Genomic DNA, 57671 nt, shown 5'->3' with positions numbered 1-57671 from the left:
ACGAGATGCGGCAGGGCGCGTTTCGCTATATGATCCATCGACACGAGTTTAGCGAAGGCGAAGAAGGGACGTGCGTGCGCGACGTGCTGGAATTCGCTTCGCCGCTGGGAACGGTCGGACGCCTGTTCGACAAGCTCGTGCTTCGAAGATATATGCGGGCGTTCATTCTGTACCGCCAGAAAGAACTCAAGCGGATCGTCGAGGAGCTGTACGCGGCAGGCGGACAATATTACGACGGCGATCCGCCTGGGCGCTAAGCGGCAAGTGTTTTTTTGAACGAAAATGCAAAAAAAGACTGTCATCGCATGTCGGTTTCGGGGTATGATTGTACAAATAAATTCGCGTCTACGCGATCCTAACAATTTCGATCACTGGGGGCTTACGATGAACTACATCAGTACAAGAGGTCAAGTCGAACCGAAAGGATTTGTCGATACCGTCCTGATGGGACTGGGCGAAGACGGCGGATTGATGGTGCCGGAGAGCATTCCGACCGTATCCGAAGAAACGCTGAAACAATGGCAGCAGCTCGGTTTCCGCGACTTGTTTATCGAAATTTTCTCTCTCTACGCGAACGGCGAGATTCCGCAGGAAGACCTGAAGCGGTTGGTCGACGCCAGCTACGCGACGTTCCGCGATCCCGAAGTGGCGCCGGTACGCAAACTGAACGACTCCCTGTACATTCTGGAGCTGTTCCACGGCCCGACGTTCGCGTTCAAAGACGTAGCCCTGCAATTCATGGGCGAATTCTACTCGTACGTCTCGAAGACGCGCGGCGAGATCATTCATATTCTGGGCGCAACGTCCGGCGATACGGGCGCGGCGGCGATCCAAGGCGTGCGCGGCAAAGAAGGCATCAAGATCTGCATCCTGCATCCGCACGAGAAAGTCAGCAAAGTGCAGGAGCTTCAGATGACGACGGTCAACGACGAGAACGTCCTCAATCTGTCCGTCAAAGGCACGTTCGACGACTGCCAGCGGATCATCAAAGAGCTGTTCTCGGATCTTGCGTTCAAAAGCCGATATCATCTGCGCGCGATCAACTCGATCAACTTCGTGCGGATTCTGGCGCAGACCGTTTATTATTTCTATGCCTACTTCCGCGCGGTCGAGCAGATCGGCGACGCGTCGAAAAAGATCAACGTCAGCGTGCCTTCGGGCAACTTCGGCAACATCTTCTCGGGGTATCTCGGCAAAAAGATGGGCCTGCCGATCCACAAGCTGATCATCGCTACGAACGAAAATAATATCTTGGAGCGCTTCGTGACCACGGGCGAATACCAACCGGGCGAGTTCCGCAAAACGCACAGCCCGTCGATGGACATTCAAGTCGCGAGCAACTTCGAACGTTATCTGTATTATCTGCTCGGCGAAGATTCCGCGCAGGTACGCGAATATATGGGCAAACTGGCGAGCGAAGGCAAGATCGTCGTGGACGGCGAGCTGCTCAAGCGCGTGCAGGAAGAGTTCCAAGCGCTCGGCGCGACCAACGAGCAGAATCTGGAGCTGATCGGCAAATACCGTTCGGAGACCGGCTATCTGCTCGATCCGCATACCGCCTGCGGCGTAGCGGCTTCCGAAGCGTTCACCGAAGACGGCGAAGTGACCGTTTCGTTCGCGACCGCGCATCCGGCGAAGTTCGACGAAGCGATCCGCCTGCTGGATATCACGCAGGAGTTCCCGGTCGAGATCGCGGAATTGGTCGCCAAAGACCAATACCAGACGGTCATCGACAATGATAAAGCCGAAGTGACGCGTCAGCTCGAAGTCTTTTTCGCGGGCGACGCGGTAAGCAAGCCGTAAACATCGAATATCGAAGCCGATCCAAGACGCTTCCCTGCGGGGAAGCGTTTTTGGCGTTCTTCGAGCCGTGCGGCGCGCAAGAGAGGCGCCGAACATGACTCCTCTCGGGGATTGCGGTATGCTAAGGTACGTAGGTGTGAGGAACAACAAAGAGTCTTATCGACAAAGGAGCGTGGAACGACTATGGCGCAATTGGCTTGGATCGGAACCGGATACATGGGCGTGCCGATGGCGCGCAATCTGCTGAAAGCCGGTCATTCGGTGAACGTCTACAATCGAACCCGGGAAAAAGCGCTGCCGCTGCAAGCGGAAGGCGCGAAGATCGTTTCGTCTCCTCGGGAAGCGCTGCAGGGCGCGGAAGCGGTATTCGTGATGCTGACCAAAGGCTCCGCCGTCGAAGCGGTGTTGGAAAGCGAAGAAGGCCTGCTTGCAGGGTTGAAACCGGGAATGACCGTCGTAAACATGAGCACGATCTCGCCGGAAGAAGCGCGGGAATTCGCGCGCCGGATCGAATCGGCCGGAGGCGTCTACGTCGACGCGCCCGTATCCGGTTCGGTCGGCCCGGCGGAAAACGGACAGCTCGTGATCTTGGCCGGCGGAACGGAAGAAGCGATCGCGAAGGCGCAGCCGTTCTTCGAGATTCTGGGCAAAAAAACGCTGCATTTCGGCGGCGTGGGCGCGGGCAGTTCGGCGAAACTGTCGATCAATCTGCTGCTCGGCGTGATGGCGCAGGGCATCTCGGAAGCACTGCTGATCGGAGAGCAGGCGGGGCTTCGCCGCGAACAATTGATCGAAATGATCGGGGAATCGGCGGTGAATACCCCGATGCTCGCCGCGAAAAAAGAGATGTGGATCAGCGAAGAGTTCCCGGCCGCCTTTATGGTCAGCCTGCTCTCGAAAGATCTGGGTCTGCTGACGGCGGAAGCGAAGCGCGAAGGTCTCGATCTGCCGTTGGCCGAAGCCGTAGACCGTACTTATGCGGACGCCGTGCGAAGCGGCAAAGGCGAACTGGATATGGCCGCCGTATGGTTGGAACTGAAAGAGCGCGGCGCGGAGAACGGAAAATAAGGGGTTGCGTGCATGAAAGCCAAAAAAGTCTTCGTCAAGCTGCTGGCTCTGCTGGTGCTGCTGGGTTACGGAGGACTTCTGCTCTATATGATGTTCTGGGGATTCGGCCGCTCGGCGCACCTCAGTGGGGAATTCCGTTATAATATCGTGCCGTTCGAGACGATTCGGCTGTTCGCGCGTTCGGCGGACTGGGACAATATCCGGGCGCCGTTCATTAATCTGGTCGGCAACGTAGCGGTCTTTATCCCGTTCGGCGTGCTGCTGCCGGTGCTGTTTCGCCGCTGCCGAAATTATTTCGGATTCCTCGGGCGCTTCCTGCTGTTGATTCTGGCGTTGGAGCTGGCTCAAGGCGTATTGGGAGCAGGCGTGGCGGATATCGACGATCTGATCTTGAACGGCGTCGGCGCGACGATCGGGTATATCGCGTACCGGATACTCGGCGGTCCGGCCGTCAAGCGAGGCGGACGAGCCGCTGCGCGCGCCTATTCGGCGCAGCCGGGACGCGTCCGGCAGCCGCAGCGGAAGCAGAAAGGAAGATAACCCGATGATCGCGATCCAGACGATTCTGCTCCGTTGGAGCAAAGAAACGCGGGGCGAACCGTATGCTTCGCCCCGCAGCCGGCATCCGAAAGCTTATGCGCTGCCCGTGCCGCAGGAACTTCGCCCGCGAGGCGGCGAACCTGCGCCGGAGCGAACGGAGTCCGGCGGCATCCTGCTGCATCGGCTGGCGTTCCGGCAGACGACGGAAGGCTTCCTGCCGCTGCAAAACGAAGCGCTTCGGCTCTCGATGCCCGAAACGGGGCGTCCGGTCGACGAGCGCCTGCTTGCGGGCGTGCTGACGGATCTGCGAGGCGATCGGCTGCGCGTCCGGCTGCGTTACGTGCCGGAATTCGGCAAGCCGGTCCGCACGAACGGCCGGAGCGAACTTCTGGAGCAGACCGCGTTCGAATTATCGGCCGGCGAATACGGACGGGTGACGATCAACGGGCGTCATGCTTGGGAAGACGGTCATGTCTATGAACTGCGGACGATCAATATCGCTTTCGGGGACGAGATCCAGATCCCGGCGGATCTGTTCGAGCGTAAGGAGCCGGACAAGCGCCGCGAATGGCTGGAATCTTTGTGGTAAAAAGGATAAATGAAGAAGGAGGCGCAACTTGCGCCTCCTTTTTGGCGTTTAGTAGAAAACAAGCTTTCGGGATAAGGAGGCGGAAGATTTGCGAAAAATCGGGCGCGCGTCCGCAGGCCGCAGGAAAAGGCAGTCCAGCGCAGGCGTTCGGGCCGTTCTGCTGCTGCTCGGCATGCTGCTCGTCGTAACCGGAATCGTCGGAGGATTGACGGCCGCTCCCCAAAAAGCGTACGCGTGCAGCTGCGCATTCGATCCGAACGGGAACGAGCAAATCGAGTTCGCCGATCTGATCTTCTCGGGCACGTTAGTCAAAAAGACCAAATCGCTGCTGAACCTGACAGGTTCGTATTCGGGCGAGGATCGCTACGATCACGAATTCGAAGTCGATCAAGCGTGGAAAGGCGACGTATACGAGAAAGTCACGGTCGAGAGCGGGACCGCTACGGAGTCCTGCGGCGTGAATTTTCAAGAAGGATACCGTTATATCGTATTGGCGAAGCGCGACGGAGCCAAACTGATCACCAGCCTTTGTTCGGGCAATGCATTATACGAGGAAGACTCGCGACCCGACATCTTGCAGAAACTCGGCGAACCGTCCGACCCGTTGGCCGGATCTTCGCCCGGAGACCGGTTTCGCGCCTATCTATGGATGATATTGGCGTTCGTCGCCGCGATCGTCTCGGCCTTAACCTGGCTGGGCCTCCGGCGCCGCCGCAGCCGCCGCAGACCGCGTGCCTGACCGAAAGACCGAAAAATTGGGCGTTACGTCGGCAATTTCGCCGCGTAACGCCCGATTCCGGTTCACGCTTGATAAGAAAATGTTGCTTCGCCGAGACGGAAAAGGTACTGCCGCTCGTCTGACGATCAACGCGTCGGTTTGCCGCCCAGCAATTCGAAGATCACTTTCGCGTTGTCCGTGTTGTCGATCAGACCGGCGAACCGTTCGCTGCTCGGTCCGTACGCGTACACCGGCACGTCTTCGCCGGTATGTCCGCCCGTCGTCCAACCCGTGAAGGAGCGTTTGTTGAAGATCTCTTCGATCGCGTTGTCGATCGTGGTCACGTCTTTGCTGAGCGCGGCTTTTTTGACCGAAGCGCGTTCTTCCTGCGTCAGCTTGAGCTTGATGTTCTGCGAGAGCACTTTCTCGACGGATTCGCCCGCGACGATCTTCGCCGCCATGTAGTCCGGCGTATGAACGGCAGCGACGATCGGCGAAACGAGGAAGTTGTATTCGCCGTCCGCGCCGAGGCTGAAGCCGCCCGTGGAATGGTCCGCGGTCGCGACGACGAGCGTATGGCCGTCTTTTTTGGCAAAGTCGATCGCGGCTTGGAACGCTTTGGCGAAGTCGTCCATCTCGCTCATCGCGGCGACCACGTCGTTATCATGGCCCGCCCAGTCGATCTGGCTGCCTTCGACCATCAGGAAGAAGCCTTTGTCGTTCTGGCTCAGACGATCGATCGCGGCTCCCGTCATTTCTTTCAGCGACGGCGTCGCCGAAGTACGGTCGATCATCTTGTCGAGACCGCCGTTCGCGAACAGACCGAGCAGTTGCTTGTCTTTGTTCGCGAGCAGCGATTTGCGATCCGTGACATAACCGTAACCAGCTTTTTTGAATTCGGCGGTCAGATCGCGGTCTTTGCGCACGAAGTTGCTTTTGCCGCCGCCCAGCAGCACGTCGATCTTATGCTGTCCGCCGATTTTTTCGTCGAAATAATCGTTGGCGATCGCGTCCATGTTTTTGCGGCTGATATCATGCGCGCCGAACGCGGCCGGCGTGGCGTGCGTGATCTCGGACGTGGCGACAAGACCCGTGGACATGCCGTTTTCTTTGGCTTGTTCGAGCACGGTCTTGACTTCCGTTTTGTCGTTGTCTACCGCGATCGCCGCGTTATACGTCTTGACCGCCGCCGACATGGCCGTGGCTGCCGAAGCGGAGTCCGTGATGTTCTGATGTTCGTCTTCCGGATACGTCGTCTGCATGCCGACCAGATACGGATCGAAAGCGGTTTTTTCCATCAGCGGGGTGGAAGCTTTGTCCTGCATATAACGGTAAGCGGCCGTGTAAGAAGGACCCATGCCGTCGCCGATCAGGAAAATGACGTTTTTGACTTCGCCGCTTGCCGGAGCGCTGACCACGGCCGCTTCGGGAGCGGAGGTCGGCGTAGGCGTTTGTGCCGGCGCGTTAGGCGTCGTCGCTCCGAACAAGACGGGCGCGGCCGCGAGGCTCAGGCCGAGCACGGCGGGAATTCCTTTTTTAAACAAGCTGTTCAATGTAACTCCTCCTTGATTATGTAAGTAGAAAAGACCGATCGAAAGCGAACGTTTGAGCACATGTTCAAGTATATTCGCTTGTATCAAATGCAAAGTCGGGTTGTGTAAAAACTATGCAAAAAAGGCTGAAATCATACCGGAGTACGATTTCAACCTTTTTAGAGAGTCATCCCTGCTTAAACATCGTTTTTGCGTTTTCGTCCTGATAAAGCTGCGAACATCACGATATATACGAGAACGAACCCGTAAAAAATGCGCTTCATCACATTTAAAAAATCAGAGTCCGGATCAAGCCAAGTCAAAACGAAAGCCGCAGCAAGCAGCCCTAAATTTTCTTTGGAGCGGTAATTGACTCCGTAACGCAAGCCTCTATAGAAAACCAGCAGAAGCACGACGATCAACATGATACTGATAAAAGTCCCCATGATCCCCTCCCATGCAGGCCATTATAGGCGAAGCTTTAGGGCCCAAGCAACTTCCTTTTTGCCCCGCCCGGCGGTAGAGTAGAAAGAAGCCGGAACTCTGGAGGAAAATATGCGAAAACTGTTCGAATATAATTGGTTGGTGCGGGAAGAATGGTTCGATTGGTGCGAGGAGATTCCCGAAGCCGAACTGCTCAAAGAGCGAATCGGCGGGCAGCGCAGCATTCTGCGGACGCTGGTTCACGTGATCGACGTCGAACACGCGTGGATTCGCGGACTGATGGGCGATCCCGAGCAGCATTACGATTACGAAGTTTACCGGTCGTTAGCCGACGCGCGCCGATTGTCGAGCGAAGCGGCGGCGGAGGTTCGGCCGTTCGTGGAGCAGTGGACGGACGAGCTCGAAAACGAACGGATGCATATTTTCGCTTACGGAGACGTAATGCGGCACGCGATCGCGCACGAGATTCACCATATCGGCCAACTGTCCGTCTGGGCGAGAGAACTGGGCCGCAAACCCGTAACGGCCAACCTGATCATGCGGGGGCCGCGCTGACCGTGCGAAGCAAGCGTCCGAAGCGGAAGGCGTTTCTCGCTCGCCGCCGCTTCGCTTATGCGGCCGCCGCCGTCGCGACCCTGCTGTCGGGTCTGGCGTCGCGCGTTTACGGGAACGAGATTCCGCGTTTTCTGGCGATTCATGCCGGAGACGCGTTATGGGCCGCGATGATCTATTGGCTGATTCGTCTGATCCTGCCGGGCCGAAGCACGGCGATCTGCGCAGGGTATGCGCTTCTGCTGAGCTTCGGCGTCGAATTCAGCCAACTGTACCGGGCGGAGTGGATCGACGGCCTGCGCAAAACGACGTTGGGCGCTTTGGTGCTGGGCCGCGGATTTTTGCTTGCCGACCTGGTACGTTACTCGGCGGGGGTCGTTTGCGTATTCGCGCTGGACACGTTCGCCTCGAACCGGCGGAAAATTTTTCGCAATACCGAAACGTTCGATCGAAACCGATAAAACTTATATAGAAGAAAGGAGGAACCGACGATGAAAAAAACGATCATCGGCTCCGTGTTAACCTTGGCCGGGACATGGATCACGAGCTGCATTCTGGTCGCCGCCGTGTTGTTCGTGCCGAACATGTCGACTTGGGACGGGACGAGAGTCTGGTATGCCATCTTCGGCGGCGGTCCGTACGAAGCGGATCTTAAGCAGAGCATGGCGCTGGGCCTGCCTTTCGCGATCGGCGTCCTCATGTTCGCGGCGGGGATCTTGATTCTGGCGATCGAATATTTCCGACCGGAAACGCGCCGCGAGTCCGTTCCCGTACCGGCGAGACCTTTTAACGGGGAAGACGGAAACGGAGCGCCCAAGCTGTCGGCCGTCTCGGGGGAACCTTACCGGACCTCGGACGGAGACGATATTCCGACCATGAAGGAGATACGCCCTTGAACCGAAGAATGTCCATGCCTGCCCAAGAGACGCCGTCGATCGTGCTCGAACCGCTCGTCGAATCGCGCAACCCCGGCCATCCGCGCGACGAGAGTTTTATTTTTGCCAAAAACAGAAAGGAGGAGGGCCGATGATCGAGATCCGAAAAATCCGAACCGGCGACCTGCCGCAGCTTGCGGAATTGTACGGGGAACTTGTCGAAGAGAAATCCGGCGGACCGAAGATGCGGGAGACGTTCGCGCGGATCGAAGCCGACGATCGTTACGTCTTATTGGGCGCTTTCGAAGGCGAGCGGTTGGCGGGAAGCGCGATGGCCGTCTTCTGTTACGATCCGATCGGCGACTGCCGACCGTTCATGGTCGTGGAGAACGTCATCGTATCGGAGCGTTTTCGCGGCAAAAAAGCGGGAAGGCTGCTGATGGAAGAGTTGGAACGCTTGGCGAAGGAACGAAGCTGCGGGTACGCGATTCTGGTCTCGAGCGGATTCCGCAAAGAAGCGCATGCTTTCTACGAATCGCTGGGATATACGGAAGACGTGCGCGGATTTCGCCGCAGGCTGGACTGAAGTTCGGCGCTTTCCGCATGGAGCCGGCATAATCGGATACAGGCCCCGAGCCGATCCCGTAATCCGTCGAACGGACTGCGGGATTTTTTGGGCGCGTCAAAAGCGCGAAGCGATAATCTTGGCCGTCTCGATCAACTCGGCGTTATCCCGTGCCGTGACTCCGGAGAGCAGAATGCTTCCGTCTTCGAAACCGATGCGTCCGTCCAAACCCTGCAGCATAGCCTCGATATACATCGGCCACATGGTGGCTTCGCAGCCGTGCAGCAGAATCGGCAGGCGGCAATCGGCGCGCTTCAGTATGCTGCGGATCCGGCGGACTTCCGCCGATTCGCGTCCGGCATCCGGTTTTTCGATGCGGATCAGGATTCGGCGGCAGCTGTCGCATCCCGGCATGGCGACGAAACGTTCGGCATCCGCCTCGCTGCACAGTCCGGCTTCGACGCCAATGCCGCGCGACAAAGCGGCCGCGACCATCCATTCGGCATCGGGTTCATGGATGTTCACGGTGATGTAATCGGGCAGAACATGCCAAGAGCGAAGGCGCTGCATGCGGGCCGCGCTGTCCGGAAGAATCGGCCAAGCCGTCGAAATGCCGACCGGAATACGAGGAAGACGATCGCGCACGGCCGACAGCGTGCGGGCGACATCTTCGGGTTCGAGGCTTTCGGTCTCGCGATCGTTGCGTACGTGAATATGTAATTCCGCGGCTCCGGCAAGCACCGCTTTTTCCGCGTCGGCGGCAATCTCGTCCGGCGTGCAAGGAATGGCGGGGTGGTCGTTTCGGGTTCTTGAACCGTTCAGGCAGGCTTGAAGCATGCGTATCCTCCTCAAAACATTAAAGGATCAAATCAAGGATCAAATCGGGTATACTTCGGTTATCGGAACGGAAGCGCTCTTTTTTTAGAGTTTGGATATTTTTGGATAGACGATCCTTTAACCACATTTTTACATTTAAAATAAAAGCAAGATAGTAGAAAGGCCTTATTTTTCGCGTTTTTTGCCCGACTAAAGTCGTCTTTCCTGCCTGCCAGCTAATAAAAAGTCCGTTCCGACCGATACTTTTAATAGAAACTTTGCGAAAAGAAATACTGCACGCATATCCAGGGGGGGTAGTCCATTGCGAGTCCATATAACGGATATTGAACACGGCGATATGCTGAAAGAAGACGCGTTTAGCCAGGTCGGTCTCCATATTCTGCCTAAAGGTACGGTCATTCGGGGAGAAGAGGCCGACTTGCTCAAGCGCCATAAGGTCGAATACGTCGATATCGAATCCCGCGAAGAAAATTCGGAATCCGCGCCGGGCGTGCTCAGCGAAGCGATGCGCAGTCATATGGAACTTGCGATCCGCGGGTATCAGACCATCTTCCTCGAAGCGTTGACCAGCGGCAAGTTCGACGAGGTAACGGTCGATCTGCAGCTCGAACCGCTGCTTCGCACGGTGGACGAACATCGCGACGTCACTTCGCTGCTGCTGGTATTGGAGCGGGAAGACGTCAGCTTGTACAACCACTCCATGCAAGTCGGCATGCTCTCGTATTATATCGCGACCTGGCTCGGTTACTCGCGCGAGCAGTGTTATGCGATCAGCAAAGCCGGTTATCTGCACGACATCGGCAAAAGCAAGATCTCTCCGACGATCCGCAACCGGAGCGACTATTTGACGAATTACGATCTGCTGGAACTTCGCAAGCATGCGAAATTCGGCTACGATATCATTCGAGCCTCGATGGACGACGAGACGACCGCGCTGGTCGCTTGGCAGCATCACGAACGCGAAGACGGTTCCGGCTATCCGCAAGGATTAACCAAGCCGGATATTCATCCGTATTCCCAGATCGTTGCCGTCGCCAATACATATTTGAAACTCTCCGAGAGCCGCCGAGGCGAAGCGAAACGGCCGCTGCTCGACATTCTGCGCGAAGTGCACGAGTTGGGCTTCGGCAAACTGAACGAAAAAGCGGTTCAAGCGCTCGTTCAGCATCTGATGTCGAACCTCATCGGCAAAAACGTTCGGCTGAGCAGCGGGACTACGGGAACGATTATCCTTAACAACCCTTCGGATCTGTTCAAGCCGCTTGTTCGGGTCGGCGATCAATTCCATGATCTGTCGCGCGAACGGCAGCTGGCGATCGAAGAGATTTTCGTGTAAAAGGGAGAACTCTCCCAAAGAAGGGCTTTTCGGGAACGATCCGGAAAAGTCCTTTTGCCATTTGGAGAAAAAAAGAGGAATTGCCTGCCTGCGGGACGAAGTTAAAAAGCCTGTGCCTATACATAGGGAAAAGCAAGGAGGGAGAAGATGCAGCCGAAATGGTTGGAATGGGCCAAGCAGATTCAGGCGATCAGTCAAGCGGGATTGGAATATTCGCGAGACGCGTACGATTTGGAACGCTTCGAGATGCTTCGAACGCTCAGCGTGGAGATCATGAGCGAATACACGGGGGTCGATACGAAGCAGATTCGGGAACTGTTTGCGGGAGAGAGCGGATACGCGACGCCGAAAGTAGACGTGCGGGGCGTCATTTTTCGGGAAGAGCGAATCTTGTTGGTTCGGGAGCGTCTCGACGGAGCTTGGTCGCTGCCGGGAGGTTGGGCGGATATCGGGTTGTCGGCCAAAGAGAACGTCGTGAAGGAGATTCGCGAGGAAACGGGGTACGAAGCTTCGGCGGGCCGGCTGCTGGCGGTGCTCGACAAGAAATTCCACGAACATCCGGTATCGCCGTTCCATGTGTACAAATTCTTTTTCCGCTGCGAAATCACGGGCGGCGAAGCAGCGGAGACGATGGAGACGAGCGAAGTCGGATTTTTCGCCGAAAACGAACTTCCCCCGCTGTCGCAAGAACGCAATACCGATCGGCAGGTCCGCGAGATGTTCGAATATTTGCGCGATCCCGAACGGCCGGCTTGGCTGGATTGAAGCGCGACGGAAACCGGAACGCTCCAAAGGTCTGATCGGCCAAGCAAGCGGATATTCGGCTTTCCTATTATGTTCAATCATTGCCTGAAAAATTCATGATAGAATATGCCGATTGATTAAAACTGGAAAAAGGCCGAAAATAAGTTTAAGCAAGCGGTTCGGGGTCAGGCAAAAAGCCTGTATGCCCGCATGCCGGAAATCATAACGACCGAAAAATTTGCGTACACCTACTTAGCATACTGGGGGATGAAACGAACATGATCGAATTGTTGGTCGTACGGCACGGGGAATCTCAAGCCGATCTGGAAGATCGCCATGAAGGACGGGCGGATTTTGAATTGACTCCGTTGGGCGAACGACAAGCAGGACTTGCGGCGGCATGGATTGCCAAGCGGTACCGTCCGCACGAGATCGTAGCCAGTCCGCTTAAGCGCGCCGCGCGCACGGCGGAAGCGATCGCGCAGGAGTGCCGGCTTACGGTGGCTTACGACGCGGAATTGGCGGAATGGGACAACGGCCTGTTGGCCGGCATGAGACGCGAGGAAGCCCGGCTGCGTTATCCGCTGCCGATCGGAGGACGTCAGCCTCACGACACGTTCGCCGAGACGGAATCCGAGATTCAATTCCGTGCCCGCGCGGAAGCCTTTTTGTCCGCGCTGCTGTTCGCGCATCAGAACAAGCCGGATCTGCACCGCATCTGTCTGGTCACGCACGGCGGCATGATCAATATGTTGTTCCATAGTCTGCTCAATCTGCCGTTCCGAACGGAGACGTCGCTGGCCACGGGCGATACGGGCATTCATCTGTTCCGCATCGAAGGACCTCGCAGACGGATCGTGTTCATGAACGCCCAAGAGCATCTTCGGGGGTAACTCTTTTCGCCGAACGGGCGAAAGAAAACGAACCGCAATCCGCACGCCGTCCGACCGCCGAAAGGCGGTTTTTTGGCATGCGCCGTTTCGCGCCGCAATCTCCTTTTGCAATCGTCGGCGGCTTGCGCTAGGATGAAAAGACTGATGCTTTAAAGGGGGAAAGGATATGCCGAAAGCGATCGAATTGAAAGGCGTCTCCTGGAGACGCGGAGACAGTCTGATTCTTCAGGATATCGACTGGACCGTGGAAGAAGGACAGCATTGGGCCGTATTAGGCTTGAACGGCTCCGGCAAGAGCAGCATTCTGAACATCATCAGCGGGTACATGTGGCCGACGACCGGCGAAGTATCCGTGCTCGGGCATAAGTTCGGCACGATCGATTTGAGGGAACTTCGCAAATCGATCGGTTGGGTCAGTTCGTCGTTGCAAGAGAAGATCCGTCCCAACGAGCAGGCGTTGGAGATCGTGATCAGCGGACGGCACGCGTCGATCGGGCTGTACGCCGAGATCGAGCAGGCGGACCGGGAGAAGGCGCACGCTTTGATGAACGATCTGGGCTGTTCCCATCTGATCGGACGCACCTATCAGACCTGCTCGCAAGGCGAGAAGCAGAAGCTGTTGATCGCCCGCGCGCTGATGGCTTCGCCGAAGCTGCTCATTCTCGACGAAGCGAGCAACGGTCTGGACTTTATCTCGCGCGAAGCCTTGCTTCAGAGCATCGACGCGCTCGCCGTTCGTCCGGACGCGCCTACGCTGCTGCTGGTCACGCATCATACGGAAGAAGTTTCTCCGGTATTTTCCCATTCGCTGCTGATTCGCCGCGGCCGGATCTTCGCTCAAGGCGAATCGAAAAAGATCTTGAACGACGAGAAGCTGAGCGAATTCTTCGAAATGCCCGTCGGCGTGGATTGGCGCGGAGGGCGGGCTTGGCTGTCCGTTCGTTGAAAAGGACGGCAGCTTAAGCTGCGGATTCCGGCCGGCCCTGTTTCCTTCTCCTCCATTCGGGTAATGATACGTTGTCGCAAGATGATCAGAACTTATCGAGGAGGAATGCAGCATGGCAGACGCTAACCAAGATCCGAATCAACAAAGCGCGGGCGAAGATACATTGATGGAGAAGAACCGCAAAGAGCAGGGCGCAAACGTCGAACCGCAAGCCGACGAATGGACGGCCAAGCCGTCTCCCAAAGCTTCCGGCGACGAAGAAGACAAGTAATTAGCAAACCGTAAAAAACTCCGGCCGACGACGTCGCGAACCGACCGACCGGCAGGATGCGAACGAAACCGACCGCCCGCATGGGCGCGTCGGTTTTTTGGCGTCAATTCGGCGCTGCGGCGTCCAATTCGATTCGGACTCTATAACGTCCGTCGATCGCTTCGGCGCTGAAGGTTCCTCCGTGAGCTTGGATGATTTTTTCGCATACCTTGATTCCGATCCCCGTACTCTCCGCGGAGTCGGCTTGGGGGGCGATACGGTTCTCGATCAGCAAATGCAGCTTATTTTCCGACCGCTCGCAGCGGATCGTCGCCGGCTCGGATTTGTCCGCGTATTTCAGCATGTTGGAGAATAGATTGTCGAACACCCGCTGCATGGACATGGCATGGACGTGCAGCGCGAATTCCGTTTCGCAAGGCACCCATTCGACCTCCAATCCTTCGTCGATCAACAGAGGCGCATGCGTGCCGATCAACTGATCGAGCAGCGGGATTCCGTCGTAGCTTTCGAATTCGAGCGGTTCGCCGGAGTGATGGGACATCAGGAAATATTCGAAGAGTTGGTCGGACAGATGTTTGATGCGATACGCGTTGTCTTTGCTGTTGGCGATATATTTGAACAACTGCTCTTCCGTTCGGTATTTGCGATATTGAATGATGTCCAGATAGCCGATCAAGGCTGTAAGAGGCGTTCGCAGATCATGGGACATCGCCGTCACCAATTCGTGGTTGGCGTTCCGGGCTTCTTCTTCGCTGGCCAGACGTTCGATGAACGATTTTCTCATCTCGTTGATGCTTTGCGCCAGCGAAGCGAGTTCGTCTTTGCCTTTGATCGTGATCGGATATTCCAAGTTGCCGCCTTCCAGAATCTTGATCTCGTTCTCGAGCACCTCGATATAAGACGTCTTCACGTTGATGAACAGCAGCATGAGCAGCAGGAAGAATCCGAGCGACACGGCCAAGCAGGCGAAGGTCACGAGCGTATAGTATTGATATTCCGAAAAAGACTCCAAATAAACCTGCGCGTCGGCGTCGGCGAAAGCGATCTTGCGCAGCGATTCGTCGGGCACGAACGGCTGCGAGTCTTTGCCTTCGGCCTGCGCGTAATAGCCGTCGGAAGAATAGACCAATTTTCGGTCCCGATAGACGTATAAAGCGACGTATTTCTTTTTCTCGACCCAGTCCGTCAAGCTTTGCGTATCGTCCGTCTCCAAATGCCGTTCCTGCACGTAATCGGCGAACTGCTTGACGGTCTTGGCGTTCTGGTTCGCGATAAACGAAGAACGGTCGAAGTAGCGGTTGAGCAGATCGTTGCCGAACGTTTGCAGCGCGAAGAACAAGCCGACGGAGAGAACGGCCGTCAGCGCGAGCGCGAGGATCAGTTTGACTTTCAACTTCAGGCGGAACAACGACTTAATCAATCCGATACCCCTTTCCCCATACCGTTTTGATCAGCTTCGGTTCCTGAGGGTTCGCTTCGGTCTTTTTTCTCAGATTGCGGATATGCACCATGACGGTGTTGTTGCAGCTGTAGAAGTAAGGCTCTTCCCAGACGCTTTCGTACAAATTTTGGGCAGAAAAGATTTTGCGAGGGTTTTGCGCCATCAGCAGCAGAATTTTATATTCGATCTCGGTCAATACGATCTCCCGCCCGCCGATGCCGACTTCGCGGGAGACGGTATCGAGCGTCAGATCGCCGATCTGAATCCGCGTGTCGGGCGTCTCCGCTTTTTCTTTGCCCCGGTATACGTAATATCTGCGCAGCAGCGCCTTCACGCGATAGACCAGCTCCGTATAAGAGAAAGGCTTGGACATGTAATCGTCGCTTCCCGCGGAAAAAGCCATATATTTATCCGAATCCTGCGTCTTGGCGGTCAAAAACAAGATCGGGGCGCTGGTCGACTGCCGAATCTCCATACAGGCTTTGAAGCCCGATTTGACCGGCATCATGATATCCAAAATAACGAGATCGATTCGTTCGAGGTATTCGGCGACCTGACGGACCGCTTCTTCGCCGTCGGCCGCTTCCAAAACGCGATAATTTTCGCTTTCCAGCAGAATGCGGACGATCTCCCGGATTTCGTCGTTATCGTCGGCGATTAAAATGGTTTTCGGATCGTTCATGATCGTTCCCCCGTAAGCTGAAAAATAGGCTTCCCGCTGCCCTTGCTTCTTATTCTACATGGTTTCCCGCATCCCGCTGAATCCCGCTTAAGAATTTTTAAGAATTGGCGCAGGCCGTTCTTAAGATTGCCGCGATAGGCTTCGGAGACGGATTCGATAACCGAACTAGAGAGGATAAGGCGACGGAATGAATAGAACGAAAAAAAGGTTTGGACGAAAATGGGTCATCGGCTTGATTGTGCTGGTCGCCGCCGGCGGATGGTGGGGCGGTTCCGCCATGCTGAAAAGCCGAGCAGCCGAAGGGCAGGCGCTGCAAAATTTGCAGACCGTGCCGTTGGCCAAAGGCGAATTGACGAAGTCTTTGCTGTTGTCCGGCACGATTCGCAGCCAGAACAGCCGCAGCGTATACGCGCCTTCTTCGCTCAAGCTGACCGAGGTTCTGGTGAAAGAAGGCGACACGGTCAAAGCCGGTCAGAAGCTGGCGACGCTGGCGAGCGGCGATCTGGAATTGGACGTCAAATCGGCAGAATTGAACTTGGCCAATTCCAAAGAAGCGCTGAAAAGCGCGGGTACGGATAAACAGAACGCGATCAAGACGGCGAAAGCGAGCGTCGATTCGGCCGCGCTCGAAGTCGAAACGGCGCGGCGTCAATACGACGAGGCCAAAGCGCAGGTCGAGAAAAATCCGGGCGCCGCGGTGCTGTCGGCGCAGGCGGATCTCAAAACCGCGGAGCGGCAGTTGGCGATCAGCCGCGGTCAGGCCGAAGGCAAAGCGGGAAGCTCCGTTCTGTCGGCCCGCAAAGAAGTCGAGATCGCGCAGCGTCAATACGATCTGCTGAAGAAGCAGGCCGAACAGCAGTCCGGCAGCTCGCTGGTTTCCGCGAAAAAAGAGTTGGAAGTCGCGCAGCGCCAGTACGATACGCTGAAGAATCAAGCGCAAGGCACGCCGGGCAATGCCGTCTTGTCCGCGAGAAAAGAGCTGGAGATCGCGCAGCGCGCTTACGATCAACTGACGGCTCAAGGGGATTATGCGCCGGCCGTGCAATCCGCGAGAAAAGAGCTTGAAATCGCGCAGCGGGCTTATCAAGATTCGCAGCAGCCGGCCGAGAACACCGCGGCGGTCAAAGCGGCCCGTTCCGACTTGAACGCGGCGATCAACCGCTATACGCAGCTGCAAAAAGGCAAACCGCTGAACGAACAAGCGGCGTTGAACCGTTATAACAGCGCGATCGATTCGCTGAATCAGGCGCAGACCGCCTCGGCGGCGCGCGTCAATCAAGCGACGAACGAATTCCAGAATGCGGATCGGGCTTACCGAACCGCTTTGCAGCAGTACGAAGCGAGCAAAACGACGGAAGATCCGCAAGGCGATCCCGCGCTCAAAACGGCGGCCGACCAAGCGGCATCCGCGCTTCAAGACAAACAAGCCGCTCTGCTGACGGCGACTCAAGCGCAGGCCGAAAGCGTAAAAGCGGCCCAAGATTCCGTAAGCAGTTCCAACTTCGATTACCGGCAGGCCGTGGAAGGTTCGGCCGACGCGTTGGAGCAGGCCCGGCTTGCCGCAGAACGCGCGCAGATGAGTTACGACGCGGCGGTCAAGAATGCGGCGGATACCAAAACGAATGCCAAAGATACGTTGGAGAAAGCGACGCAGGCCTATAACGGTGCGGTCGCGAGTACCAATGAAGCCCGAGTCAACGCCGCGGACGCGCTGGATAAAAGCAAACAGGCGTATGAAGCGGCGCTCGGCGGAGCGGCCGATTCTTTGGTCGTCGCTCAAGATACGCTGGAGAAAGCTCGGCAGGCTTACGACAATGCGGCGGGCAGCGCCAAAGACGCGTTGGTCGCCGCTCAGGATACGTTGGATAAAGCCAAACAAGCCTACGAGACTGCCGGAAGCAGCGCCAAAGAAGCGTATGCCGCTTCGCAGGAATCGCTCGAGAAATTGAAGATCGGCTACGAGAGCGCGCTCAAGAATCAGAGCGAAGCTTTCGCTGCGGCGGCTTCCGCGCTCAAACGGGCGGAGAACGGTTACGAAACCGCGCAGTTGAATAGGCAGATCGCGGAATCGAAAACGGAAGAAGCGGCGCAGCTCGCGATTCAATTGCAGGAAGTCAGTCTGGAGAAACTGCGCAAACAGTTGGCGGATACCGTCATCAAAGCGCCGATCTCCGGCACGGTGACGTTCAAGAACGCCGTTGTCGATCAGTTTGCCAACGGTTTGATGTTCACCGTGGAAGACACCGGCAAATTGACCGTGTCGGCCGTCGTGAGCGAATCGGATATCGGTTCGTTGAAGGTCGGACAAAAGGCGTTCGTCAAAACCGAAAGCACGGGCGAAGAAGAGCTCGGCGCCGAACTCGTGCATATCGGAGCTTCGGCCGTCAAAAGCGCTGCCGGCGAAACCGCCGCCAACACGAGCGTGCAGTTCGCGGCCGACGTGAATCTTCTTCAAGCCGATCCGCGTATCCGCATCGGGATGAACGCCCGCATGACCGTCGTGCTGGAAAGCAAACCGAACGTGCTGTCCGTGCCGCTGGACGCGATCGCGACCGGAGCGGCGGGCGAGGAGATCGTCTATGTTCTCGCGAACGATAAATTGCGGGAAGTCCCGGTGAAGACCGGCATGCAGAACGACGTGATGATCGAGATCGAAGCCTCCGGCTTGTCCGACGAAGCGACGATCGTCTCGTACGCGCAGGAGGCTTCGGATCTGCTGCAAGCTTCGCCGGAGCTGAAAGAGGAGGCCGTATCCGATGATCCAGATGCGTAACGTATTCAAACGTTACTTCGCGGACACGCCCAACGAGATTACCGTATTGAACGGAATCGATCTATCGATCGGAAGCGGCGAATTCGTGGCGATCGTCGGTCAATCGGGTTCCGGCAAATCGACGCTGATGAATATCATCGGCGCGCTCGACCAACCGACGAGCGGGGAATACGAGCTGGGCGGCACGCCGATTCAGCAGATGAATCGGGACGACTTGGCCGAGATCCGCAATCGCAAGATCGGTTTCGTGTTCCAATCCTTTAATCTCATTCCGCGTAACAGCGCGCTCAAGAACGTCGAGCTGCCGATGGTCTACGCGGGAACGAAAGCCTCGGAACGATCCCGGCGGGCCAAGCGGCTGCTGGAGATGATGGAGATGGACGAACGGATGAATCATTTTCCGAGCGAGCTGTCCGGAGGCCAGAAGCAGCGGGTCGCGATCGCCCGGGCGTTGGCCAACGATCCCGATATTCTGCTCGCCGACGAACCGACGGGAGCTTTGGATTCGAAGACCGGCAATCTGGTCATGGAGATCTTCCTGCGCATCCACCGGGAAGAACGGAAAACGATTCTGTTCATCACCCACTCTTCGGAACTGGCGGAACTTTGCCCGCGCGTCGTGACCATAAAAGACGGACAGATCGTTTCCGACAAAGCGGGAACGAATTCGGGAGGACGGCTTCATGGTTGAGAATCTGCGGCTGTCGCTCGAGAGTCTTCGCGCCAACAAGATGCGTTCTTTTCTCACCATGCTGGGGATCATTATCGGCATCTCGTCCGTGATCGCGGTCATTTCGGTAGGCAACGCGATGACGGCTTCCGTCAACAACCAGTTCGCGGAATTCGGCATCAATAACGTGTCGCTCGGCGTTCAGATGCGGGCGAACGAATCCGGCGGATTCGATATGACGGTCACGAAGACGCCTAAAGACACCGATCGCATATCGAACGAACAGATCGAGACGATGCGTCAGCGTTTTCCGGAGATCGAGACGCTCGCGTTGTCCGAAGACGCCGGCCGGGGCAAAGCCAAGATCGGGCGCAAGTACAGCAATGTGTCTTTGACCGGAGTCAATACGGGATACGCCAAAGCCAATAAAGTCAAAATGGCATTGGGGCGTTACATCAGCGACGCGGACGTTCGGTCGGCGCGAAGCGTCGTCGTGGTGTCGGACCGTACCGCCGCGGCATTGTACGGTTCGAACGAATCCGCGCTCGGACAGAACATCAGCGTGTACACCGACAAAGCGATCAAGCAGTTCGCGATTATCGGCATCTACAAATACACGCAATCTTCCGCGATGGGCGTTGCCGCTTCCGACCGGGATTTGGAGACGAGCGGCTATATTCCCGTCAGCAGCGCCAAAAAGGATTCGCCGTACAAAAACTTCACTTCGCTGACCGTGATCCCCAAGCAGGGAACGGAGCTGAACGATTTTACGAATCGGATCTCGGCTTACCTGAACAAACTCTACGAGCGCAACAAAGAATGGGAAGCTTACGCTTACAATATGAAAAGCGAGCTGGAATCGACCAATTCGATGATGAAGACGCTGTCGATGGCGATCGCCGCGATCGCGGGCATCGCGCTGATCGTCGGCGGGATCGGCGTCATGAATATCATGCTGGTGTCCGTAACCGAACGCACGCACGAGATCGGCGTGCGCAAAGCGCTCGGCGCCAAAGACGCCCATATCCGCATGCAGTTCGTGGCGGAAGCGGTAGCGCTGTCGGCGACCGGAGGCGTGATCGGCATCGTGCTCGGCGTGGGGCTGGGGATGATCGGAGCCCGCATCGTGGGCGCGCCTTTCGAGTTATCGGCCTACGTCGTATCGGGTACGGTGTTGTTCTCCATGTTTATCGGCGTATTCTTCGGCTACTACCCGGCGAACAAAGCGGCGAGACTGAATCCGATCGACGCGCTGCGTTACGAATAAACCCGGTTTGGCGCTCCATCCGAATCCTTTTTGCCTAATAAACGGAATTTTAGTAGAATGAAGAATGCTGATGATTCGGGAGCGATCTGCGGGATTCAACAGCTGCCAAGCACGCCGCGAGCGGCAGGCTATTTCACCCATAGACAGGAGCAGATACGATGAGCGAACTGATTATTCGTACGGCCGGATCCGGCGACATCGAACAGTTGGCGGATATGCGTTACGATTACGCGCTTGAGGATCATCCGGAAACGAGCGTAACGGACGAACAGAAACGCGATTATATCGACGAGATGCACGAATTTCTGGAAGAAGCGATCGGTTCGGAACATTGGGTCGTCTGGGTAGCGGAATACGGCGACGAGATCGTCGGTCACGCCTATCTGGAGATGGTCCGCAAAGTTCCGCGTCCGGGACGCGTCACCAAACCTTTTATTTACATGACCAATGTATATACCCGGCCGCAGCATCGCGGGCTGGGGATCGGCAGCCGTCTGGCGCAGGTCATCGAACAATGGGCGCGCGAGTTGGATCACGAGTTTATCATGGTCTGGCCGAAGCAGCCGAACGAAGCTTTTTACACCAAAAACGGATATACCGCCTGTTCCGTTCCGATGGAGATCCGACTGTAACGGCCGGAAGGTCCGAAAAAAAGCAAGCGCGCGGTCATGTCCGCGCGCTTTTTTTGGCGTTAGGATAAAACGGAAAGGAGGCGGATGCTATTCATACACGACTATCGGCAGCGTTTTCCCGCGAAGCGGAGCAGGCGGCAGCGCGTTACGCGATCGGCGTCTTGGCGTCCGAGCATCGAACGGCAAGCGGAACCTCGTCGGAAGCGAAGATTCTGGAGACGGATCGGGGACGCTACGTGCTTCGCCGATTATCGGGCACAGCGCAGGCTCGTCGCGAATACCGAATATCCGAAGCGCTGCAAGGGCAGGACGTTTGTCCGGAGATTCTGAGGACTCGAGGCGGCGAAAGGTGGTTCGAAATCGAAGAAATTTGTTATAACGTGCAGCGTTTTATCGAACCCGCAGCCGGAGGAGCGGAAGTCGCGGATCATGCCGAATTGGGAAGCGTCGCGGGCAAGCTGCACGCCGGATTGCGAAGCGAAACGACGGACGGACAGCCTGATCGATTCGATTTGGAGCGGAAATGGCAGGCGTTCTTGAGCAGCGGAACGAAGCCGATCTTGCAAGACCCGCTGATCCTTCGGCTGGAAGAACAGGTGCAGCTTTGCTTGTCGGAGCGCGAAGAACTTACGGATCGAACCTGCATACACGGCGATCTCGGCAAATGGAACCTGATTTTCGGCAGTCGGGGCGTGCGGATCATCGATTTCGGCGAAGCGCGTCTCGGCGACCGGCATTTCGATCTGGCCGCGCTGCTGACTTCGACGACGGATGCCTTAGAAGACCGCGCGGTTCAATATCTCTCGGCTTACATAGAAGGTTACTCGCGTTATGCGGACGGCTTCGACGCTTCGGCGCTGGCGCGTCACATACGTTCGTGGAACGTGCGCGGCGCGGTAGCGCTGTTGGAACATACGGGGATCAACGAACGCAGCGCCCGGTACGCGGCTCGGATGCTTGAGCAATCCGAGAGCTGGGCGCAACGGCTGCGCTTCTGAACGAAACGAAGAAGGAAAAGAGGGATACGCACGATGAGCGAAAGTAACGGAAATCTGTCCGAAATTCATATTCGAACCCGAGAAGAAGGAGACCTGCCGCAAATTCGCGAGCTGCTGGCTCAGCTCGGCTATCCGGCGAAAGACGGGGAATTGGCGGAGCGGCTGAACAAGCTGGGCGAACATGCGGATTATCGGGTAAAGGTAGCGGAGCGGTCCGGCCGGCTGCTGGGCATGATCGCGCTGCATCGGGAGATGCCGCTGCTGCGCGCCGAGCCCGAAGTGCAGGTGATGGCGCTGGTCGTATCCGAAGACAGCCGCGGAAGCGGCGTCGGTCGGCTGCTGCTGCGAAAAGCCGAAGAATGGGCACGGGAAATAGACGCGTTCTGCGTGCGGTTGAACAGCGGAAATCGGGAAGAACGAATGGCGGCGCATCGTTTTTACCTTCGTCAGGGATATACGGCCGGATCGACCGGTTTCTTTTTGAAGATCGAAGATCAAAAATGATCAAAAAGGGAAGAAAAAGGCTTATAACGCCGCATAATCCCGGATAAAGCCGTTTATTTGCCCGAAAAAGCCCCAGATCGGTTTTGTCAGCCGCGCCCGCGAAATTTATAATGAAAGCGTAAGGTCAATAAAGGTCAAACAAACTTCGATTCATTGGCTAATCTTTTCGAGAGGAGAATGAGAGATGTTTGAACAAGGTCCTTTTGGCAGACACGCGGAAGAAATGTTCAATCAGTTGGCGAAGACGTTCGGAGACACGTTCGGCGAAGATTTCGCGGCTCCGTTCCGCGAGCGCTCGATGTCGTTCCGGACCGATATTCACGAGCATGACGGACATTACCTGCTGGAAGCGGAACTTCCGGGCTTCCGCAAAGAAGACATCGACGTCGATTATACCGCTCCTTATCTGACCATCCGGGCGGTTCGCCGCGAAGAGAAACGCGAAGAAGCAGACACGCGGCGCTCCGTGCGAAGCGAACGCCGTTACGGGGAGTTCATCCGCCGCTTCTACATGGAAGACGCCGATCGCGAAGGCATTCGCGCTTCGCTCAAAGACGGTTTGCTGAAGCTGGATATTCCGAAAAAAGAAACCCCGTCGGGCAAACGCATTCTGATCGAAGGCGAAGATTGATCCGAAACGGTCTAACAACAAAAAGCCGATCTTCCCGAAGGAAGTCGGCTCATCGAACGGATCAAGCCTGCGGCTTCGCGACGAAGCCGCAGGCTTTTGTTATTCGACAGCGGGCGAGACGGGCAGTTCCACCCGGAAGCGGGCTCCTCCTCCGGCAGCGGCGCCTGCCGAGACCGTGCCTCCGTGCAGTTCGACCGCTTTTTTGACGATGGATAATCCCAATCCGCTGCCGCCGGCGGCGCGGGAACGCGATTTGTCGCCTTTGTAGAAACGTTCGAAAATGCGCGGAAGGTCTTCGTCCGCGATGCCCGGGCCCGAATCGGTGACCGTGACGACGACGCCCTTCCCTTCTCGGATCAATCCGACATGCAGACTGCCGCCTTCGGGCGTGAACTTGATCGCGTTCTGGATCAGATTGCTCCAGACCTGATTGAGCAGGTCTTCGTCGGCTTCGAGCTTGACCGGCTCCAGATCCAATTCCAAATCGAGCCGTTTGTCCAGCCATTGCGGTTCGCAGGCCAATACCAGATGACGGATCTGCGCGTCCAGACGATAACTTCGGCGATCGAACGGATAATGTTCCGATTCCAGCGAAGTCAGCTTGAGCAGGTTATCGCTTAATCGCGACAACCGGATGCTCTCGATCTCGATAATCGACAAATAATGCCGGCGCTCTTCGGGAGTCAATTGTTCGTTCTGAAGCGCGGCGGCGAATCCGCGCAGAGAAGTAAACGGCGATTGGATCTCGTGCGAGACATTGGAGATGAATTCCTGACGAAGCAGTTCCATCTGCTGCAAATTGCGGGCCATATCGTTCAGATGTTCCACGAGTTTGCCGAATTCGCCGTCGTATCTTTTGTCTTCGTCCAACAAGACTTCGAAGTCTCCCCGGCCGATCCTGCGCATCGCGTCGTTCACTTCCCGCCATACGCCGCCCGGGTCTTTGCCCAGCAAGAGCATGAGCGGCCGGAGCAGCAGCAAGAACAGGAACAATACCAGTACCATGACCGCCAAGACCAGCATCTCGCGGCCGTAATTCGGCCAGTCGATCCGGTAAGGCGGGTCCAGAGCTTCGACGATCAAATAAGAGACCGATCCGCTGCCGAAGAACAGCATCGCGACGCCGATCAGGCGCTTGGCGAACAAACCGGCCCGGCTGCGCGGCTTACGCGTTCTTCCGCTCATCGAACACTCTCCAATCGGTAACCGAGACCTCGTACGGTGCTGATCCGCAGTCCGGCCTGCCATTCGTCGAACCGTTCGCGAAGCCGATTGACGTGCACGTCCAGCGTGCGCTCGTTGCCTTCGTAATCGTAACCCCAGACTTTCTCGATCAGATGGTCCCGGGTGAGCGTGCGTCCCATATTGCCTGCCAGCAGAAACAGAAGCTCGTATTCTTTGGGAGGCAGGTTTACGGGGCGGCCGTGGACGAGAGCGCCGAAATTCCTTTTATCCATAAAAAGTTCGGCGGCGGTCACCTGCTGCGAAGAAGCGATCTGATACCTTTTGAGCAGCGCCTTCACCCGAACTTCGAGTTCCGCGGGTTCGAAAGGCTTGACCAAATAATCGTCGGTGCCCAGCTCGAAGCCTTTGACTTTGTCGCCCGTTTCTCCTTTGGCGGTCAAGATCAGCAGCGGGATATCGTGATCGCGGCGCAGTTCCCGGCATAAAGCCCAACCGTCCATTTCGGGCATCATGATATCGAGAATGACCATGTCGGCCGGATCTTCGTTCATCAAGCGAAGCGCTTGAAGCCCGTCTGCCGCCGTTCGGACTTGAAGTCCCTGCTGCTGCAGGATCAGACGGACCAGCTCCGCGATATGAGGATCGTCGTCCGCTACAATCACTTTAGCCATTGCGCTCAACTCCTTATTGCCTTGTTCTTTCGATCGCCGCGCGACTCGTATGGGTAAGCCGGATCATTCGGTTCGCGACGCCGCCGCCGATTCCTGCTTCGGGCTCTTGCCCAGCACGCCGGGACTGAGGAACCAGCATAGCACATAGGCGACGATCGCGAAACCGAGTCCGATCGCGAACAGTTGATCGAACGAGGAGGCGATGATCCCGCGGATGTGTTCCAGCGCGGAAGACGACAAGCTTTCCGGCAGGGCGCCCGCGATGACGCTCTCTTCGCTGCCGGCGGGAAGCTGCCCGGCTATCGCATGAATCCCGTCCCGGATATGCTTGGCCAGCAGGCTGCCGAAAACGCTCAATCCGATCGTCGCCCCGATCGATTGAAACAATTGCACGCTGCTGACCGCTACGCCGCCGTACGCCGGATCGACCGATTCCTGAATGATCAGATTGTCGGAGCCGAACAAGATGCCCATGCCTACGCCCATCACGAAGAACGCGATCAAGACGTATAAGAGCGGTAAGGCCGGAGTGAGCTGCATCAGCATGACGAGTCCGATCAGCGGAAGGAACATGAATACGACAAACAATTTTCGATAAGCGACCTTGGTGATCAGGAAGCTGTTCAGCATGCTGGAAGGGATCGCGCCCGCCATCGCGGCCATCATCAGATAGCCCGAAGCGGTCGGGGTAAGGCCCATGACGTGCTGCGCGAAATAAGGGAAAGAAGCGAACGAACCCATAAGCGCCAGCATAAGCGTCATCACGATCAACGACAACGTCACGAAATTCCGGTTGCGGAACAAAGACAGCGGGATGATCGGTTCGGCCGCGCGGCGTTCCGCTTGAACGAACAGCGCGGCGAATACGGCGGAAAGCACCAGCATGCCGACGATCAGCGGAGAAGACCAAGATAACTTGAGATTATCGATCATGACCGGAGCCAACAGCAGGGACAGCAGAGAGGCGACCAGCATGGCCGCGCCGAGCCAGTCGATCGAACGATTGCTTTCTTCGCTGCGCGATTCCCGCATGCTGAAGAACAGAATGACCGCAGCGAGCAGGCCGAGCGGAATGTTGATGAAGAATACCCAATGCCAATTCAGATGCCCGACGAAATAGCCGCCCACGACCGGACCTACCAATTGCGGAAGAATCATCAGCGGTCCGATCAGGCCTTGGATCTTCGCCCGCTGCTCCAGAGGGAACGATTCGCCGATGATGACCAGCGCCAGCGGCATCAAGCCGCCCGCGCCGATCCCTTGCACGCAGCGTCCTGCGAGCAGCATGCCCATCGAAGGCGAAATGCCGCACATGAGCGATCCGGCGATAAACAATCCCATACTGGTCAAATAGATGCGTTTGCGTCCGTACAAATCGGCCAATTTGCCCAAGATCGGCATGAATACGGTCACGGCCAGCATGTAGATGCCGGCTACCCAGCCGTAGAAAGAAAGACCGTGCAGATCGCGCACGATTGTCGGCATAGCGGTAGACACGACGGTTTCGTCCAATTCGGAGAAGATCAAGCCGATAATCAGACCGATCAGCACAAGCACTCGGCTTCCCGTTTGCAGCGCCGGACGGGCTGCGGTGATGCCGTTGTTCATATTCCATTCCTCATTTCCGGGAAAATTCGAGGCGCGCGATGCCTGCCCCGTTCACGAAACTCAATATAGCCCCGGCATGTAAACGGAATTTAAACAAATCGGAAAAATAACGGCAAAACGGCAAAAAAGAACCTCGGCCTTCGCGGCCGAGGTCGGGTTATGTGTGTTTAAGGCCGCAAAGCGGACTTGAATTTGACTACGGCTTCGGCCAAAGAAGTACGCGCTGCCGTAAGCTGCGACTGCGTCGAGACTTTGGACAGGACGGCTGCCGATTTGTTGATCGCTTTGCGCAGTTCGCCGAAAGACGAGCTCGGATATTGGCCGCTGCGGATTCCTTTCGGAGAATCCATCAGCTTGCGCGCTTCGGTCAATTCGTTCGCCAGTTGTCCGCCTTCTTTGAGCGCGTCGTAAGCGGTCTGCACGCAGTGCGCGGCGGATTCGACGGCTAACATGCCCGACGAAGAGTCGTTCAGCAGAGCTTCGAGCCGATCGGCCTGCTTATCGAAAGCCGCCGACAGTTTCGCATAGTTCTCGTCGCCCGGAATCGAAGCCGGCAGCGCGTCGATCTCCTGCCGCTGCGCGTTCAAAGCGCTCAAGCGATCCGCGCGATCGAAGTTTGCCGAGTCGCGCAGCGCGGCTGCGCCTTCGACGTACTTGCGATACTGTTCCCGGAACTGCTGGACGGTCGCGTTCGGGTCATAAGCCACGGCTTGAGCTTGATCGATAACGACGAACATCGCGTCGGCGGCCTGCTGCGGATAAGTTCCCGGCGTCGTGCCGATCGAAGCGTTCAGCATGCGAGACATTTGGAAAGTCTGGCGTTCGAGAATGGAAGCATCGCGGATGTAATCGGCAATATAAGCGTCAAGGGCGGAATTCAGCGTATTGTAAGAAGCGGTTAGCTTGGAGGAGGAAGTATCGGGATCGAGCAGAAGGACGTCGGCATGATCGGACGCGGCTTTGACGGCTTGATAGCGGGCATTCGCCGGATCGCTGTAGAAGTCGCCCGAAGCCCATTGGCACATGGCGAGCATCTTGAGCAGCGCGCCGCGTTCGGCAGTAACCGTATTCGCGGAGACGGACTCGGCCGAAGCCGCATAAGCCGTCGAACCCGGCGAAGGCAAGGCGGCGATGCCGCCGAACAAGGTACCGAAAGCAAGCGTCGCAGCCATCCAACTTGGCGCTCCCGGTATTTTGAATCGATTCAAAAAGAACTCCCCCTTATGTCATGTCCTGATGTCTTGGTGTCGGCATGCAAATTTTGCTCCTTCATTAATTAAACCTTTGTTCGAAAATGAAACGCCATTTCGACTGCAAATGATTAAAAAATTTTACAATATGCAGGTTCGTAGGGTTTTTGGGGTTCGTTTTACAAAAATGCAACGCGTCGTACTCGGCTGCGTAACGAGAATGGACAAGCGGCCGCGCCAAACGAAGCAAAAAGGATGCGCGCCGCGCCCCTTCATCATAAAATAAGGGTAAATAACGCTTAGAAGAAGCGGGCAAGACGTCCGATTCACAAGGGGGAGGAAGACCATGCCGGATCAAAACCATTATGACGCACTCGGAGTCGAAGCTGATGCCTCCCAGGCGGAAATCAAAAAAGCTTATCAAAAGCTCGCGAAACAATGGCATCCCGACGTCAATAAAGCGGCAAACGCCGAGAAGCGTTTCAAAGAGATCGCCGCCGCCTATGAAGTCTTGGGCAGCGAAGAGAAACGCCGCGAGTACGATGCGGCCCGCCGAAGGTCCGCGGGATTCGGCGGCGCTTCGCGCGGCTTCGCCGGTCAGAGCGGATACGGCGGGCAGAACGGCGGATTCGGCGGAGCAGGCGGAAGTTTCGATTGGATCAACGATCTTCAGCGGGAAGATCTGTTCGATATGTTTTTCAACGAGCGGGTAGGCGGTTTCGGAAGAAGCACGGCCGAAGCGGAGCCGCGCCAACCGAATCAATCGACGCTCGAGATTACGTTGGAGCAGGCCTATAACGGGGAAACGGTCCGCGTGCAGATCGGGGGCAAGACGATCGGACTGCGGATTCCCGAACGCTCGCGCAGCGGAAGCGTGATTCGCATGACCGGAAGCGGAAGCAACGGGCTTGCCGTCGGAGAGCAGCTGCATATCGCGCTCAAGATCGCGGAACATCTGATTTATGCGTTGGAAGGGGAAGATCTGGTCGCTTCGCTGCGCATCGCGCCGTGGCAGGCGGCGCTCGGCGGCAAAGCCCGGATCGAACTGCCTGACGGAGCGGCGGTCAATCTCAATCTTCCGCGCGGCATCGAGACGGGGCGTAGGCTGAGGATTCCGCGTCGGGGACTGAAGCGGGCGAACGGGACTTACGGCGATCTGTTCGCCGAAGTGGAGATTACGGTTCCCGAGCCGTCGAGCGAAGAAGAAGAGTTGTATCGCAAGTTGGAAAGTCTGTCGAAGTTCCGGCCGGGACTCGGAAAGCGCCGAACTTGATCGAAATCGCAAGCGTTACAAATAAAGATCGAACAGGAGGGAGAACAAAATGGATTTCAACCGATTGACGCAGAAGCTGGAGGAAGCGATCTCGGCTTCCCAATCGTTGGCCGCGTCGCGCGGCCATCAAGAGATCGATACGCCTCATCTGTTCGAAGCGCTGCTGGTACAGGAAGGCGGATTGCTGCCGAGACTGCTTCAGCGGATGAATATTTCGCAAGATTCGATGCGGCGCTCCGTCGAGGCGCTGCTCGAGCGCAAAGCCCGGGTCAGCGGCGGCATGCAGCCGTATTTCTCGGCAGGTCTGCTTGCGGTACTGGAGCAAGCGCAGAACGAAGCGCAGCGCATGGGCGACGAATACACGGCCGTCGAGCATGTCGTCTTGGCGTTCGACCGCGACATGCGCGGCGGCGTGCGCGAACTGCTGAGCAGCCGGGGGATCACGCGCGAGAAGCTGCTCGGCGTGCTCAAAGAGATTCGCGGCAGCCAGCGGGTCACGAGCCGCGAACCGGAATCGACTTACGAAGTGCTGGAGAAATACGGCCGCGATCTGGTAGCGGAAGTTCGGGCCGGACGCGTCGATCCGGTAATCGGTCGCGACGCGGAGATCCGCCGGGTCGTGCGCATCTTGTCGCGCAAGACCAAAAACAATCCCGTGCTGATCGGCGAACCGGGCGTCGGCAAAACGGCGATCGTAGAAGGATTGGCCCACCGGATCGTGCGCCGCGACGTGCCGGAAGGACTGAAAGACAAAACGATTTTCTCGCTCGATATGAGTTCGCTGGTCGCCGGCGCGAAATATCGCGGAGAATTCGAAGAACGTTTGCAAGCGGTGCTGCGGGAGATCAAAGAAGCCGACGGACGGATCATCCTGTTTATCGACGAAGTGCATACGATCGTCGGAGCCGGCAAATCCGAAGGGGCGATGGATGCGGGCAATATGCTGAAACCGATGCTGGCCCGCGGCGAGCTGCACTGCATCGGGGCTACCACGCTGGACGAGTACCGCGAACATATCGAGAAAGATCCGGCGCTGGAGCGCCGTTTCCAGCAGGTGCTGGTCGGCGAGCCGAGCGTCGAAGATACCGTCTCGATTCTTCGCGGTCTGCGCGAACGGTTCGAAGTGCATCACGGCGTCAAGATCCACGACAGCGCGTTGGTCGCGGCGGGCGTATTGTCGGACCGTTATATTTCGGACCGTTTTCTTCCCGACAAAGCGATCGATCTCGTCGACGAAGCCTGCGCGATGATCCGGACGGAGATCGATTCCATGCCCGGCGAGATGGACGAGGTTACCCGCCGCATGATGCAGATGGAGATCGAAGAAGCGGCGCTTCGCAAAGAGACCGATCCGGCCAGTCTTCGGCGGCTCGAACATCTGCGGCGGGAGCTGGCGGACCTCAAAGAAAAACATCTGGTGATGAAAGAACGCTGGGAGCGGGAAAAAGCGGCGATCGAGCAGGTTCGGGAATTGCAGCGCAAACTGGAACAAGCGCGCAAAGATCTGGAATTCGCTCAGGAAGAATACGATCTGAACAAATCGGCGGAGATCAGCTACGGCATCATTCCGGGCTTGGAACGGGAATTGAAGCTGGCCGAGCAGGAAGCCCATCTCGGCGGCGAAGAACGGATGCTGCGCGAAGCGGTGACCGAAGCGGAAATTTCCGATATCGTGTCCCGTTGGACGGGAGTCCCGGTGAGCCGGCTCGTCGAAGGCGAACGCGAGAAACTGCTGCGCCTCGAAGATTTGCTGCGCGATCGCGTCGTCGGGCAGGACGAAGCTGTACGGCTGGTTACCGACGCCGTGCTTCGGGCGCGCGCCGGAATCAAAGACCCGAACCGTCCGATCGGTTCGTTCCTGTTCCTCGGACCGACCGGAGTCGGCAAAACGGAACTCGCCAAGACGCTGTCCGCCGCGCTGTTCGATCGCGAAGAAAACATGATCCGGATCGATATGTCCGAATACATGGAGAAACACAGCGTCTCGCGTCTGATCGGCGCTCCTCCGGGCTATATCGGTTACGAAGAAGGCGGTCAGCTGACCGAAGCCGTCCGGCGGCAGCCGTATTCGGTCATTCTGCTCGACGAAGTCGAGAAAGCCCATCCGGACGTGTTCAATATTCTATTGCAGCTGCTCGACGACGGCCGTCTGACCGATTCGCGAGGCCGGGTGGTCGATTTCAAGAATACGATCGTCATCATGACTTCGAATATCGGCTCCTCCTATCTGACGGGGCGCGCGGCGATCCGCGACGCTTCGGCGGACGACGCGGGCGGCATTCCCGAAGAAGCGCGCGACCTCGTCATGAAAGAGCTGCGCGCGCATTTCCGGCCGGAGTTCTTGAACCGGGTGGACGACGTGATTCTGTTCAAACCGCTCGGCCTGCCGGAGATTCGCCGCATCGTGCTGAAACTTGCCGGCGAACTGCGCGGGCGCTTGGCCGATCGCCGCATCGAATTGGAGCTGTCCGACGAGGCGGCCGGGGTGATCGCCCGAGAAGGCTTCGATCACGTTTACGGAGCGCGGCCGCTCAAGCGGTTCATCCAGCGTTCGCTCGAAACGCAGGTGGCTCGCGCGATCATCGCGGGCGACGTGCAGGACGGAGATCGGCTGCGGGTCGACGCGGAAGACGGCAGATTGTCGATGACGGCGGTGCGAAGCGAATCGGAACAGGAGACGTTTGCCGGAAAGTAACCTTGTCGGAACGTTCCTTGTCTCTTTGCTCCGCCGCGCCTTTCCGGTACAATAATAGGATAACGCGATGAAGGAGCAACGAACGATGGAGGACAACCGACGCATCGACGAGCGGCAGGCCGGCATTCTTCGGGAAGCCGCCGCTCTGGCGAAAGGCGAATTGGAACACGAAGGCAGCGGTCACGACTGGTGGCATATTTACCGCGTGACCGAACTGGCGAAGCGGATCGCGGCCGAAGAAGGCGCGGACCCGTTTATCTGCGAATTGGCCGCGCTGCTTCACGATCTAGCGGACGAGAAATTGGTCGACGATCCGGAAGCGGGCATGAAACGGACCGAAAATTGGATGCTCGAGCACGAAGCGACGGCGGACGAGGCGGCGCATGTCATGGAGATTATCGCTACCATGTCTTTCAAAGGCGGAGGCGGGGCTGCGATGAAGACGCCCGAAGGGCGCGTCGTTCAGGACGCGGACCGGCTGGACGCGTTGGGGGCGATCGGCATCGCGAGAACGTTCGTTTATTCCGGAAAAAAAGGGCGTCCCATGTATGATCCGAACATTCCGGTTCGACAAGAAATGACGCCGGAAGAGTATCGCAGCGGCAAAGATACCGCGATCAACCATTTTCACGAGAAGCTGCTCAAACTGCGCGATCTGATGAATACCGAAGCCGGCCGCCGCATCGCGGACGACCGCCATGCTTTCATTGAAGAATTCCTGCTGCGTTTCGATCGGGAATGGCAGGGGCGTTAAAGATTGCGCTCGTTTCCGAATGTGACCTCATTTATAGCCCGCCGTTCGTTTGGCGTTTACGCTGAAGAAATATTTACCGAGCGATCAAACGAACGGGGGAGCGAAAGATGAGCGAACATGTCAAAGCGTATTACGACGAACAGGCGGAGCGGGAATGGGATCGGCTGAACAATCCGTACAATGCGGTAGAGATGGCCAGCACGTTATGGTTGATCGACAGTTATTTTCCGCAAGAAGGATCGGTCTGCGATATCGGTTCGGGCCCCGGACGTTACGCGCTCGAACTGCTTCGCCGGGGGTACGACGTCACGCTGTTCGAATTGTCCGAGAAAGAGCTGGACATCGCGCGCGCGAAGATCGGCGAAGCCGGTTACGAAGCCGACGCGTACATCTGCGAAAATGCGGTCCGGATGCATACGCTGGAAGAACGACGTTACGACGCGGCGCTGGTCATGGGACCGCTGTATCATCTGATCGACCGCGAGCAGCGGCTCGAAGTGCTGCGTCAGACCGCTCGGATCTTGAAGCCGGGCGGTACGGCCGTATTGTCCTATATCAATTCGTGGGGAACGCTCAAAGCCGGCGTATCGGAGTTCAGCGAGACTTTTCGCGATCGAGACCATCTGTATGCTTATTTCGACGAGCAGAGCTTGGATACGGAACGTGGATTTACGGAATGTTATTTTACGACGCCGCCGAGAGCGCTGCGCGAGATCGAAGAAGCGGGGCTCGAACTGGTGACGTACGCCGGGGCGGAAGGATTTCTGGCCGGATTGAGACGGGAAGTCTATCGATTGTACGAAGAAGACCGTCCGGCTTACGATAACCTGCTTCGCGCCGCTTCCGAGACTTGCGAAGCGCCGCAGTACCGCGATGCGACGGAGCATCTGCATCTGGTCGTCCGGCGGCGCGGCGAAGGAGAGAAACCTGTTGAAAGCCAATAATACCCGAATCGATCCGATCATGCTGGATTTTCCCGAAGCATTCGAAACGGAGCGTCTGCTGATTCGTGCGCCCCGTCCCGGCGACGGAGCGGAGCTGAACGCGGCGATCCGCGAAAGCCAGAAAGAGCTGGCGCCGTTCATGCCGTTCGCGCGGGTGCTTCCGAAGCCGGAAGAAACGGAGGCGCTGGTGCGCCGAAGAAGGCTGCATTTTCTGGATCGAAGCGACATGATGATGCTGATGACCGATCGCGCCACGGGACGGATTCTGGGCAGCAGCGGTCTGCATCGGATGAACTGGGACGTACGCCGGTTCGAGATCGGCTATTGGATCCGCACTTCCCGGGCGGGCGAAGGCCTCGTTACCGAAGCCGTGCACGGACTGACCGATTACGCGGCCCGTTTCTTGGACGCGAACCGAATCGAGATTCGTTGCGACGACCGCAATCTCAAAAGCGCGGCGGTAGCCGAGCGGGCCGGATTTACGCTGGAAGGCGTTCTGCGCAATTGGGTGCGGGAAGAAGACGGCACGCTGGTGAACGAGATGGTTTTCGCGAAGATTCGCGGGATCGATTTCTGATCGCGGGCCGTCCGCCTCTTCATATTTCAAGAAAACGGAGGATTACCGATGGGCAAACTTGCGATCATCTCCGATATTCACGGCAATCTTCCGGCGTTCGAAGCGGTGCTCGAAGATATCGAGAGCCGCGGAATCGAAGAAATCTATTGTTTGGGCGATCTGGTCGGCAAAGGACCGAGTTCGGACCTTGTCGTCGATCTGGCGTTTGAACGCTGCCGTCATATCGTGCGCGGCAACTGGGAAGAATTTCTGGTGCAGCCGACGGAATTCGAGACGCTGAAGTGGCATCAACGGCTGCTCGGCGAGAAAAGGATGGCCGATTTGCGGGCGCTGCCGTTTTCGATCGAATTCCGGATGGGCGGCCGGTACGTCAGGCTGTTCCATGCTTCTCCGCGAAGCGTATACGAACGCGTGCAGCCGTGGGACGATTACGGGCGCAAGCTCAGTTTGTTCGAAGCTTCCGATCTTAGCGCGGAACCGTTAAAAGCCGACGTGGCCGGTTACGGAGACATTCATAACGCCTACATGCAGCATATGGACGGCCGAATGCTGTTCAACGCGGGCAGCGTAGGGAACCCGCTCGATATGACGCAGGCTTCCTACGCCGTCTTGGAAGGCGATCTCGGCGAGACGCGCAGAACGCGCCTCGACCTGACTTTCGCGCGCGTCCCTTACGATATCGAGCGGGCGATCCGTATGGCCGAAGAGGTCGGCATGCCGGATCTGGAACCTTACGCGCGCGAGCTGAGAACTGGGCGTTATCGCGGTCTTCAAGATTGAGCCGAAGCCGCGGACCGTTTCGCGAAAGCCGTCTTCCTTGGCTTTCGCGTCCTGCTTTTGGCGCAAGAACCCTTTTCCCGACTTCGCGGCATCTTGCGGAGCTTCGGGGAACTGGGTTCTTTTTCGTAAGAGAGGGTAATGAACAACAGAGGAAGGTCCGGCGTCGGTCGGACGTTCCGGGCCGTTCGGCAAGAAGCCGAAACAGCCGAGCCAATCTTACGCGAAGAGGTGCGATATGGATAAGGAGACGGACAACCAACCCCGCACGGAGCTTTCGGAAAATCCTCAAGAGCGTCCGCGGGTCATTCTGACCGGAGCCAGCGGCTATATCGGTCACAACCTGATGCGCAAGCTCAAAGAAGATTACGATATCATCGCGCTGTCCCGCCACGGAAGCTCGCACGAGGATGAAGAGCACGTGGAATGGCGAAGCTGCGATTTCTATTCGATGGACGACGCGCTGAAGGCGCTGCAAGGCGCGGACTACGCGTTTTACCTGATTCACTCGATGATGCCGACCGCCAAGCTGACGCAGGGCGATTTCGAAGACATGGACGCGATTCTGGCCGATCATTTCGCCCGCGCGGCGCGGAAGAACGGAATCAAGCAGATCGTTTACTTAAGCGGCATCGTGCCGGACGGCGTGCCCGAAGAAGAGCTGTCCCGCCACTTGAGAAGCCGCCTCGAAGTTCAGCGGATTCTGGAATCGTCCGGCGTGCCGGTCACGACCATACGCGCCGGATTGATCGTCGGGCCGCAAGGGTCTTCGTTCCCGATCCTGTACAAGCTCGTTCAGCGGCTGCCGGTCATGTCGCTGCCGATCTGGACGCGTACGAAGACGCACGCGATCGCGCTCGACGACGTGCTGAACTCGCTCAAGAACAGCTTGGGCAACGAAAAAGTGTGCGGACGCCCGGTCGACGTGGGCGGCCCCGACGTGATGAGCTACAAAGAAATGATGATGCAGATGGCGGACGTGCTGGGCGTCGAACGGCGTTTTATCGATATTCCGCTTCTCACCGTGAAATTATCGAGATTGTGGGTAACGCTGGTGACCGGAGCGCCGCGCGAGATGGCTTACCCGCTGATCGAAAGCCTGATTCATCCGATGGTCGCGCATCCCGACCTCAAAGTCGAAGGCATCAGCGACGGTCGCCTGACGTTCAAAGAAGCGGCGAAAAAGTCGTTGGAAGAAGAGAAAAAGAAAAAAGAAGAATCCGAGCGCAAAGAACGTGAATCTTCGCGCAGCGAAGAGTCCAAGCCGAAGTCCGACGAAAAAAGCGTGCAAAAAGCCGATGTGCGTTCCGTTCAACGCGTGACGCTTCCCGAAGGACGCAATGCGCAGTGGGCGGGCGAGTATTATATCGAATGGCTGGGCAAAGCGCTGCGTCCGTTCGTCCGTACCGAGACCGGCGAAGACGGCGTGAACCGGATTTATATTCGTTTCTTCAGCCGGCCGATTCTGGAGCTGACCTACGACGCTTCCCGAAGCGACGGAGACCGGGCGGTCTACCGGATTACCGGCGGCATGTTCGCCAATGCGAAAGACGCCCATCACGGACGTCTCGAATTCCTGATGATTCCGGGTTCCAGCGATTGCGTCGTGGCGATTCATGACTATATGCCTTCCATGCCGTGGTTCTTGTACAAGTACACGCAGGCGAAGCTGCATCTGATCGTGATGTACGCGTTCCGCAAACATCTGGAGCGCCGAGGCAACTTGGGCAAGTCCAGCACGTCCAAAAAAGCAGGCGGTTCCGTAAGTACCGTTCCGTCCGCGAAAGCCGAAGGGTAAAAGAACGATCCGAAAAGTTCGGCGCGAAGCCGGGCAAAGCGGATACGATGATGGATTTGTTCGAAAACGAACCGTCCGAAAGCGCGGATCTTCACGATTCGGCTGCGCGCGGTTCGTTTTTTGTCTGTCCGGGAAGGACATCGGGGAAGGAAGAATTTGAAGTTCTTCTGAACGAATGTGATAAAAATCTTTGCGAATTTTCTTTATTTGCGTTATTATTAAATTATAATCATTCTAAATAAAGAATATGGTGAACTCGACGAACTGGAAAAATACAGCATAGAAGTTCAAAGGAGGTTCGAAAATCTTGATTAGCGTGGAAGAACAACTTAAATCCATGAAGCAGCAAATGATTGCCAAAGGTTATAAATCGACTGTTCAACGCGAAGCGACGATGCGCGTATTATTGGAACACGAGCGCGATCATATGAGTGCGGAAGACGTATATATGCGAGTCAAAGAACGTTTCCCGGAAATCGGGCTGGCGACGGTGTATCGGACGCTGGAATTGCTTACCGATCTCCATATCGTCGAAAAAATGAACTTCGGAGACGGCGTGGCGCGCTTCGATCTTCGCAGCGAAGGACATATGCACATGCATCATCATATGATCTGCTCGATCTGCGGCGAAGTGGAAGAGATTCAGGACGATTGGCTGACGGAGCTGGAACAGCGCGTGCAGCGCGAATACGGATTCGACGTATCGGATCATCGTCTCGACTTTATCGGAACGTTCTCGTCCTGCAAGCACGGCGACTGCCGCCGGCATTGCGAGACGGCTTCTTGATCGCCGCGCGAGCGGCGTCGAACAACACAAGCATGGAAAGATCGAAGAGACCGCTCGCGCGGTCTCTTTTTTGCGTGCTTCTTTGTGCGCATTTCTTACCGAAGGCGAATTGACAATAAGCACAAGTATGAATACATTTGTATACATCGGCATACATATTATCATCCGAGCAAGGAGGCCTAAGACATGAAGGAAGAAACGGAACACGGCCGCCGCGGTCGAAGCGAAGGCGCGCAGACGTTCCGGCGGGGACGCGCGCTGCATTTTCTGGAACGCTTGGAACTGCGCCGCCGCACGTTGGCCGCCCAGTTGGAAGAGCAGGCTTTCGAAAGTATCCGTCCGGTCATCGCCGGCGAATTGAAAGCGATCGACGCCGTCATGCAGGAATTTATTCAGGTCTTCGAACTGCACGGGAAGCCGGAATGCGGCGAACGCGTTCATGGCCGAGGAGGGCGGCGAGCCGGCGAATCCCGACGCGAAGAACAAGAAGAGGTAGAAAAAGAAAAGCCGGAAAAAACCTTGTCGCCCCGGAAAAAGAAAACGATGTCGGTGGAACGGGAGGAACCGAACGGATGGGACGCTTAGCGAAATATCTCAAACCGTACTGGCTGCCCGCGCTGCTGGCGCCTCTGTTCATGGTGCTGGAAGTCGTCATGGACTTGATGCAGCCGCGCCTGCTGCAGCGGATCGTGGATGACGGGATCGCGGCGGGAGACGTCGGCGAGATTCGCCGAACAGGCTTGTTGATGCTCGGCGCGGCGCTGCTCGGCGTAATCGGAGGCGTAGGCTGCACCGTCTATTCCAGCATCGCTTCGCAAAACTTCGGACGCGATCTGCGGGGAGCTTTGTTCGAGAAAACGCAGTCTTTGTCGTTCCGCAATCTGGATCGGCTGCCGACCGGCACGCTGATCACGCGCATCACGAACGATGTCACGCAGCTTCAGACGTTCGTGCAGATGCTGCTGCGCATGTTCGTGCGTTCGCCCATGCTGATCGTCGGCAGTCTGGTGATGGCGATCTCGATCAATCTCCGGCTGACGGCGATTCTGGCGGTCGCCGTTCCGCTGCTGCTGCTGTTCGTGTTCTTTCTCGTACGTTTCTCGCTGCCGATGTTCGCGGGCGTGCAGAAGCGTCTGGACCGCGTGAACGGCCGATTGCAGGAGAACCTGAACGGGATTCGCGTCGTCAAAGCCTTCGTGCGTTCGGATTACGAAGAAGAACGTTTCGGCGAAGTCAACCGCGATTACACCGCGATCATGACTCGCGGGATGCGGATCATGGCGCTGAACATGCCGGTGATGACTTTGATCCTGAACATCGCCGTCGTGGCCGTGCTCTGGTACGGAGGAGCGCTGAACCGTTCGGGCGATCTGGCGGTGGGCGAGCTGGTCGCTTACATCAATTACGTCAGCCAACTGCTGTTCTCGATGCTCGCGGTCGGGATGATCCTGACTTTCGTTTCCCGGGCGAAAGCTTCGGCGGACCGGGTGAACGAAGTGTTCGACGAACATCCGGATATCGAGAATCCCGCGGCGGCGCGCCCCGCTTCCTTTGTCGGCGGCCGAATCGATTTCGACAACGTCTCGTTCGGCTACGGCGAACAAGGCGGCGAGCTTGCGCTTCATAATATTTCGTTCAGCTTGCTTCCCGGACAAACGCTCGGCATTCTCGGCGCGACGGGTTCCGGCAAGACTTCGTTGGTGAGCTTGATTCCCCGTCTGTACGATCCGCGTTCCGGCGAGGTGCGCCTCGACGGCATGCGGGTGTCGGAGACGGATTTGTCTTCGCTGCGGAGCAAAGTGGGCGTCGTGCTGCAAGAAGCGAATCTGTTCAGCGGCACGATCGCCGACAATATTCGTTTCGGGCGTCCCGACGCTTCGGAAGAAGAGGTGCGCCGCGCGGCCGCGGCGGCTCAGGCGCATGAATTTATCGAACGGATGCCGGACGGTTACGAGACGCGTCTGGGGCAAAAAGGCGTCAATCTGTCCGGCGGCCAGAAACAGCGGATCGCGATTGCGCGCGCGCTGCTGCTGCGTCCGGCGGTGCTTATTCTCGACGACAGCACCAGCGCCGTGGACTTGACCACGGAAGCCAAGATCAGAGCCGCGTTGGAGCGGGAGGCGGCCGGCGCCACGAAGCTGATCGTCGCGCAGCGAATCTCCGCCGTGCGCGGCGCGGATCTGATTCTGGTCATGGACCGGGGACGGATCGCGGCGCTGGGCACGCATGACGAATTGGTGAAAAGCAGCGACATCTACCGGGATATTCTTCGCTCTCAGGAGAAGGAAGGAGGCGAAGAAGCTTATGCCTAGAGAAACGCATACGGAGACGTCCGGACGGTTCCGGAACGGGCAGGATAAGCCGTCAGGCGGCCTGCCGATGCCGGGTCCGGGCGGCGGGCCGGGCCGAGGGATGCCGAAGCCGAAAGAGCGCGCTCGGGATACGGGCGCGACCCTGCGCCGTTTATGGGCTTATCTGAATCGGCAGCGCGCCGGCTTGATTCTGGTCTACGCTTTGACGATTCTGGCGGCTCTGGTCACGATGGTCAGCCCTTATCTGCTCGGAGTGGCGATCGACCGCTTCATCACGCCGGGACGTTCGGAAGGATTGTGGGGATTGTGCGTGCTGCTGCTCGGTCTGTACGCGGCCGGAGCGGCCGCTTCTTGGCTTCAGGCGTATGTCATGACCGGCGTGGCCCAGCGGATGCTGCAATCGCTGCGCGGCGACCTGTTTCGCAAATATCAGCAGCTTCCGATTTTCTTTTTCGACACGCGAACGCACGGCGAGTTGATGAGCCGCAATACCAACGATATCGAGAACGTATCGAACGGGTTGAATCAGACGGTGACGCAGATGCTCACCAGCTTGATCGTCGTGATCGGATCGCTGATCTTCATGCTGCGCCTCGATATCCGGCTTACGTTGGTCAGCTTGATTACCATTCCGCTGGTCATGCTGGCTACGCGCTTGATCGCCGGGGTTACCCGTCGAAGCTTCAAGCAGCAGCAGGAACGCCTCGGCGCATTGAACGGGCTGATCGAAGAGTCGGTGGGCGGTCTTCGCACCGTGCAGATCTTCCGCAGGGAACCGGCGATGCAGGCGGAATTCGACGGCATCAACGGCGAGCTGAACCGTGCCGCCGTCCGGGCGCAGATCGTATCCGGCCTGGTCGGTCCGGTCATGAACATGTTGAACAATATCAGCTTCGCGCTGATCGCCGCCGTCGGCGGCTGGATGGTCTGGAACGGTTGGACGAGCGTCGGCGTCATCGTCAGCTTCTTGAATTATTCGCGTCAGTTCGGCCGTCCGATCAGCGATCTGGCCAACCAATACAATCTGATCCAGTCCGGCGTGGCGGGAGCGGAACGGGTATTCGAGATTCTGGATCTGGATAACGAATACGAGTCGGAAGGACGCGCGCTGAACGGAAACGCCGTGCGCGGGGAAGTGGTCTTCGATCAAGTCTCGTTCGCGTACCGACCGGACCGCTTGATTCTGCAAGACGTCTCGTTCCGGGCGAATCCCGGTCAGAAGATCGCGCTCGTCGGTCCTACGGGAGCCGGCAAGACGACGATCGTCAACCTGCTGACGCGTTTCTACGAAGTCTCGTCGGGCGTTATCCGGATCGACGGGCAGGACATTCGCGAGCTGGACAAAAACGATCTGCGTCGCAGCGTGGGCATGGTGCTTCAAGACGCTTACGTTTTTGCCGGAACGATTCGGGACAATATTCGTTACGGAAGGCTGGACGCTTCCGACTCGGAAGTCGAGCAGGCGGCGCGGCTTGCGAACGCGGACGCGTTTATCCGCGCGCTGCCCAAAGGATACGATTCCGAGCTGACGATGGGCGGCGGCAATCTGAGCCACGGGCAGCGGCAGCTGCTGACGATCGCCCGCGCGGTGCTTGCCGATCCGGCGATCCTGATTCTCGACGAAGCCACCAGCAGCATCGACACGAGAACGGAAATGCATATTCAAGCCGCTATGCGGAGCTTGATGAAAGGGCGCACCAGTTTCGTGATCGCCCATCGCTTGAGTACCGTCCAAGACGCGGACAAGATCTTGTTCATGAACGGCGGCCGGGCGGCCGAGCAGGGGACGCACGAAGAATTGCTGGCGGCGCGCGGCGCTTATTACGCTTTGTACCGGAGCCAGTTCAACGGATCGGACGTCGACGAGTCGGCGGTTTGAAACGTTCGGCTGCGAGGCGCAGAACCGGAAGAAGTTCGGAACGCGGCGAAAAGGCGGCAAAAATTATGTCAAAACCGTCACAAGACGCCGAGCCGCTTTTGTGTTATATTTATTCAAATATTATCCTCCCGTTCCTTTCAATTCGAGATTTCGGATACGGGCGGAAGGAGTTCTATCACTCGGTGGAAGGTTGTGTCGTCTGAAAAACACTAAATGACCGATAAAGAGGAGGATGTACGCATGCAAATCATTATGTGTACGGAAGAACACAAAGACCGGTTGACGGAAATTTGGATGATGTCGGTGCGTCGTACGTTGTCCGATCTCGATCCGGGCAGTATCGAATTTTATGCTCGCCTGTTCCATGAAGAGATTCTGGAGCGTCTGGAACTGTATGCGGTGCAGAGCCGCTTCGGCGGCGAGCTGACCGGTTTTATTGCCATGAACGGTTCCAAAGTCGAGCTGATGGTGGTTCATCCTCATTATCAGGGACAAGGCGTGGCGGGCATGCTGCTCGACCATGTGTCGCAGCGCGGCGAATTGGCGGTAGATATCGCCGAACAGACGCCGGACGTTTTCGATTTCTATCAAAGCTTCGGCTTTGTCGAAGCGGGCCGTTCCGAAGCCGGCGCTTTCGGACGCCGAGAAGCGACCGTTCATCTGCTGCGTCCCGACTTGAAAAGTCATTCGGATGTTTCTTGATCGACCTTGCCGAACGACCGTCCCTTTCGGCGGCCGCCTCGGCGCAAAATGGAAATTAAATCGGGCTTGATTTTCGAATAAGCAGGCATTCAAAAAAGCGAAACCCTGGTCAACTTGGGTTTCGCTTTCTTTTTTCGAAAAATTTATATTTTTTTGAGCGTAGTATAAATTTCCATATTGACAAGATATATAAAGAGGAGTACAGTGGAAGCAAGCACAAATTGTCGAATAATATCGAATAACGACGATCTTTTGTCGACAACTATTATTTTAATCGAAATGGGGAATCATAGCAATGAAAGCAACAGGTATCGTAAGACGCGTAGACGAACTCGGACGTGTGGTCATTCCGATTGAACTTCGTAGAACAATGGGCATCGACATCAAAGACGGACTGGAAATTTTCGTTGACGGAGAGCGTATCATTCTCAGAAAATACGCGCCGACTTGCATCTTCACGGGCGAAGCCGAAGATCTCGTATACTTCAAAGGCAAAATGGTCAGCAAAGCCGCAATCGAAGAACTGATCGAAATGTACCAAAACTCCGAAGCCAAGTAAGGCGTTTGCATACGACCCGCCGTTCCTGTTCGACAGGACCGAGCGGGTTTTTTGCCGTTTTGCGGCTCCCGTCGGATCGTGTCGGACGGAAAATCGACAAAGGTCGCTGTCCGAATCGAAAAACGACGAAAAATCGCGCCGAGCGGGCAAGCAGGCAGATCGGATGTTATACTGTCGGAAGAAGAAAGGGGAGTTCAAACATGAATAGACATAGATCGGAACCGGATGCCGGATCCCCGCAAGCGGAAAAGCCGCGCCAAAAACTGCTGCGGGCTTTGCGGGCTATCCGCGATTCCGGCCTGCCGCCGACATTCGATGCGATCGCAGGCCTGACCGACACGATGTTGGCCCATATCGGCGATATCGATTCGGAGCTGCGGGACGAATGGATTTACGGTTCGTTTTCGGAATGGATTCAAGCCGGCGCGTTCGAGGCGCAGCAGCTTCGGCATATTCTGAACGTCGCGTTGGACGAACAGCATCTTTTTTGCCGCATCGGGGAAAAAGATACGGATTCCGTTTTCGTCCGCTCGTTCTCCATGCTGCTGCTTCCGCTGCTCTTGTCTGCCGATCGCCGAACGTCTTGGCTCCGCGAAGAAGAATGGAGAACGATCTTCTCGGCGGTTCTTCGCGCGCTGGAGCAAGAACGCGACCTGCGGGGATACGTACCGGAGGAGGGCCGGGGATGGGCGCATGCCGCCGCGCACGCGGCCGATGCTCTGGAAGATCTGGGCCGGTCGGAACACGCGGGAGCGATCGAACGGCTGCATATGCTGGAAGGCGTCCGGCGACGCTTGCTGAGCGCGGACCGCGTCTTCGTGCATGACGAAGACGACCGGCTCGCGGCGGCCGCGGAGACGATCTTGACGCAGGGAGAGATCGGGAACGAGGAATGGGAAGCTTGGCTCGAACGCTTCGGAGAAGCGCCGGGGCCGGAAGCGCAACCCTTCGCGGGAGAAGGGCGGATCAACGCGCGTTTGTTCTTGCAGCGGTTGGAGATCCGGCTGTCGGCTTATGCTCATGAAGTTTCGCGCGCCGCGCAGGTCAGGGAACGCGCTTCGCGGCTGTTGATGTAGCCTGTCGGCCGCTGCGAACATTCCATCTATACATACGCGCACAGAAAAAGGCTTCGCCCCCGGGGGCGAAGCCTTTTTCTGTGACGTTTCCGTATCGCGCGTTCGACACGGAAACGTCAAGCGGCGGACGCCGGCACGAATCGCCGCCCATCAACCTACGCTAATGACGTATTCCGCCCGATCGTTGCGGAGGGCGAGAGAATCTTCGCCGCCGTCGCCGAGCTGAAGTTCGTTCAGCACGATCTCGTACGTATCGCCGGGAAGCGGCACGGCTTCTCCGTCGCCGTTGACGATATTGCCCGTACCGCGCAGCAGCAGCGCGCGTTCCAAATAATCGTCCACGGGATTGTCCTGCGATCGTTCGCCGATCTCCCGAAGATCGAAATGCACGATATCGGTATCGCCGTCTTCTTTTTTCTCGATCTTGAGCGTCTGCCCGGTCTTTCCTTCCAGCCATTCGGACAACGTGCGGATCTGTTTCTCCATCGTTCCCACCCTTTCTTCCGGCGAAGCTTGGCGCTCGGCCTGCATATCCTTCCTTTACCCGATAGACAGAGCCGGCAAACGCGCTTGCCCGCCGCCTTCGCCGAAGATCAGGTTCGGAAAGCGAACCGGTAGACCGCGTAGACGATCAGCAGGAAACCCGCGTACAACGCGAGCGCGATCAATGTTCCCGGAAGATCGGTAAACAAGCTTCTGCCTACGAAAGCGTAGACGAGCATCGCCGGGATCTTGCCCAATGCGGAAGCCGCGATATACACGACCGGGCGGATATTCAGAAAAGCGGGATACAGATTGACGAGAGCTTGCGGCAGCAGAGGAATCAGGCGCGCCGCCAAGATCGCGGCGAACGGCCTGCGTTCCATCAGTCGTCCGGCGCGCTCCAGTCCCGCAAAACGCTTCAGCACGGCTTGGCCTTGCTGCCGATAAAACAAGCGCACGAGCGTATATTGCAGCAGCGAAGCCGCGGTCGCGGCAAGCCAAGCGGTCAGCGCGCCGAGCGCCGGGCCGTAGAGGAAGCCGAGCGAAGCGATCACGAGTTTGTACGGCAGCACCGGAAAAAAGGCGAACAAAAAGCCGAGCGCCAGACCCGCTGCGACCGGCAGCGAGACTTGGTTCATCAATTCCCGCAGCTCGTGCCGGTAAACCAGGATCGGAATCAGCGCGGCGGCGTATAGAGCAAGCACGAGCCATTTTTTCATGAGAAGCCTCCTTGGACGCGGGGCGAAGCGCGAGGCTTCGACCGTACTTCGATTGTATGCGACGCGCCTGCGGAAAGTCGAGTTCGCCGTTTGCCGCGTGCGGGCGTTTTGCCGCCGCGCGCCGATGCGGGTATACTGGGCAGGCGAGTGTTCATCATGAAAATCATCATGAAAATAAGGAGGGCGATCATGCGCAGGGAACATGCGGATCAGTCGAAGCGAGCGTCCGGTAAAGCAGGCTCGAACGGGGGAAAAGCGCTTCGCGCGGCGGTTTACGGACCCGGAGATCGGGAAGACGCCGTACGCTTGCTGACGCTGTGCGGAGCGAAAAAGCGCGTCGGCATGCTCCCCGAGGCCGGCAGCGCCCGATATCCCGAAAACAAAGCGTTTGTGGTGCGCGAAGATGCCGACTTGCTCGGGATCGCGCTGCTTCGGCAAAAAGAGTTTCATCCGTTCGGCCGGTATTTGGAGATTGTCGCGCTGCCGGATTGTCGGGTCGCGGAGATCGAAGAAACGTTGATGCGGGCGGTGCTGGACGAAGCCGGCGATCGGGCGCTTCAAGTCTCGTTCGAAGAATCCGACCGTTCGGCGGCTTATTTGTACGATCGTTTCGGATTTGTCGAAATGCGCCGGACGTATAGGCCGAAGCTTCGTCTCGAGCAGGTCATTCTGCCGCCCGAAGAGCCGGCGGGAAGCGGCGAACGCGAAGCCGAGATTCGATCGTTCGCCGAGCTGGCGGGGAACGGGGAAGCGCTTGATAGCTTGGCTGAACTGATGCGTTTCGCTTATGCCGCCTCGCACGAAGCCAATCCGCCCGCCGACTTTCCCGTTTCCGTATGGAGGACGTTCGCGCAAGCTGACGACCTGCTGAACGAAGGCTCATTCGCGGCGTTCGCGGCCGAAGGAAACGAAGCGCTCGCGTTTGCCTGTTTGCACGAAAGCGAAAACGAACAGGAAGCGGAGCTGGGTTGGCTCGGCGCGAGAAGCGGCTGCGACGCGCTGATGCAGTCGGTCGACCGCAAACGGATGGAATACGTCCTCGCCGGCGGGTTCGTGCAGCTGACCGCCGAGATCGACGATACCGATCCTTATCAGCGGCCGTTGCTGGAAAAGTACCGGTTCGAAACTTCGCGTCCGCTGCTCACTTACCGCAGGGAAGCGGACGACGTTTCGAAAAAAGCAGAACCGAAGAAGGAGGGACGAACATGAAAAACGTGATCGGAATGTCCGCAAGCCGCGGACTTCCGCCGGAAGCATACGGGCAGACGGCAGGCCCCGGAGCGCTGCGCGATCCGCTTTGGTCGATAACGGTGCAGCCGAGCGCCGCGGAGACCCGGCTGCTGCGGACGCGCGCGCTTCGGCGTCTGCATGAAATCCGACATGCCGGACCGGCGGCGCTGCATACGCAGCACACGTCGACCCGGCTTCAACATACGCTCGGCGTATTCGCTTTGATCGCGCATTTCGCGCCGGATTGGCCGGAACTTCGCGCGGCCGCGCTGCTGCACGACGTCGGGCACGGCCCGTTCAGCCACGCGCTGGAAGGCATCGAAGGCTTCGACCACCATCGGCGGTCGGAAGAAGTCTTGGCTTCCGACGAAATTCGCCGGGCGCTGGACGGATTGAACGTCGACGCGGTGCTCGACCTGATCGAAGGAAGCGTGCCGAGCCCGCTGCGCAACCGCGAACGGATTCTTCACGCCGATCATCTGGAATCGTGGGTGCGCAGCGCCGCTTCGTTCGGCATCCTGCCGATGCCCGCGCCGGAGCTGCTGCGCGGCTACCGGCTGTCCGGTCCGCATCTGGAAGCCGATGCGGACGCCGCCGCGCTGACGCTGCGGCTGATCCTGCACGAAGCGCGGTATCACGCTTCGGCGGACAATATCGGCCCGGTCGCCGTGCTCCGGGCCTTGACGCGGCGCCTGATCGACGCCGGCGGCCTGCCGCCCGCGGAGCTCGGCGGCTTGGCCGACGGCGAACTGCTGGCGCTGCTGAGGCGGCATCCCGCCACCGCCGAAGAGACCGGCCGGCTGCTGCATCGGCCGTACGAGCTGCGCGTCGTTCGCGCCGGCGAAGCGGCGCCGGACCGGGCTTATCGGTACAGCCTGAACAAGCTGTACCTGACGCTGCCGCGCATTCAAGGCGGCCTGAACGCCGCGGAACTGCCGGATTACCCGCAGCTGTCTTCGCTGGACGGGCTGCTCGGCGAATACCGCGTCTTCTGGGAGGAGACGCCGTGAGCGGCGGACCGTTCTCCGGAGCGACCGGAGCCGCCGCCGCTTCGCATCATGCGGGCGCGGACGCGTCGGGTCCGCGTCCGACGGAGACCCGGCTTTATTTCGTTCGTCATGCTCATTCGGCTTACGAACACGGCCGCGAGCTTGAACGAGGATTGTCGGCCGCGGGCGAAGCGGAAGCCCGCGCGATCTGCCGGCGTTTGGAACGCGAAGGCATCGAACGGTTCGTCTCGAGCCCGTATCGCCGGGCGATCGACACGATCCGGCCGTTGGCGGACGCGGCGGGGCAAGACATCGAGCTGCATGCCGATCTTCGCGAACGGCTGGTCTCGGGCGAGCGGGATCTCGGTCCGGAAGGATTTCTCGAAGCCAAGCGCCGCTGCTACGCCGAACCCGACTATCGGCCGCCGGGCGGAGAAAGCAGTCGGGAAGCCGCGGCGCGAGCCGTGTCCGTCGTTCGCGGACTGCTTCGCGAACATCCGGGTCGGCGGATCGCGATCGGCACGCACGGCGATATCTTGACGCTGATGCTCGGAACTTTCGATCCGGGCTTCGGTTATGACTTCTGGCAGTCGTTGTCGATGCCTGACGCGTACTGCGCCCGTTTTGCCGGCGAGCGCTTTCTGGGAGCGGAGCGAATCGGTTACGGGTGCGGCGAAAAGTGAACATCTAGAGCTTGCGTTTTGCCTTGCGCAAAAAGTTTTTTTCGAAAGGAAAAGCTTGACATCCTCCGCATAGTAGGATTAATATGACACACAACCGACACAGATTAACAAACGCGATGAACGGGATCAGTAACCGGAACGGCCGTCAAGAGAGCTGCGGATTTGGTGCGACGCAGTCGGCAAGTTAGGCGAAACTCGCCCGGAAGCGGTCGGACCCAAACGTTTTGCGGCGATTCCCGCTGCTTGACGCCAAGTCCGGACGGACTCGCCCACGTGAGAGGGCCTACGAGCGGATTCCCGTTTCGCGCTCCGATATTTTCATTTTCGGCGGACGGACGGAATCAACGAGAGTGGTACCGCGACAGCCCAGCCTGTCGTCTCTTGATACAGGAGACGACAGGCTTTTTATGTCGTTTCGCGAATTTCATCCGACAGACGCGATGAACGGGAGCAGTAGGGAAAAAGCGATTTTCAGAGAGCCGCGGCAAGGTGCGACGCGGCATTCGCTTTTCCCGAACTCGCCCGGGAGCGTGGAAGCCGAACCCCGATATTTCCGCCTAAGCAGCAAGCGGAATCGGGCGTAAGCCGACCGGAATACCCGACCGTTATCCGGGTTCAAGCGGATCTTGGGTTCGGCGCGTCGGCGCCGTCAAGATCAACGAGAGTGGTACCGCGGCGGCCCAGGCCCGTCGTCTCTTGATTCAAGAGACGACGGGCCTTTTTTATATGTCAACGAGATCATTCAGACGGGTACAGATCACCTGAAGCCACACCAACCCACAGAAACCGGAGGCGATTTATCATGACAGAAACGACAGGCACGAGACGGATCAAGATCTTCGACACGACGCTGCGGGACGGCGAACAAGCGCCGGGAGCGTCGCTGGACGTCGAACAGAAAATCAAGTTGGCCCACCGGCTGGCCCGGCTGGGCGTGGACACGATCGAACCGGGCTTCCCGATCTCCAGTCCCGGCGATTTCCGTGCGGTGCAGCGAATCTCCCGCGAAGTCGAAGGCGTGGAAATCTGCGGTTTCGCCCGCGCGGTTCAAGAAGACATCGACGCGGCGGTTCGGGCGACCGAAGACGCGCAGCGCAGACGGCTGCATATGTTCTTGTCTTCGTCGAATATCCATCTGGATTTCCAACTGAAGAAATCGCGGGCGGAAGTCGTCGAGCTGGCGCGCCGAATGGTGTCTTACGCCAAACGGTTCGTGGACGAAGTCGAATTTTCCCCGATGGACGCCACTCGCACGGGCGACGAGTTCTTGTTCGAGGTGCTGGAAGCGGTGATCGAAGAAGGAGCGACGATCCTGAATATTCCGGATACGGTCGGCTTCGCGCTGCCGGAAGAATACGGAGCGATGTTCACCCGGGTCATGCGCGGGGTCAGAGGCAGCGACCGGGTCGAGTTCAGCGCGCACTGCCACAACGATCTGGGCATGGCCGTCGCCAACAGCTTGGCCGCGATCAAAGCCGGGGTTACCCATGTCGAAGTAACGGTCAACGGCATCGGCGAACGGGCGGGCAACTGCTCGCTGGAAGAACTGGCGATGGCGCTGGCGACAAGAGGCGAAAGTTTCGGCGCGGCGACGGGCATCCGGCCGGAAGAGATTTATGCGACTTCGCAGATGGTCAGCCGCATGATGGGCTCGCCGATCGCGTACAACAAGCCGATCGTCGGCCGCAACGCGTTCCAACACGAAGCGGGCATCCATCAGGACGGACTGCTGAAGAACCGCAACACGTACGAGATCATGGACCCCGAGCGTCTGGGCATCCCGCGCAGCATGATCGTGCTGGGCAAGCATTCGGGCCGTCACGCGCTGCGCCACCGGGTCGCCGAGTTCGGCGTGGAGCTGGACGCGCAGCAGTTGGAAGAGCTGTATGCGGCTTTCAAAGAAAAAGCCGATCGCCAGAAAACGGTGCACGATCACGAACTGCTGCAAATGGCGGGGCAGGCGGTGGACCGCGCGCTGGAACCGTACACGCTGAGCGAAGTGCAGATCGTGACCGGCAGCGGCACGCATCGCGTCGCCTCCTGCAAGATTCGCGACAACGACGCGGGAACCGAAGCGATGTATACCGGCGGAGGAGAAGGACCGGTCGAAGCGGCGGTCGCCGCGATTCGCAGCGCGGTTCCCGAACCGGTCGAATTCGCCGATCTGGAGCTGTATTCGGTCTCGTCGGGCGAGACTTCGGCCGGAGAAGCGACGGTTACCGTACGGTTAGGCGACGCGCTGCATCGCGGCACGGCGACGAACCGCGATATTCTGATGGCCGCGGCCGAAGCTTATATGGCCGCTTGCAACCGCGCGGTGCGCGAAGCGCGTTCCGCCGCGCCGGAATCGCGTCCGGCTGCCGGCGCCGAGGCAGGCGTTCGTTAAAAAGCGGCTGCCGGAAGCAGAATCGTTTCGTTCGCGCGAGACGTTGCTTCGTTTTTTGCTCGGGCGAGTCGAAGTTCGGTTCAAAACCGCTTTTCGCAAAAGAGGCGCGGTCAAAAGATCGCGAGCAGCAGAAAAAGGCTTCGGCATTCGCCGAAGCCTTTCGGGCTGTTTACGCGCCGATCGTCGGCCGCTTTTCGTTCTCCGCGCGCCGCCGATTCAGAACAAACTCCAATCCATCCGTTGAGACAACCGTTCGAGCAGATGCACGCCCGCGCTGCTGTTGCCTTTGGCGTTCAGCGCGGGACCGACCACGCCGATGCCCAGCGCGCCGGGCACGAACGTCAGGATGCCGCCGGACACGCCGCTTTTGGCGGGCAGGCCGGCTTTGATCGCGAATTCGCCGGAAGCGTTATACATGCCGCAGGTGATCATGAACGTCTTGGCGATCTGCACGTAGCGCCGCGGAATCAGCTTCTCGCTGCTGAGCGGATCGGTACCGTCGCCGGCGAGGACGAGCGCCATCCGTGCCAGATCCCGGCAGGTAGCCTCGATCGAGCAGTGGCGGAAATAGACGGAGAGCACGTCTTCCACGCTGTCGTTCAACACGCCGTTCTCCACCAGAAAATAACCGATGGAACGATTCAGATTGCCGGTCTCGAACTCCGAGCGGTAGACGGCTTCGTTGACTTCGAGCGGGCTGCCGCCCGACAGTTTGCGGAAAAACTCGAGGATGCGCGCGGATTTCTCTTCGGGCGTGCTGCCGCGAATAAGAGAAGATACGGTGATGGCTCCCGCGTTGATCAGCGGATTGAACGGAATGCCCGGCCGCACGAGTTCCAACTTGAGCATCGAATTGAAGTTGTCGCCGGTCGGTTCCATGCCGACCCGTTCGAATACGGCGTCTTCGCCGTTGTCCATCAGCGCCAAGATCAGCGTGAACACTTTGGAGATGCTCTGAAGCGTGAAGGCCATGCCGCAGTCGCCCGCCGAAGCGGAATCGCCGTGCTTGTCGAGCAGATGGATGCCGAGCGCTTCGCGGGGGGCTTTGGACAATTCCGGAATATAAGAAGCGACTTCGCCTGCCGCGGCTTCCTGCCTGCTGCGTTCCAGCCATTCGGGCAGGAATTCGCGGATCTCGTCTAAACGCGCATCTTCGATGATCATAAGAAAAGCCTCCTTTATTCGATAAGAATCCCTATGCTGCACGTTCTCTATATCGGCTGCGAATGTTCGGTTTCCGAGTCTAATCGTCCATATCTTACAAAGAGACGTTCGTCTTCTCGGAAACCGCTCGCGGCCGCGCGTTCGTCCTTGTCCGGCAGACACCTGACATCTGGTGTATGCTTGACTGCCAGACACCCGAGCAGTTACAATATTATATACGATTTCGTAAAACAATGTTCTCATGATTATATATGAACGTTCGGAAAAGCGATGTGCGCGCCGCTGCGGACAAAACGCGAGAACGCGATGCGAAAAGCGACAAACGGCCCGTTCCTCCGCGAACGGGCTTTAATAGGGAGTGTAGACAATGGAGAGACTTCTCGAAGTTAAAGATCTGGCAATTTCATTCAAGACGCGCGCCGGCGAAGTGCAGGCGATTCGCGGCGTTAACTTCCATCTGGACAAAGGCGAGACGCTGGCGATCGTAGGCGAATCGGGATCGGGCAAAAGCGTGACGTCGCAGGCGATCATGAAGCTGGTTCCGGAACCGCAAGGCCAGTACAAGCGCGGACAAATCTTGTTCGAAGGCGTCGATCTGGTCAAGAAGAACCAAAGCCAGATGCAGAAGATGCGCGGCAAAGAGATCGGCATGATCTTCCAGGACCCGATGACCTCGCTCAATCCGACGATGAAAGTCGGCAAGCAGATCACCGAAGTGCTGTTCACGCACGAGAAGATTTCCGCCGACGAAGCCCGCAAGCGCGGCTTGGAACTGCTGACGCTGGTCGGCATCCCGAACCCGGAGAAGCGTTTCAACCAATATCCGCACGAATTCTCCGGCGGCATGCGTCAGCGCGTCGTGATCGCGATGGCGCTGGCCGCCAACCCGAAACTGCTGATCGCCGACGAACCGACGACGGCGCTCGACGTAACGATTCAGGCGCAGATCCTCGAGCTGATGAAAGATCTGCAAGCGAAGATCGGCACGGCGATCATCTTCATCACCCACGACCTCGGCGTCGTGGCGAAGATGGCGGACCGCGTAGCGGTCATGTACGCCGGACAGATCGTCGAGATGGGTACGGCCGCCGAGATCTTCTATGATCCGCGTCACCCGTATACTTGGGGATTGCTCTCCTCGATGCCTGCGCTCGACAGCAACGGCGAAGAGAAGCTGACCGCGATTCCGGGTACGCCTCCGGATCTGCTGCACCCGCCTGTAGGCGACGCCTTCGCGCTGCGCAGCAACTATGCCATGAAGATCGACTTCGAGAAAGAACCTCCGATGTTCCAAGTGTCGGATACCCACTTCGTCAAATCTTGGCTGCTGCACCCGGACGCTCCGGCCGTTACGCCGCCGGATGCCGTGCTGCGCCGTCAGCGCAAGCTCGATAACACGTACGAAACGCCGGTTCTGGTCCAAGCCTAAGCGGCGGGACGATTCCGGATTTTTCGGACCGCGTCAATAAACGAAAAGGATGAACCCCATCTATGTGGGTTCATCCTTTTTGCATACTGCATGTTTTCGGGAATGTCGGCGGCGACCGGACTCCGCATAGGCCGCCGCCGACGATGGCGGCGAATGCGGATTATCCGGCAGCGGCCGTCCGTCTGCCCGAACCCGAATGGACTTCGCGGAACTTGAAATAATACAGCAGCGAAGCGGTGACGTAGAGCGCGCCGGTGATGCTGAACGTGATCGCGTATCCCCAGTAATTCCCGTAAGTCGTCACGAGATGCGCTTGGACCGGTCCCATGCTGGCCCAGCCCAACATGAAAGCGGTCTGCGTCAGCGAGTTGGCGATTCCGCGTTTGTTGTCGGGAATCCGGTCGACCATGATCGCGGATTGAATCGGATTCGCCGCGTTCATCAGCGCTTGACGGAACAGGAACGTCACGGAAGCGATCAGCGCGATATTCGTGAAGCCCGTGATCAGCAGGAACGGCAGCGAGAGCATCTGGAAGATGACGACGGCATGGACTTGTCCGACCCGTTTCGATAACGTGGGACCGATCAGCATGGAGACGATCGTCATGATCTGGCCGAGCGAGATGAGCACGCTCATCGTCGTCAGCGAGACGCCGAACCGGTTGGTGAAATACAGGTTCAGGTACGGAACGACGAGTCCGGAACCCAATCCGATCGGAAGCTGCGCCAGCACGAACCAGAAGATCAGTTTGGAACTGCTTTCCGGTTTCCGGGTTTCGGATCGGCCGCTGATGCTTTCGACAGCGGTTTCGCCGCTTCGGTCAGCGGCAGTCGAAGCTTGTCCGATCGCGGCCGGGGACGTCTTCGGCGGTTCCGATTGGCGCCGGGCTTCTCTGATGAACAGCATGGGCACGAAAGCGGCAAGCGTGGCGACTCCGCCCGCGAACAGGGTGAAGCGCAGGCTCGCGACTCTTTCGACGCCGTACTGCTGCAGCGTGTCGGCCAAGACGCCTCCGCCCATGCTGCCGATGACTTGAGCGGCGAGCATCAGGGACGAATAGACGCTGAATAACGCCAAGCGCTGCGATTTTTTTACGTTTTCGGCCAGAAACGGGATCGCGAGCACTTGGAAGAAAGCGGCGAATATGCCGGAGAAGACGGCGAGCGCCAGCAGCATCGGTTCGGCTTCGGCCAAAGCGCGCAGCGAGAAGACGATCCCGCTGAACAACGCGCCGACGACCAGCAGCATTTTGCGGCTGAGCCGGTCGCCGAACAGTCCGATCGGGATAAAGATGCAGGCCGTCGCCAGCGACTGGATGCTGACGACGCGTCCGTTCATCGCATCGTTATAGCCGATCCCTTGGATGTAGAGATTATACAGGACGGAGAACATGCCGCCGCCGATCTGATACAGCAGGTTGGCGGCGAAGAACAGTTTGACATTGCGAGGCCATTCGGCAATACCGGCCGTCAGGCGCCTGAACGCTTCCAAGTTGCGGACCTCCTTTTTTGCACATAGCTTATCTATTCTACCAGTTTGGCGAAAAGTCGCAAAGAAATGCGTCGATCCGAAGCCGCTTTGACGCTTGACCGCAAGAATGAGTATGGAGAGAAAAAGGGCAGCAAAGGACGGATTAGAAACGAAGAGGTTTTTTCGTTTATACTGGAACTGGGAGTAGGGACGATTTTCGCGACAGGAAGGACGGGATAGCAAGGTGAGCTTAAGCGAACATAACCGCAGCCGTTTGCTGCAAGCGATCGAACAACACGAATTCGGTCATGCTCGGGAATATTTGTTGAATTCGGCCAAACAAACGGTCTCGCTGGAGATCGCGGAACCGGAGAATTATCGGACTATCGGAAGTTCCAGAGTCGCCGGCGAACCGGATCTGCCGGAGAAAGCACCTTGGCCGTCGGATGCTCAAGGCGAACCGATGACGTTCGTGCTTCAATTGAAGCTGGACGAGCTGCAAGGGTTAGATCCCGAGAATCGGCTGCCCGAAAAAGGGAATTTGTTCTTTTTCGCCGGCTATTACGATAGCGAGATCGAGCATCGGGTGCTGTATGCTTCGCCCGAAGAGATGCGCACGGCTGCTCGACGCAGCGCGCCCGCTCCGACCGTGCACGAGAAAGACGACGGTCCGTTTCGCTCGTACGGCCTGAATGCACGGGCCTCGCTCGATCTGCCGGGATACGGTTATCTCGACGAAGAAGCGATCGAAAACGAAGAACGCGGTTGGGAAGAATACGAAGATCTGATCTTCGAACTGGAAGAAGAAAAAGCTTCGCCGATCGTGAAGATGTTCGGTTATGCGGAGGGCCAGCACGGAGATGACGAATACATGGCGGCATTGAAGCTGTTCGGCTGCGAATCGACGTATGATCCCAACGAGGCGATCGAACGGCTGACGCAGGCTTTCGGCGGAGACCGGGAACGGGCGGAGCGGGAAGTCTCGGACATGGTGATGTTGGCCGAGATCGATTCGGATCAATCCGTCGGTTTCTTATGGGGAGACGCCGGCGTGCTGCATTATTTTATCCGCGGAGAAGATCTGCTTCAAGGCAGCTTCGAGCGTACGTATTGTTCGTTCTATTCGAGCTGAAGGTTCTCAATCAAGCCGGCCGACGGAACAGCTTGAACGACCGCGGCCGCCGAGGAGGTACGACATGACGACAGAAGAACGTTACGAAGAAGAACGCGAAGACGAACGGCTTGAAAGCGAACTGGACCCGGATACCGAAGAAATGCTGGCGTCCGAACGGGATTACGGATTCGCGAGAGTCTATACGGTCGAACTGAAATACAAAGAGAAACCGAACTTCTCGCGCAAGCGGCTGTTCGAGAAAATGCAGCGTTATACGGGAACCGTCGATCAGCCGGACGAGCAGAAGCTGCGGGATAATCTGGTCGTGTGGGAGCCTTCGGAAGAAGCCGAGACGGATATGCTGCATTTCTTCCACTTGAATTATCCGGTCAAGTTCGCCGACGGCGAGATGCCTGCCCAGACGTCGATCATGCCTGCGCCGAACCGTCCGGCTTCCGAATACGAAACGGCGGTGCAGCAGGCTTGGCATTGGTCGAACGCGGGCGAGACGATCGCGCAGTGCCGGTATTCCGTGCGTCTGATCGATATGATGGCTTCCGGCCTCGCGCCGCAGGAACGCCTGCGTCTGATTACCGGAGCGCTGCGCGCGCTGTTGGAGACGGCTCCTTGCGATGCCGTGTATTTCCGGGAAAGCGACAAGCTGCTGGAACCGGGCGATTATCTGACGGCGATCGAAGCGGGCGGCCTGCTGTACGGAGCGATGAACGTGCGGTTCTTCAACGTGGAAGGCACCGGCAGCAAGCGGCACGAGATGCTGATGGATACGCTGGGACTCGCCGCGCTGGGAGTACCCGACGTGCAGTGCCATTATCATGATCTGGAACCGAACGACGTCGCGCAGCAGTTGACGAGTCTGGGCTATTATCTGTTCGATTCCGGAGACGTGATCAAGGACGGAGAGACGTTCGGTCCGACGGAAGACGTCCGTTGGCGGTGCGAACATCAATACGCGCTGGCGGAACCGCATCGGGTGGTGTTGGACGTCGATCCGGGGCAGCCTTATTACGCGGGCAGGCAGTCGGCGCCGACGGCGGACGAATAAGTAAAAAGTTACATAAATATTCACATTTGTGTAAGATCTGCTTACCCTGTATACTGAAAAAGACAGCTAAGACGCGCCCCTTCCGAAGCGATCGGCGCAGAGACAACACATGTCGGCTGATCGGCGTACAGGAGAGTGGGCAATGCGGAAAATTAAAATAGTGACGGATTCAACGGTCGATCTGAGCGATGCGGTATTGGCGGAACGCGGAGTCGAAATGGTGCCGCTTTCTTTTACCATCGACGGACAGACGTATACGGACCGGGTCGATATTACGCCGGCTTCGTTTATCCAGAAAATGATGCATGCGGCCGAGCTTCCCAAAAGCTCGCAGCCTGCGGCCGGCACGTTCGTGGAACTCTACGACCGGCTCGGCGCGGAAGGCTATGACGTCCTGTCGATCCATATGACCGGCGGCATGAGCGGAACGGTACGTTCGGCGGCGATGGCGGCGGACATGACGGAAACGAACGTCACGGTCGTCGATTCTCAATATATTTCGCGAGGTTTGGCTTTTCAGGTGCTTGAAGCGGCGCAGATGGCGAGCGACGGGAAAAGCATGGAAGAGATCCTCGCAAGGCTCGACGAAGTGCGCGAGGCGACCCGCTTGTACGTCGTCGTGGACACGCTGGAGAATCTGGTCAAAGGCGGACGCATCGGCCGAGGCAAAGCGCTGATCGGATCGCTCCTGCATATCAAACCGATCGGCACGCTCAAAGAAGGCGTCTATACGCCGGTCACCAACGTGCGCAGCCACGCTCAGGTGGTCAAGCATCTGGCGAAACAGTTCGCCGACGACGTCAAAGGCCGCACGATCAAAGGCGTGGGATTGGCTCATGCCG

General features: G+C 57.8%; 58 protein-coding genes and 1 other annotated feature (2 of these 59 cut by a window edge). Of the genes, 45 read left to right on the top strand and 13 right to left on the bottom strand.

All coding sequences use genetic code 11. The features are described from left to right. From CDO73_RS23440 to CDO73_RS23415, 6 genes are all read left to right on the top strand, one after another. Positions 1-257, top strand: partial view of an SRPBCC family protein gene (locus tag CDO73_RS23440; protein WP_256972824.1) — the 3' portion only. The gene continues 253 nt to the left of window position 1, outside the view; the window shows 257 of its 510 coding nt (coding positions 254-510); its start codon lies off the left edge, out of view; it ends in the stop codon at positions 255-257. Between the two features lie 127 nt (positions 258-384). Beyond that, positions 385-1803 (top strand): threonine synthase, encoded by a 1419-nt coding sequence (gene thrC / locus CDO73_RS23435; RefSeq protein WP_088490941.1) that lies wholly within the window; start codon positions 385-387, stop codon positions 1801-1803. A gap of 183 nt (positions 1804-1986) precedes the next feature. Beyond that, complete coding sequence (locus CDO73_RS23430; RefSeq protein WP_088490940.1) at positions 1987-2871, top strand: NAD(P)-dependent oxidoreductase; 885 nt, start codon at positions 1987-1989, stop codon at positions 2869-2871. 12 nt (positions 2872-2883) lie between these two features. Then, on the top strand, positions 2884-3411 hold the full coding sequence (locus CDO73_RS23425; RefSeq protein ID WP_088490939.1) for a VanZ family protein: 528 nt from the start codon (positions 2884-2886) through the stop codon (positions 3409-3411). Between the two features lie 4 nt (positions 3412-3415). Then, the gene (locus tag CDO73_RS23420; RefSeq protein ID WP_088490938.1) at positions 3416-4000 is read left to right on the top strand and encodes a hypothetical protein; all 585 of its coding nucleotides are present in this window, start codon (positions 3416-3418) and stop codon (positions 3998-4000) included. A gap of 88 nt (positions 4001-4088) precedes the next feature. Continuing rightward, positions 4089-4739, top strand: a complete 651-nt coding sequence (locus CDO73_RS23415) for a hypothetical protein (protein ID WP_088490937.1) — start codon at positions 4089-4091, stop codon at positions 4737-4739. A gap of 125 nt (positions 4740-4864) precedes the next feature. On the opposite strand, the gene CDO73_RS23410 is transcribed toward CDO73_RS23415, so the two are convergent. Further along, complete coding sequence (locus CDO73_RS23410; protein ID WP_088490936.1) at positions 4865-6271, bottom strand: alkaline phosphatase; 1407 nt, start codon at positions 6269-6271, stop codon at positions 4865-4867. Between the two features lie 176 nt (positions 6272-6447). Beyond that, positions 6448-6696, bottom strand: coding sequence for a hypothetical protein (locus tag CDO73_RS23405; RefSeq protein ID WP_088490935.1), 249 nt, complete (start codon positions 6694-6696; stop codon positions 6448-6450). A gap of 109 nt (positions 6697-6805) precedes the next feature. Between CDO73_RS23405 and CDO73_RS23400 the strand changes: the two genes are divergently transcribed. Genes CDO73_RS23400 through CDO73_RS23385 form a run of 5 tightly spaced genes read left to right on the top strand, consistent with a single transcriptional unit; the run spans position 6806 to position 8707 of the window. After that, positions 6806-7249, top strand: a complete 444-nt coding sequence (locus CDO73_RS23400) for a DinB family protein (protein ID WP_088490934.1) — start codon at positions 6806-6808, stop codon at positions 7247-7249. 2 nt (positions 7250-7251) lie between these two features. Next, on the top strand, positions 7252-7707 hold the full coding sequence (locus CDO73_RS23395) for a ribosomal maturation YjgA family protein (protein ID WP_088490933.1): 456 nt from the start codon (positions 7252-7254) through the stop codon (positions 7705-7707). 30 nt (positions 7708-7737) lie between these two features. Beyond that, the gene (locus tag CDO73_RS23390; RefSeq protein WP_088490932.1) at positions 7738-8142 is read left to right on the top strand and encodes a hypothetical protein; all 405 of its coding nucleotides are present in this window, start codon (positions 7738-7740) and stop codon (positions 8140-8142) included. Next, positions 8139-8276 carry a hypothetical protein gene (locus CDO73_RS26895; protein WP_179218818.1) on the top strand — a complete coding sequence of 46 codons (138 nt, stop codon included), beginning with the start codon at positions 8139-8141 and terminating at the stop codon, positions 8274-8276. The genes CDO73_RS23390 and CDO73_RS26895 overlap by 4 nt, the downstream gene beginning before the upstream one ends. Further along, positions 8273-8707: a GNAT family N-acetyltransferase gene (locus CDO73_RS23385; RefSeq protein WP_088490931.1), complete on the top strand. Its 435-nt coding sequence runs from the start codon at positions 8273-8275 to the stop codon at positions 8705-8707. Before CDO73_RS26895 ends, CDO73_RS23385 begins: the two co-directional genes overlap by 4 nt. Positions 8708-8803: 96 nt before the next feature. Here CDO73_RS23385 and CDO73_RS23380 read toward each other — a convergent pair whose 3' ends face one another. Then, positions 8804-9523 carry a 3-keto-5-aminohexanoate cleavage protein gene (locus CDO73_RS23380; RefSeq protein ID WP_088490930.1) on the bottom strand — a complete coding sequence of 240 codons (720 nt, stop codon included), beginning with the start codon at positions 9521-9523 and terminating at the stop codon, positions 8804-8806. Positions 9524-9824: 301 nt separating this feature from the next. Between CDO73_RS23380 and CDO73_RS23375 the strand changes: the two genes are divergently transcribed. The 5 genes from CDO73_RS23375 (at position 9825) to CDO73_RS26890 (ending at position 13713) form a co-directional block, all read left to right on the top strand. Continuing rightward, a complete protein-coding gene (locus CDO73_RS23375) occupies positions 9825-10859 on the top strand; it encodes an HD-GYP domain-containing protein (protein WP_179218817.1) in 1035 nt (344 codons plus the stop codon). 147 nt (positions 10860-11006) lie between these two features. Continuing rightward, complete coding sequence (locus CDO73_RS23370) at positions 11007-11624, top strand: NUDIX hydrolase (RefSeq protein ID WP_088490929.1); 618 nt, start codon at positions 11007-11009, stop codon at positions 11622-11624. A 257-nt stretch (positions 11625-11881) separates the two neighbouring features. Then, positions 11882-12496, top strand: coding sequence for a histidine phosphatase family protein (locus tag CDO73_RS23365; RefSeq protein WP_088490928.1), 615 nt, complete (start codon positions 11882-11884; stop codon positions 12494-12496). Between the two features lie 166 nt (positions 12497-12662). After that, positions 12663-13442 (top strand): ABC transporter ATP-binding protein, encoded by a 780-nt coding sequence (locus CDO73_RS23360; protein WP_088490927.1) that lies wholly within the window; start codon positions 12663-12665, stop codon positions 13440-13442. 112 nt (positions 13443-13554) lie between these two features. Next, positions 13555-13713, top strand: a complete 159-nt coding sequence (locus CDO73_RS26890) for a hypothetical protein (RefSeq protein WP_179218816.1) — start codon at positions 13555-13557, stop codon at positions 13711-13713. Positions 13714-13816: 103 nt separating this feature from the next. Here the strand turns inward: CDO73_RS26890 and CDO73_RS23355 are convergent, their stop codons facing one another. Together CDO73_RS23355 and CDO73_RS23350 are read right to left on the bottom strand one after the other, a co-directional pair. Then, positions 13817-15133 (bottom strand): HAMP domain-containing sensor histidine kinase, encoded by a 1317-nt coding sequence (locus CDO73_RS23355; protein WP_088490926.1) that lies wholly within the window; start codon positions 15131-15133, stop codon positions 13817-13819. After that, on the bottom strand, positions 15126-15836 hold the full coding sequence (locus CDO73_RS23350) for a response regulator transcription factor (RefSeq protein ID WP_088490925.1): 711 nt from the start codon (positions 15834-15836) through the stop codon (positions 15126-15128). Before CDO73_RS23350 ends, CDO73_RS23355 begins: the two co-directional genes overlap by 8 nt. A 187-nt stretch (positions 15837-16023) precedes the next feature. Here CDO73_RS23350 and CDO73_RS23345 point away from each other — a divergent pair, with 187 nt between their 5' ends. The 7 genes from CDO73_RS23345 (at position 16024) to CDO73_RS23315 (ending at position 23311) form a co-directional block, all read left to right on the top strand. Further along, positions 16024-18609, top strand: coding sequence for an HlyD family efflux transporter periplasmic adaptor subunit (locus CDO73_RS23345; protein WP_088490924.1), 2586 nt, complete (start codon positions 16024-16026; stop codon positions 18607-18609). Continuing rightward, positions 18593-19300: an ABC transporter ATP-binding protein gene (locus CDO73_RS23340; protein WP_088490923.1), complete on the top strand. Its 708-nt coding sequence runs from the start codon at positions 18593-18595 to the stop codon at positions 19298-19300. Before CDO73_RS23345 ends, CDO73_RS23340 begins: the two co-directional genes overlap by 17 nt. After that, entirely contained in the window at positions 19293-20546 is a 1254-nt protein-coding gene (locus tag CDO73_RS23335; protein WP_088490922.1) for an ABC transporter permease, read from the top strand. Before CDO73_RS23340 ends, CDO73_RS23335 begins: the two co-directional genes overlap by 8 nt. A gap of 158 nt (positions 20547-20704) precedes the next feature. Beyond that, entirely contained in the window at positions 20705-21178 is a 474-nt protein-coding gene (locus CDO73_RS23330; protein ID WP_256972823.1) for a GNAT family N-acetyltransferase, read from the top strand. Between the two features lie 161 nt (positions 21179-21339). After that, a complete protein-coding gene (locus CDO73_RS23325; protein WP_179218815.1) occupies positions 21340-22176 on the top strand; it encodes an aminoglycoside phosphotransferase family protein in 837 nt (278 codons plus the stop codon). Between the two features lie 33 nt (positions 22177-22209). Next, on the top strand, positions 22210-22680 hold the full coding sequence (locus CDO73_RS23320; RefSeq protein ID WP_088490920.1) for a GNAT family N-acetyltransferase: 471 nt from the start codon (positions 22210-22212) through the stop codon (positions 22678-22680). 184 nt (positions 22681-22864) lie between these two features. After that, complete coding sequence (locus CDO73_RS23315) at positions 22865-23311, top strand: Hsp20/alpha crystallin family protein (protein ID WP_088490919.1); 447 nt, start codon at positions 22865-22867, stop codon at positions 23309-23311. A gap of 99 nt (positions 23312-23410) precedes the next feature. On the opposite strand, the gene CDO73_RS23310 is transcribed toward CDO73_RS23315, so the two are convergent. The 4 genes from CDO73_RS23310 to CDO73_RS23295 all read right to left on the bottom strand — a co-directional run bounded on the left by CDO73_RS23310 (position 23411) and on the right by CDO73_RS23295 (position 27983). Next, entirely contained in the window at positions 23411-24496 is a 1086-nt protein-coding gene (locus CDO73_RS23310) for a HAMP domain-containing sensor histidine kinase (protein WP_256972822.1), read from the bottom strand. Further along, positions 24493-25167 (bottom strand): response regulator transcription factor, encoded by a 675-nt coding sequence (locus CDO73_RS23305; protein WP_088490918.1) that lies wholly within the window; start codon positions 25165-25167, stop codon positions 24493-24495. The genes CDO73_RS23310 and CDO73_RS23305 overlap by 4 nt, the downstream gene beginning before the upstream one ends. 63 nt (positions 25168-25230) lie before the next feature. Further along, entirely contained in the window at positions 25231-26775 is a 1545-nt protein-coding gene (locus CDO73_RS23300; protein WP_088490917.1) for an MDR family MFS transporter, read from the bottom strand. 167 nt (positions 26776-26942) lie between these two features. Then, on the bottom strand, positions 26943-27983 hold the full coding sequence (locus CDO73_RS23295; protein WP_179218814.1) for a hypothetical protein: 1041 nt from the start codon (positions 27981-27983) through the stop codon (positions 26943-26945). Between the two features lie 328 nt (positions 27984-28311). On the opposite strand from CDO73_RS23295, the gene CDO73_RS23290 reads away from it, so the two are divergent. From CDO73_RS23290 to CDO73_RS23225, 14 genes are all read left to right on the top strand, one after another. Continuing rightward, positions 28312-29238, top strand: coding sequence for a DnaJ domain-containing protein (locus CDO73_RS23290; RefSeq protein ID WP_088490915.1), 927 nt, complete (start codon positions 28312-28314; stop codon positions 29236-29238). 49 nt (positions 29239-29287) lie between these two features. Next, the gene (clpB, locus tag CDO73_RS23285; protein WP_088490914.1) at positions 29288-31933 is read left to right on the top strand and encodes an ATP-dependent chaperone ClpB; all 2646 of its coding nucleotides are present in this window, start codon (positions 29288-29290) and stop codon (positions 31931-31933) included. Between the two features lie 85 nt (positions 31934-32018). After that, positions 32019-32687, top strand: a complete 669-nt coding sequence (locus CDO73_RS23280) for an HD domain-containing protein (RefSeq protein WP_088490913.1) — start codon at positions 32019-32021, stop codon at positions 32685-32687. Positions 32688-32794: 107 nt separating this feature from the next. After that, positions 32795-33631, top strand: coding sequence for a class I SAM-dependent methyltransferase (locus CDO73_RS23275; protein ID WP_088490912.1), 837 nt, complete (start codon positions 32795-32797; stop codon positions 33629-33631). A 19-nt stretch (positions 33632-33650) separates the two neighbouring features. Beyond that, complete coding sequence (locus tag CDO73_RS23270) at positions 33651-34208, top strand: GNAT family N-acetyltransferase (protein ID WP_256972837.1); 558 nt, start codon at positions 33651-33653, stop codon at positions 34206-34208. Positions 34209-34256: 48 nt separating this feature from the next. Further along, entirely contained in the window at positions 34257-34988 is a 732-nt protein-coding gene (locus tag CDO73_RS23265) for a metallophosphoesterase family protein (RefSeq protein WP_088490910.1), read from the top strand. Between the two features lie 235 nt (positions 34989-35223). Next, complete coding sequence (locus tag CDO73_RS23260) at positions 35224-36783, top strand: NAD(P)H-binding protein (protein WP_088490909.1); 1560 nt, start codon at positions 35224-35226, stop codon at positions 36781-36783. 307 nt (positions 36784-37090) lie between these two features. Then, on the top strand, positions 37091-37570 hold the full coding sequence (fur, locus tag CDO73_RS23255; RefSeq protein WP_088490908.1) for a ferric iron uptake transcriptional regulator: 480 nt from the start codon (positions 37091-37093) through the stop codon (positions 37568-37570). A 186-nt stretch (positions 37571-37756) separates the two neighbouring features. After that, positions 37757-38155 carry a hypothetical protein gene (locus tag CDO73_RS26885; RefSeq protein ID WP_179218813.1) on the top strand — a complete coding sequence of 133 codons (399 nt, stop codon included), beginning with the start codon at positions 37757-37759 and terminating at the stop codon, positions 38153-38155. Further along, on the top strand, positions 38143-39882 hold the full coding sequence (locus CDO73_RS23245; RefSeq protein WP_088490907.1) for an ABC transporter ATP-binding protein: 1740 nt from the start codon (positions 38143-38145) through the stop codon (positions 39880-39882). Before CDO73_RS26885 ends, CDO73_RS23245 begins: the two co-directional genes overlap by 13 nt. Beyond that, the gene (locus CDO73_RS23240) at positions 39875-41761 is read left to right on the top strand and encodes an ABC transporter ATP-binding protein (RefSeq protein ID WP_373447000.1); all 1887 of its coding nucleotides are present in this window, start codon (positions 39875-39877) and stop codon (positions 41759-41761) included. The genes CDO73_RS23245 and CDO73_RS23240 overlap by 8 nt, the downstream gene beginning before the upstream one ends. A gap of 240 nt (positions 41762-42001) precedes the next feature. Continuing rightward, complete coding sequence (locus CDO73_RS23235; protein WP_179218812.1) at positions 42002-42463, top strand: GNAT family N-acetyltransferase; 462 nt, start codon at positions 42002-42004, stop codon at positions 42461-42463. A gap of 295 nt (positions 42464-42758) precedes the next feature. Next, positions 42759-43022 (top strand): AbrB/MazE/SpoVT family DNA-binding domain-containing protein, encoded by a 264-nt coding sequence (locus tag CDO73_RS23230; RefSeq protein WP_087800762.1) that lies wholly within the window; start codon positions 42759-42761, stop codon positions 43020-43022. A 200-nt stretch (positions 43023-43222) separates the two neighbouring features. After that, the gene (locus CDO73_RS23225) at positions 43223-44098 is read left to right on the top strand and encodes a DUF2785 domain-containing protein (RefSeq protein ID WP_088490905.1); all 876 of its coding nucleotides are present in this window, start codon (positions 43223-43225) and stop codon (positions 44096-44098) included. A gap of 150 nt (positions 44099-44248) precedes the next feature. On the opposite strand, the gene ymzB is transcribed toward CDO73_RS23225, so the two are convergent. Together ymzB and CDO73_RS26880 are read right to left on the bottom strand one after the other, a co-directional pair. Beyond that, a complete protein-coding gene (gene ymzB, locus CDO73_RS23220) occupies positions 44249-44584 on the bottom strand; it encodes a protein YmzB (protein WP_256972821.1) in 336 nt (111 codons plus the stop codon). A gap of 107 nt (positions 44585-44691) precedes the next feature. Next, entirely contained in the window at positions 44692-45300 is a 609-nt protein-coding gene (locus CDO73_RS26880) for a TVP38/TMEM64 family protein (protein WP_179218811.1), read from the bottom strand. Between the two features lie 189 nt (positions 45301-45489). On the opposite strand from CDO73_RS26880, the gene CDO73_RS23210 reads away from it, so the two are divergent. The 4 genes from CDO73_RS23210 (at position 45490) to CDO73_RS23195 (ending at position 50588) form a co-directional block, all read left to right on the top strand. Beyond that, positions 45490-46509: a GNAT family N-acetyltransferase gene (locus tag CDO73_RS23210; RefSeq protein WP_179218810.1), complete on the top strand. Its 1020-nt coding sequence runs from the start codon at positions 45490-45492 to the stop codon at positions 46507-46509. Beyond that, positions 46506-47540, top strand: coding sequence for an HD domain-containing protein (locus tag CDO73_RS23205; protein WP_088490901.1), 1035 nt, complete (start codon positions 46506-46508; stop codon positions 47538-47540). Before CDO73_RS23210 ends, CDO73_RS23205 begins: the two co-directional genes overlap by 4 nt. Beyond that, the gene (locus CDO73_RS23200; protein ID WP_088490900.1) at positions 47537-48202 is read left to right on the top strand and encodes a histidine phosphatase family protein; all 666 of its coding nucleotides are present in this window, start codon (positions 47537-47539) and stop codon (positions 48200-48202) included. The genes CDO73_RS23205 and CDO73_RS23200 overlap by 4 nt, the downstream gene beginning before the upstream one ends. A gap of 431 nt (positions 48203-48633) precedes the next feature. Then, positions 48634-48902, top strand: a binding site (T-box leader). A gap of 102 nt (positions 48903-49004) precedes the next feature. Beyond that, positions 49005-50588, top strand: a complete 1584-nt coding sequence (locus tag CDO73_RS23195) for a 2-isopropylmalate synthase (RefSeq protein WP_088490899.1) — start codon at positions 49005-49007, stop codon at positions 50586-50588. 216 nt (positions 50589-50804) lie between these two features. On the opposite strand, the gene glsA is transcribed toward CDO73_RS23195, so the two are convergent. Then, entirely contained in the window at positions 50805-51752 is a 948-nt protein-coding gene (glsA, locus tag CDO73_RS23190; RefSeq protein ID WP_088490898.1) for a glutaminase A, read from the bottom strand. 367 nt (positions 51753-52119) lie between these two features. Here glsA and CDO73_RS23185 point away from each other — a divergent pair, with 367 nt between their 5' ends. Beyond that, positions 52120-53181 (top strand): ABC transporter ATP-binding protein, encoded by a 1062-nt coding sequence (locus tag CDO73_RS23185; RefSeq protein ID WP_088490897.1) that lies wholly within the window; start codon positions 52120-52122, stop codon positions 53179-53181. A 160-nt stretch (positions 53182-53341) separates the two neighbouring features. On the opposite strand, the gene CDO73_RS23180 is transcribed toward CDO73_RS23185, so the two are convergent. Further along, positions 53342-54673, bottom strand: coding sequence for an MFS transporter (locus tag CDO73_RS23180; protein WP_088490896.1), 1332 nt, complete (start codon positions 54671-54673; stop codon positions 53342-53344). A gap of 223 nt (positions 54674-54896) precedes the next feature. Between CDO73_RS23180 and CDO73_RS23175 the strand changes: the two genes are divergently transcribed. From CDO73_RS23175 to CDO73_RS23165, 3 genes are all read left to right on the top strand, one after another. Further along, a complete protein-coding gene (locus CDO73_RS23175; RefSeq protein ID WP_088490895.1) occupies positions 54897-55784 on the top strand; it encodes a DUF1963 domain-containing protein in 888 nt (295 codons plus the stop codon). A gap of 64 nt (positions 55785-55848) precedes the next feature. After that, complete coding sequence (locus tag CDO73_RS23170) at positions 55849-56829, top strand: DUF4261 domain-containing protein (protein WP_088490894.1); 981 nt, start codon at positions 55849-55851, stop codon at positions 56827-56829. Between the two features lie 142 nt (positions 56830-56971). Beyond that, positions 56972-57671, top strand: partial view of a DegV family protein gene (locus tag CDO73_RS23165; RefSeq protein ID WP_088490893.1) — the 5' portion only. It continues 143 nt past the right edge of the window; the window shows 700 of its 843 coding nt (coding positions 1-700); the start codon lies at positions 56972-56974; the stop codon falls past the right edge of the window.

Source organism: Saccharibacillus sp. O23, assembly GCF_002205895.1.
Lineage (GTDB): Bacteria > Bacillota > Bacilli > Paenibacillales > Paenibacillaceae > Saccharibacillus.
This window is presented reverse-complemented; position numbering and strand designations above follow the sequence as displayed.

Coding starts and splice junctions, on each gene's coding strand:
- CDO73_RS23290 (WP_088490915.1), top strand. CDS start 28,312: ATGCCGGATCAAAACCATTATGACGCACTCGGAGTCGAAGCTGATGCC.
- CDO73_RS23350 (WP_088490925.1), bottom strand. CDS start 15,836: ATGAACGATCCGAAAACCATTTTAATCGCCGACGATAACGACGAAATC.
- CDO73_RS23370 (WP_088490929.1), top strand. CDS start 11,007: ATGCAGCCGAAATGGTTGGAATGGGCCAAGCAGATTCAGGCGATCAGT.
- CDO73_RS23380 (WP_088490930.1), bottom strand. CDS start 9,523: ATGCTTCAAGCCTGCCTGAACGGTTCAAGAACCCGAAACGACCACCCC.
- CDO73_RS23425 (WP_088490939.1), top strand. CDS start 2,884: ATGAAAGCCAAAAAAGTCTTCGTCAAGCTGCTGGCTCTGCTGGTGCTG.
- CDO73_RS23385 (WP_088490931.1), top strand. CDS start 8,273: ATGATCGAGATCCGAAAAATCCGAACCGGCGACCTGCCGCAGCTTGCG.
- CDO73_RS23400 (WP_088490934.1), top strand. CDS start 6,806: ATGCGAAAACTGTTCGAATATAATTGGTTGGTGCGGGAAGAATGGTTC.
- CDO73_RS23230 (WP_087800762.1), top strand. CDS start 42,759: ATGAAAGCAACAGGTATCGTAAGACGCGTAGACGAACTCGGACGTGTG.
- CDO73_RS26890 (WP_179218816.1), top strand. CDS start 13,555: ATGGCAGACGCTAACCAAGATCCGAATCAACAAAGCGCGGGCGAAGAT.
- CDO73_RS23270 (WP_256972837.1), top strand. CDS start 33,651: ATGCTGGATTTTCCCGAAGCATTCGAAACGGAGCGTCTGCTGATTCGT.
- CDO73_RS26885 (WP_179218813.1), top strand. CDS start 37,757: ATGAAGGAAGAAACGGAACACGGCCGCCGCGGTCGAAGCGAAGGCGCG.
- CDO73_RS23260 (WP_088490909.1), top strand. CDS start 35,224: ATGGATAAGGAGACGGACAACCAACCCCGCACGGAGCTTTCGGAAAAT.
- CDO73_RS23205 (WP_088490901.1), top strand. CDS start 46,506: ATGAAAAACGTGATCGGAATGTCCGCAAGCCGCGGACTTCCGCCGGAA.
- CDO73_RS23185 (WP_088490897.1), top strand. CDS start 52,120: ATGGAGAGACTTCTCGAAGTTAAAGATCTGGCAATTTCATTCAAGACG.
- CDO73_RS23240 (WP_373447000.1), top strand. CDS start 39,875: ATGCCTAGAGAAACGCATACGGAGACGTCCGGACGGTTCCGGAACGGG.
- CDO73_RS23420 (WP_088490938.1), top strand. CDS start 3,416: ATGATCGCGATCCAGACGATTCTGCTCCGTTGGAGCAAAGAAACGCGG.
- CDO73_RS23390 (WP_088490932.1), top strand. CDS start 7,738: ATGAAAAAAACGATCATCGGCTCCGTGTTAACCTTGGCCGGGACATGG.
- CDO73_RS23305 (WP_088490918.1), bottom strand. CDS start 25,167: ATGGCTAAAGTGATTGTAGCGGACGACGATCCTCATATCGCGGAGCTG.
- CDO73_RS23335 (WP_088490922.1), top strand. CDS start 19,293: ATGGTTGAGAATCTGCGGCTGTCGCTCGAGAGTCTTCGCGCCAACAAG.
- ymzB (WP_256972821.1), bottom strand. CDS start 44,584: ATGGAGAAACAGATCCGCACGTTGTCCGAATGGCTGGAAGGAAAGACC.
- CDO73_RS23345 (WP_088490924.1), top strand. CDS start 16,024: ATGAATAGAACGAAAAAAAGGTTTGGACGAAAATGGGTCATCGGCTTG.
- CDO73_RS26880 (WP_179218811.1), bottom strand. CDS start 45,300: ATGAAAAAATGGCTCGTGCTTGCTCTATACGCCGCCGCGCTGATTCCG.
- CDO73_RS23235 (WP_179218812.1), top strand. CDS start 42,002: ATGCAAATCATTATGTGTACGGAAGAACACAAAGACCGGTTGACGGAA.
- thrC (WP_088490941.1), top strand. CDS start 385: ATGAACTACATCAGTACAAGAGGTCAAGTCGAACCGAAAGGATTTGTC.
- CDO73_RS23170 (WP_088490894.1), top strand. CDS start 55,849: ATGACGACAGAAGAACGTTACGAAGAAGAACGCGAAGACGAACGGCTT.
- CDO73_RS23405 (WP_088490935.1), bottom strand. CDS start 6,696: ATGGGGACTTTTATCAGTATCATGTTGATCGTCGTGCTTCTGCTGGTT.
- CDO73_RS23275 (WP_088490912.1), top strand. CDS start 32,795: ATGAGCGAACATGTCAAAGCGTATTACGACGAACAGGCGGAGCGGGAA.
- CDO73_RS23330 (WP_256972823.1), top strand. CDS start 20,705: ATGAGCGAACTGATTATTCGTACGGCCGGATCCGGCGACATCGAACAG.
- glsA (WP_088490898.1), bottom strand. CDS start 51,752: ATGATCATCGAAGATGCGCGTTTAGACGAGATCCGCGAATTCCTGCCC.
- CDO73_RS23315 (WP_088490919.1), top strand. CDS start 22,865: ATGTTTGAACAAGGTCCTTTTGGCAGACACGCGGAAGAAATGTTCAAT.
- CDO73_RS23340 (WP_088490923.1), top strand. CDS start 18,593: ATGATCCAGATGCGTAACGTATTCAAACGTTACTTCGCGGACACGCCC.
- CDO73_RS23210 (WP_179218810.1), top strand. CDS start 45,490: ATGCGCAGGGAACATGCGGATCAGTCGAAGCGAGCGTCCGGTAAAGCA.
- CDO73_RS23300 (WP_088490917.1), bottom strand. CDS start 26,775: ATGAACAACGGCATCACCGCAGCCCGTCCGGCGCTGCAAACGGGAAGC.
- CDO73_RS23225 (WP_088490905.1), top strand. CDS start 43,223: ATGAATAGACATAGATCGGAACCGGATGCCGGATCCCCGCAAGCGGAA.
- CDO73_RS23320 (WP_088490920.1), top strand. CDS start 22,210: ATGAGCGAAAGTAACGGAAATCTGTCCGAAATTCATATTCGAACCCGA.
- CDO73_RS23280 (WP_088490913.1), top strand. CDS start 32,019: ATGGAGGACAACCGACGCATCGACGAGCGGCAGGCCGGCATTCTTCGG.
- CDO73_RS23265 (WP_088490910.1), top strand. CDS start 34,257: ATGGGCAAACTTGCGATCATCTCCGATATTCACGGCAATCTTCCGGCG.
- CDO73_RS23310 (WP_256972822.1), bottom strand. CDS start 24,496: ATGAGCGGAAGAACGCGTAAGCCGCGCAGCCGGGCCGGTTTGTTCGCC.
- CDO73_RS23365 (WP_088490928.1), top strand. CDS start 11,882: ATGATCGAATTGTTGGTCGTACGGCACGGGGAATCTCAAGCCGATCTG.
- CDO73_RS23430 (WP_088490940.1), top strand. CDS start 1,987: ATGGCGCAATTGGCTTGGATCGGAACCGGATACATGGGCGTGCCGATG.
- clpB (WP_088490914.1), top strand. CDS start 29,288: ATGGATTTCAACCGATTGACGCAGAAGCTGGAGGAAGCGATCTCGGCT.
- CDO73_RS23360 (WP_088490927.1), top strand. CDS start 12,663: ATGCCGAAAGCGATCGAATTGAAAGGCGTCTCCTGGAGACGCGGAGAC.
- CDO73_RS23195 (WP_088490899.1), top strand. CDS start 49,005: ATGACAGAAACGACAGGCACGAGACGGATCAAGATCTTCGACACGACG.
- CDO73_RS23245 (WP_088490907.1), top strand. CDS start 38,143: ATGGGACGCTTAGCGAAATATCTCAAACCGTACTGGCTGCCCGCGCTG.